A 57,671-nucleotide genomic window follows, 5' to 3' on the forward strand; every position below is an offset into this window, starting at 1 on the left:
GCATTCTGCACGCCAGAACGTTCCATCCATTCACGCCAACCCAGACGCGAACGATGGCGCTCTTCAAAGTGCAATAAAGTGTGTTTGAGCAAGTCTGCCGCTTGGTGAATTGGACCGTGTTCTTTCAGATATGAAGGACTGCAGACCGGCCAGACTTCTTCAGTAACGAGAGGCCATGCAAGAATACCCGGCCACTTGCCTTTACCAAGACGCGCCGAGATATCGATGTCTTCCTCAAGCAAATCCTGATTGTCGCGGCTGCTTTCTTCAATGCGTAGAGCCACATCGGGATGCTTTTCCTTGAAGTCTTTCAAACGCGGCAGCAACCAGTGTTGTACAAAGGATGCCGAAAATGAAACGCGAATGATGTCGCGTGAGTGCTTCTTGCGCATGGATGAAATGACCATATGCAAATGGTCGAATGCTTCCTGTGTTTCACGATAGAGCCGTTGTCCTTCAGCTGTCAGCTCCAAACGGCTACGATCTCGCCTAAAGAGCTTCAACCCTGTCGCTTCCTCCAACAGTTTGATCGTCTTGCTAACCGCAGGTTGACTAACATTCAACTCATCAGCTGCAGCTGTGAAACTTAGACGCCGAGCAGCTGCTTCAAACACGAAGAGATAGTTGGCAGATGGAATGAGCGATCTAAGTCTGTGCATAATCTGAAGTTATACCTAGCCGGATTTTTTATCAAGCTCACAGCGCCAAAATCCCTCTGTAATGTGACGCACAAACGGAACGACCACGCCAATTCGTTCGGGTGTCGGAGTTCCTCAAAAAACATGTCATGGAAGGGAACTTGAAATGCAGACTCATGCACGTGCAGTTGTCATTGGCGGAGGGTGCGTTGGCGCATCAATTCTTTATGGCCTCGCAAAGAGGGGCTGGTCGGATGTTGTTCTTTTGGAACGAACCCAACTCACCGCCGGTTCAACGTGGCATGCCGCAGGTCTAATTCCTTCCTACGCGCGCAATATCAATATTGGCCGTATGATCAACAAGTCGATTGAGATTTATGAAGGTCTGGAAGCGGAAACTGGTCAGCACGTTGGCTGGCATAAATGCGGCCAGCTTCGCATTGCTAACACCCGTGACCGGCTCGATGAGTACAAGAGCTATATGAGTGTCGCTGACGTGCAGGGTGTGCGAGCCGAACTCGTTTCTCCTGCTCGCGCCCGAGAGTTATGGCCATTGCTAGAAAACAACCATGATATGCTTGGTGCGCTCTATCATCCAGATGACGGACACATCGCTCCTGCTGATGTCACCATGGCGCTTGCCAAGGGAGCGCGTGACAACGGCGCCAAGATTTACCTCAATACGCAAGTCAATGGATTCGAGCGTCTGCCGAGCGGCGAGTGGAAGGTGAAGACCAATAATGGTGATATCATCTGCGAGCATGTAATCTCAGCTACCGGAAATTATGCAAGGCAGACCGGTGCTATGCTGGGACTAGACATCCCCGCAATTCCGATTGTTCACCAGTATTGGATCACCGACTCCGTGCCGGAAGTGATCGAGCGTAAGCGTAAGGGTTTGCCTGAGATGCCAATACTTCGCGATGAAGGCTTTGAAGGCTATTTGCGTGAAGAGGGCGATGGACTGATGTTCGGTCCTTATGAAAAGACCGAGCACCTGAAGCTTTTTGCTGAAAACGGTGTACCTGAGTGGTTTGGTGCAGATCTTCTGGAAGAAGACTTCGATTCAGTCTCATGGAATTGGGAGCGAGCGATGGAACTCGTTCCAACGCTTGGTCGTGTTGGTATCAAAGCAAATGTACGCGGGCCATTTCAGATGACAGCCGACGAGTTGCCACTGGTGGGCCCGGCGTGGGGGCTGGATAATGTGTGGCTCGCTGAGGGCGTGCCAGGTGGAATTCTGTGGGGCGGCGCAATAGGATATTACTTGTCTGAACGAATTGTCGAAGGCAGCAACAGCATCGACACAAGTGAACTTGATCCGCGTCGTTTTGGAGATTACGCGAACAAGAACTGGACGCGTGAGAAGGTTCGTGAAGCATGGGGCACCCATGCGGATCAGCACTATCCTGGACAGGATATGCCTGCAGCACGCCCACAGAAAACTGCTCCATCCTATGACCGTTTAACTGAACTTGGTGCGGTATGGGGCTGTCTCAACGGTTGGGAAATGCCTAACTGGTTTGCTCCGAAGGGAGTGGAAGCCAAGGATCAGTATAGCTGGCGCTGGACTGAAAAAGGCAATTATGTTGGCGAGGAAGTCGAGGCTGTACGCAACGCGGTTGGCCTTGTCGAAATGACGCCAATGACTAAATTTGAAGTCAGCGGTCCGGGTGCTGAAGCGTGGCTCGATCGCATTCTTGCCAACCGGCTGCCGAAAATCGGGCGCGTTAATCTTGCTCACCATTTGACGAAAAACGGCGGTGTTCAGGCGGAATATGTTGTCGCACGTTTGGCAGACGACAGCTTTTACATGATCTCGACACCCCGTGCCGAGCGCTGGAATTTCGATGATCTGTCCAAGCTTCTGCCGAAAGATGGCAGCGTGAGCCTGCGTAATGTGACCAATGATCGTGGTTGCTTTACGATCGTGGGTCCGAAAGCGCGGGAAGTATTGCAGACATTGACCGAGATCGATCTTTCAAACGAAGCCTTCCCGTGGTTTGGTATCAAGAATGGTACGGTCGGCCTTGCAAGTGATGTCCGCTTGTTGCGCGTAAACTATGAAGGCGAACTGGGTTGGGAGCTCTATCATCCACTAGCATATCAGCGGAATCTTCTGGAAGCTTTGCTTGCGGCCGGCCAAGAACATGGTCTGCGTCTTGTCGGGCTGCATGCGCTGGAATCGCTGCGCCTTGATAAATCCTACCGCGCTATGTATCGCGATATGAACCCTGAATTGAGCGCTTGGGAAAGCGGATTGGAGCGTTTCATACGTCTTGAAAAGGACGACTTCATCGGCAAGCAAGCGCTGGTCACACAGAAGGAACATGGCATCAAACAGCGCTCCGTAACACTCTCGATTCAAACTGATGGTGCGAGCACGCTGTCTTGCGAGGGTGTCTATCACAACGGAAAGCTGGTCGGTCGTGTCACATCAGGTGGTTATTCTTATACTTTCAAACATGATATCGCGCTGGCGCTGCTGCCAGTCGAACTTGGCGTTCCGGGAACGGAACTTGAAATCCCCGTTTTGGGTGAAATGCGAAAAGCCTGTGTGATTGAAGAATCTCCTTACGATCCGGAAGCCAGGCGCGCGCGTGTTTGATTTGGAAACGCTGCACGTGCCGCTTCTTAAAACGAATGAAAGGTTTGCCATATGAAGGCAGTTGTCGCAGTAAAGCGGGTTGTAGATTACAACGTAAAGATCCGTGTAAAGGGAGATGGTTCGGGCGTTGAGCTTGCAAACGTCAAGATGTCGATGAACCCTTTTGACGAGATCGCGGTTGAAGAAGCGATCCGTTTGAAGGAAGCAGGCAAGGTCACGGAAATCGTCGTGGTTTCGGTGGGTCCGGCACAGGCGCAGGAAACGTTGCGCACCGCACTTGCCATGGGTGCTGACCGGGCAATTCTGGTGAAGACTGACGAAACCGTCGAGCCGCTTGGTGTTGCCAAGGTTTTGAAGGGCGTGGTCGATGCTGAACAGCCTGACCTCGTGTTCCTCGGCAAGCAGGCGATTGACGACGATGCCAATCAGACCGGCCAGATGCTTTCGGCACTGCTCAACTGGAGCCAGGCAACTTTTGCCTCGAAGGTGGAGCTTGCTGACGGCTCGGCCAAGGTAACGCGCGAAGTCGATGGCGGTCTGCAGACCATTGATGTGAAGCTTCCAGCCATTGTCACAGTTGATCTTCGTTTGAACCAGCCACGCTATGCATCGCTGCCAAACATCATGAAGGCCAAGAAGAAGCCGCTTGATGAGAAGTCGCCTGCTGATTTCGGTGCTGATATTGCGCCGCGCCTCAAGGTTCTGAAGACCGAAGAGCCGGGTGGCCGTAAGGCTGGCGTGAAGGTTGGCTCGGTTTCCGAGCTGGTTGAGAAGCTTAAAGCCGACGGCGTATTGTAAGAGATCGGAAGGAACAAACACATGGCTATTCTTCTTATTGCCGAACACGACAATGCAAGCCTTTCCGATCAGACTGCAAAGGCACTGACAGCAGCTGCCCAGATCGGTGGCGATGTCGATATTCTGGTTGCTGGCAAGGGCGCGAAAGCAGCCGCCGATGCAGCCGCAAAGCTCTCTGGCGTTCGCAAGGTTCTGTTGGCTGAAAGCGATGCGCTGGAAAACCGTCTGGCCGAGCCACTGGCTGCAGCCATCGTTGAACTCGCAGGAAACTACGACACAATCATTGCACCAGCCACCACTTCGGCCAAGAACGTGCTGCCACGCGTTGCAGCACTTCTTGATGTGATGCAGCTGTCGGAAATCATGGAAGTTGTCTCAAGCGACACCTTCAAGCGTCCGATCTATGCGGGCAATGCGATCCAGACCGTGCAGTCGACTGATGCCAAGAAGGTCATCACGGTCCGTACGGCTTCTTTCTCGGCAACGGGTGACGGCGGTTCGGCTCTAGTTGAAAGCATCAATGCGGCTGCTGATCCGGCGCTGTCGAGCTTTGTTGAAAACAAGCTTTCGGGTGGTGATCGTCCGGAACTGACTTCTGCCAAGATCATCATCTCGGGCGGTCGTGCGCTTGGTTCGTCGGAGAAGTTTGAGGAAGTGATCCTTCCTGTTGCCGACAAGCTGGGTGCAGCCGTTGGCGCCAGCCGTGCAGCAGTTGATGCGGGTTATGCACCAAACGACTGGCAGGTTGGCCAGACCGGTAAGGTGGTTGCACCGGAACTTTACATCGCAGTCGGTATTTCCGGCGCGATCCAGCATCTGGCTGGTATGAAAGACAGCCGCGTGATTGTTGCGATCAACAAGGATGAAGAAGCACCGATCTTCCAGGTGGCTGATTATGGCCTTGTGGGCGATCTATTTACGATCCTGCCGGAAATGGAAAAGATTTCCTATTGAAATCGAAAGTGTCGCAGAAGACGAGCTCGCGACACTTTCGGACGTTGATCGATCATCCTGGCCTCCAGGTTCCAGGTGCGTCAACTGAAATTCTCGACAAAGTTCAGACGGAAGAGCGCGACGGTGCTCGATTTGCCAGGTAAAGCGATGAGTTGGGCAATTTTGAAGTAAGAACGTGCCTAAAGAGCGTCCTTCTTTCTGAATGATGATGCATCGATACCCAACTTCTGCAAACGGGCATAAAGACTGCGGCGCGGGAGCTGTAGGATATTTGCAGCCCCACTAACATCACCGTTCAACCGCTCTAGTGTTTCGCGCAGTACCTTCGCTTCAAATTCATCCATCTGTTCAGAAAGCGGCACTTGGCCCGCTTCTTTTAGCGGACTTTTTCCCAATCCAAGAACAACTTGTTTGGCAAAATTGCGCAGCTCACGCACATTACCTGGCCAATCATCTGAATTCAGTCGCGTTTCAATTGTTGCGTCTATAATTGGGCGAGGCTGGCCGAATTGGGCTGCAGCCTCATCAAGAAAATAGGAGAAAAGCAGACCTATATCCTTACGGCGTTCTCGCAAGGGCGGAATACGCAGCCTAACTGTTTCCAGGCGGTAAAGAAGGTCCGACCGGAAAAGGCCAGCTCTAACCGAAACTTCCAGGTCGCTCTTTGCAGCCGCAACTATCCGCAGATTGACAGCTCTGGGTTCACCCGTTGCACTGGGCAGTTCCCGTTCCTCAACCACACGCAGAAGCTTGCCCTGCACGGATGCGGACATGCTGTCGATTTCATCGAGGAACAGTGTGCCACGATCAGCGTCAACGATCCTCCCGCGCTGAATGCGATTACCAAATAGTACGTCATCTGCGATGGCGTCTGGCAGCGCCGCGCAGTCGATCGCAACGAAGCCGCGTGCGTGACGTGAACTCCAGCGGTGGAGGAGGCGTGCTACAAGTTCTTTACCGGTTCCTGTTTCACCCTCAATCAATACATCGACATCAACACTCGCAAGCTGGCGGATTGTCTCGCGTAGCCTAACCATTACCGGGGTTTCGCCGAAAAGCGGGAAGTCTTGTTCGGCTTCTGCCGCAGCCTTTCGCAGTCGTCGGTTTTCCAGGGCGAGTCGACGCATTTCAAGGGCACGCCGGACGCTCGAGATCATGTGATCGGCGGCAAAAGGTTTGGCGATGAAATCAAATGCCCCTTTTTTGAGGGCAGCCACGGCCATGCCGATGTCTCCGTGCCCGGTCATCAAAATGACCGGTAGCTCGGGATCACGTGCCAACAGCGCTTCCAGCACCGCATGGCCATCTATTTTCGGCATCCTGATATCGGTGATGACAATGCCCGGAAAATCGGCGTTCAAATTGGCGAGGGCCGATTGGCCATCAGCAAAGGTTTGGATGTCCATCCCGGCTATTTCAAAGGAATCCGCCAATGCGGTGCGAAAGGCCATGTCATCATCGATCAGAATTACGCGGAGTGGTTCTATGTCTGTCATGCTTGCTTTGCCCGCTTTACAGTAGCTGCGAAGGCGGCACCTCCTAATGGTGAAGGCACAATACGCAGCGTGCCCTCAAGTTCTGTCATAATATCGCGTGCAATGCCCAGACCAAGTCCCAACCCTTCAGGCTTGCCGGTCACAAACGGACTGAACACTTCATCGCCCAATGCCGGATCGATGCCCGGGCCGTTATCGGCGACAGTAAGTGTTACTTGCTGGTCTTCCCCGAAGATGAACAAGGCAATGCGCGGTTTTGGTTGCATTGCTACCGCATCAAGAGCGTTCTGAAACAAATTGACCAGAACCTGTTCGAGACGAACGCGATTTGCAAAGACTTGGAAATCGCATCCATTCGGCGTTTCAAGTGTCACGCCTGCATTTCGAAACCGATCTCCCATGATGAGCAGCGTGCCTTCCAACAACTCATCTAGCCCAGTAGGGGCGAGCTCACGATGTCCGCGACGCGCAAAGCGCCGCATTTGTTGCGTGATGGAGCCGATGCGCGCCGTCAGCTCCACGGTTGTAGAAAGATTGGCTGCGACTTTCTCGAGTTTGCCTTTGCCAAGATGATGCTGTGCGTTTTCTGCAAGTGTCTGAATGGTAGCCACTGGCTGGTTGATCTCATGGACGAGACCTGCGGTAATCGAACCCAGCGATGCGAGCCTGTTGGCTTGCGCAAGTTCTTCGCGCGCTTCACGAAAGCGCTTATCAGCGCGTTCGCGCCGAACCATTTCCGCGCTCAGTTCTAAAGTGCGCTCACTAACAGCTGTTTCCAGCGCCGCCCGATCCGCAGCCAAGCGCGCCGCACGGGTGATGCGCCAGTAGATTGCGCCAAAGAGCGTCATGGCAATCAGAAGCGCTGAAACGGTGATAAGGCGCGCATGATCGTGGGCAGCGCGCAGGGATGGCGCGACTGCTTCGATATGCATGAGTTTCAGTTCGGTCTCAGCTATTGGTTCATCAACGGTGATGAACTTTGAACCAGATGGACCACGTATCATGTTTTCAGGTTCGAATGCGTAGTGACTTGGCTGAAGGTCTGCGACGCTAAACTGTCCGCTCTGGCTGATTTTGGTGCGTTCTTCGGTTGAGATAGGCTGGAGCGAGCGCAAATCCTCTGCCTTATCGGTCGAGGCGAGAATGATGCCGCGCGGATCGATAACGAATGTCTGACCCGGATCGTTAGACCAGGTTTTCACCAGCCGATGGAATTCAAACTTAACGACCACAACGCCGACTGGATTAGCTTCGTCGCCGATCCGTCTGGCGAGAAACAGGCCGAAACGTCCGCTAAGATCACCAATCGCATAGTATTCCGCTGCACCCGCCGACATTGCACCCTGAAAATATGGTCTATATCCGTAATTTCGACCAACGAAGCTTTCAGGTGTGTTTGCGTTGGAGGAGGCTATTACCATGCCGTCGCGCGTGATCACATAGATGATCGGCGAACCGATCTGTTCTGCTAGGAACTCGAGCTTATCGTTCAATCGTGCTGTTGCGTCCGATGAGCCGCCATCCAAAACATCGTGCAAATCGCTATATTCTTTGAGCACCACTGGCAGCAGGCGAAACTTGGCAAGTTCGCTGTCGATCAGTCTCGTCTGTTGCCGCGCAACAAGGGTCGCATCCTCGCTCAAACGATCAAGCGCATCCGTCTCGGTCCAAAATTTTGCTGCTGTCCAGAATATCGTTGCCAAAAGCACTGCTAAAGCAACGAGAAGGATTCTGGTCGCGTTCAACGATATCCTCATTTGTGCAGGATTATGCACTAATCCTAATAAAGTCACGCAAAAATTTGCACAGAAGCAATTGTCGAATTGTGTCAGAATTGCGATTCATTGAGTTAATTCAATAAACTAAACTTTTTAGTCAGTGGCTATGGAAGTTACAAATCTTGTCCCGCATTTTAGCGCTACTTCGAAATTGGGAGTTTCGTAGGGAGGAGCTAATCCGTGCAGTGCCAAGAATATGATCTTTTCAACGCGAAGTTTTCTGAAAACTCAGATGCGCATTTCTTGGTTTGCGCGACCAAGTGATGGCGAGGCAGATCATGGTTCACGGCATTAGACGCCCACCCTTCGGCACAGGTTTTCAGGGGGAGCTTCCGTTGCAAGGCGCATCAAGGATGTGAGGCGGCCGATAACCCTGAACGTGGTCAAGTCATCCGTAGCAAGCGCTGCCTCGCGCTCAAGCCTCGGGTGAAGCTTAAAAATAAAGATTTGAAGGAGTAACCGCATGGTCTCAATCACCTCCGAACGGAGCGACGCGCCAAGCACCAACAGTCGACTGAAATCCATCATCGGTGGGTCGACCGGTAATCTTGTCGAATGGTTCGACTGGTATGTTTATGCAGCTTTTACTCTGTATTTTGCCCCTCATTTCTTTCCATCGGATAGCCAGACGGCGCAACTTCTGAGTGCTGCAGCCGTTTTTGCCGTCGGATTTATCATGCGCCCAATTGGTGCGTGGATCATGGGAATTTATGCAGACCGCAAGGGTCGTAAGGCAGGCTTGGCTCTATCAGTCACACTGATGTGTGCGGGTTCTCTCATTATTGCAGTAACCCCTGGCTATGAAACCATTGGACTCTTCGCTCCAGCTCTTCTGGTGCTTGCACGTTTGATGCAGGGCCTGTCCGTTGGCGGTGAGTATGGAGCGAGCGCGACTTATCTGTCAGAAATGGCTGGTAAAAGCCGTCGCGGTTTCTTCTCTTCTTTCCAATATGTCACACTGATTTCTGGCCAGCTTCTGGCAATTTTGTTGTTGATCGTGCTTCAGAGCACGATGGAAACTCCCGCTCTTGAATCCTGGGGCTGGCGAATTCCATTCTTCATCGGTGCGCTGCTTGCCGTGGTGGTATTCTGGCTGCGTCGTGGCCTTGCTGAAACGGAAAGCTTCAAGAATTCAAAGACAAAGGATGTCCCAAAGTCGGGGTTCTGGACGCTGATCAAGCATCATCCGAAGGAAACCGCACTGGTCATGCTTTTGACTGCCGGCGGTACGCTCGCCTTTTATGCGTACTCGATTTACATGCAGAAGTTTCTCGTCAATACTTCTGGTTTCAGCCGCGAAGTTGCCAGTCAGATAAACGCAATCACGCTGTTCATCTTTATGTGTCTGCAGCCGGTAGCAGGTGCTCTCTCCGACAAGATTGGCCGTAAGCCGCTCATGGTTGGATTTGGTGCGGCCGGAGTGTTGTTCACCTACCCGATCTTCTCGACACTTGAGCAGACGCGCGATCCGATCATTGCCGGTTTGCTGGTCATGGGTGCTCTGATAATTGTGACAGGCTATACCTCTATCAATGCGGTGGTAAAAGCGGAGCTGTTTCCGGCTCATATCCGTGCACTTGGCGTGGCACTGCCTTATGCTCTTGCTAACACATTATTTGGCGGTACTGCTGAATACGTCGCGCTGAGCTTTAAGAATGGGGGATGGGAACGCGGCTTTTACTGGTATGTCACCGTCATGATTGGTATTTCGTTGGTTGTTTATCTGCGGATGCGTGATACCAGCAAAGATAGCATGATTAAAGAAGACTAGAAGAAGACGAATTGATTGAAGTGCCGGGTTAAAAGCCCGGCATTTTTGTTGGATAGATTTGTTAAACGGTGTCAATCTTTCTATTGCCGGAGGGAGAGGATCTTTCCGAAACTGTTTGGGCCGCGTTCTGGATCAAAGGTCCAAAACTGTCGCTGAAGCCCTGGGCAGTCCATTCCTGTAAGCTGCCTGCAACGTGAATTGCCCCCACTGGTGTGCCACGCCAGTCCATTATCGGGGCGCCGATTACCACCTCATTATTCAGGAGTTGGCTGCAAAGCAGAGAATGCCCTCGTTCTCGCGTGGCGCGAACATGGTTCATCACTCCTTCCAGGTCACGAACGGTATGCGGTGTGAACGGAGTAAGATCAGAGCGGCTGACGATATCGGCAATGGTTTCGTCTGGCAGTCGCGAGAGAATGGCCACGCCACCTGCTGTACAGTAAGTCGGCACAGCGTTTCCAACAATTGTCGCGCTGAACACCTCGTGTTTGGAAGGCATGCGCAAGGCGTAGATGACGCGGACGTCATCGAATAACGAGAGGTCAACACGCTCACTCACTCGTCGCCGGAGTTCGAGCATGACAGGATTTGCACGCTGCAACATTGGGTTGAGCCGCAAGAGATCATGGGTCATATCAAGTACGCGCAACCCCGGTAGATATCCGCGGTCGTCGGGATCTCGCGCCAGCATGTTGAGCTTCAAAAGAGTATGGACAATACGTTGGGCGGCGCTGCGATCAATCCCTGCAGCATTGGCCACCTGGGTGAGCGAGAGGGGATGTCGAGCCGTTTGAAACGCCGACATTACCGCGACCGTGCGTGCGACGGAACGCAAGAATAATGGATCATCCGAAAAAGCGTCGGCTTCATCAGGATCGAAAGTGGATATGCCACGCAGGTCTCGATATGTGTTCATGAGAAAAAGCTTTAATCCAGATTCAAGCATTGACAAGGATCAAAATTGATCCCTATCATAAAAAATCAATATAGATGTATCGCTCACAGATACACAGTTCAGCCCGAGGGGGCAAGTCAGGAAATGGGAGTACGCTCGTGTCAAAACGCGTGGCTGTAGCTGGCTTTTTGCATGAAACGAACACTTTTGCTGCCACTCCGGCAACATTGGGGGCGTTCGTTCAGGGCGGCGGATATATCCCGCTTTCGCGCGGTGACGCGATCTTTACAAATGCGCAAAACGTCAATCTTGGGATAGCAGGCGCGCTGAAATTTGCTCAACAAGCGGGCTGGGAGGTTGTGCCGATCCTGTGGGCAGGCGCTATTCCTTCTGCGCCTGTTACACAGGAGGCCTATGAAACAATCGTTTCCGAAATTGTTACGGGATTAAGGGATTGCGGTCCGCTTGATGGCATTTTTATCGACTTGCATGGTGCGATGGTCGCTGAACATATCGATGATGGAGAAGGCGAGCTCTTGCAGCGCGTTCGGACCGTCCGCCATGAGGCGCCGCTATCGGTAGCCCTTGATTTGCATGGAAATATTACGAAGCGCATGTTCGATCACGCGGATGTTATGGTGGGTTTCCGAACCTATCCGCATATTGATATGGCAGAAACCGGATACCGCGCGGCAGAAGCTCTGCAGGAGCTCATGGACCGGCCTGACGGCTGGCACAAGGCGATGCGGCAAGGTGACTACCTTATTCCGATTGCATGGCAATGTACCGATGAACAACCCGCCAAGGGCCTTTATGGTATGACGGTCGATATACCAGAAGATGTGCTCACGGCCTCACTTTTCATGGGTTTTCCTGCCGCCGATTTTGCTGAATGCGGTCCTTCTGTTTTTGCTTATGGTTGGAACAGCCGCGCGGTGGAAGCCTGCGCCGATAATATCTTGGCAGCGCTCACTGCGGCAGAGCCTGCCTTTGCAGGCACTGCCTACCAGCCCGAAGAAGGCGTTGCGAAAGCCATTGAACTTTCTCGCGATGCAAGCCGCCCGATCATAATTGCTGATACACAGGATAACCCTGGCGCAGGTGGCAGTTCAGATACGACCGGAATGTTGCGTGCACTGGTGTCCAGTGGTGCGAAACGAGCTGCCATCGGTTGTATTCATGACGCAGAAGCCGCAAAAATTGCGCATCAGGCTGGCGAAGGCGTGGAAGTTGAGATCGCACTTGGCGGCAAGTCTGGTATCGCGGGCGATGAACCTTATAAAGCAAAGTTCTTCGTTGAAAGGCTGTCTGATGGCAAGGCTCATGCAACAGGTCCCTATTATGGCGGAACCTGGCTTGATATGGGGCCATCCGCCTGCCTGCGGCTCGGTGGAACACGTGTCGTTGTAACCACAAATCTGGCGCAGATGGCAGATCGTGCGCTTTATCGCATGGTTGGCATTGAGCCTGAGCAGGAAGCTATTCTCGTGAATAAAAGCTCTGTGCATTTCAGGGCAGATTTCGCGCCAATTGCCGAAAAACTTCTTGTCTGCACCGCTCCCGGCGCAATGCCGCTTAGCCCAGCACAATTGACATGGAAGAATTTACGTTCAGGCATCCGGCTTGAACCACTGGGAGATACATTCAAATAAAACAATAAAACAACCTTCAGAGGAACCAAGTAGATGCAGTTTTTCAAATCACCACAACCTGGGCCTATCCTCCGTAAATTGAAATATGGCATAGCAGCTTCGTTGATTTCCCTGAGTGCGGGAAATGCCTGGGCAGAAACAACGCTGACTGCCGTAATGCATTCGGATCTTCGTATCCTAGACCCGATCATAACAACTGCTCATATCACACGCGATCATGCTTACATGATTTATGACGTGCTGATTGCCGTCGATGAGAATTTCAAGCCGCAGCCGCAGATGGCGGACTGGACTGTTTCGGACGACGGCAAGACTTACACTTTCAAGTTGCGCGATGGCCTCAAATTCCATGATGGTGCGGCTGTAACTGCTGCGGATGCGGTGGCTTCCCTTGAGCGCTGGGCGAAGCGTGATGCAGGTGGCCAACTTATTATGGACATCACGGATTCGTTGAAGGCAGACGACGACAAGACGATTGTCTGGACACTCAAAGAACCGTTCTCCCCCTTTCTAGACACACTCGCCAAGCAGGCAGCGTTGCCGCCTTTCATTATGCCTGCCCGCATTGCCGCAACCCCCGCTGATACCGCCATCACCGAACATATCGGTTCAGGTCCATTCAAGTTTGTGCCCGCTGAGTTCCAGCCGGGTGTGGGCGTGAGCTATATCAAGAATGAAGATTATGTACCGCGCGGCGAACCGGCGAGCTGGATGGCGGGTGGCAAAGTCGTCAATGTCGACAAGGTGCGCTGGGTCACGATGACTGATGCTCAGACCGCTGTGAATGCGCTGACGAGTGGCGAAATCGATTATATCGAACAGGTTCCAGTCGATCTAGTGCCGCTGTTTGAAGGCGACGACACTGTCGTGCTGGAACAGCGCGATCCGCTTGGCTATCAGACTATGGGCCGTCTCAATTTCAAGCATCCGCCGTTTGACAATCCGGATGTTCGTCGTGCGGCCTTTCTAGCCATGTCGCAAGAACCAGTACTGGCTGCCCTGATGGCAGACCCCAATTATTACAAGGTTTGCGGCGCCATTTTTGGGTGCGGCACGCCAAACGCCACTGATGTAGGCTCTGAGAGTCTCGTCGCGAAAGGCAATGTCGAAGAAGCAAAAGAGTTGCTCAAGAAAGCAGGCTATGACGGCAAACCGGTTGTTCTGATGCAGCCAACTGACGTTACCAGTCTATCACCGCAGCCGGTGGTTGCCGCTCAGCAGTTGCGCGCAGCGGGTTTCACAGTGGACATGCAGCCGATGGATTGGCAGACGCTTGTCGGGCGCCGTGCATCCAAGGACGAACCTGCGAAGGGTGGCTGGAATATCTTCTTTACCAACTGGCAAATCCCCGAGATTGCAACGCCGATCAATTCTGTGATGCTCAACGGTCGTGGCGAACAAGGTTGGTTCGGCTGGCCGCAGGACGACCAGATCGAAGCGCTGAAGAAGGAGTATATTGCAGCCAAAACGCCTGAAGAACAGAAGGCGGTGGTCGAGAAGATCCAAGCTCATACCTATGACACGGTGCTGTACATCCCGCTCGGAGAATATAATCCTCCTCAAGCCCGCAGAAGCAATGTCGTTGATATGCTCGGTTCACCCGTTCCGGTCTTCTGGAACGTGAAGAAGACTGAAGAATAATCCGCCCGCAGCTATCGCGTTTGGCGCGGTAGCTCCCAGTTCAACGTGGGGCCGGCTCTGTGTCGGTTCCACCTCAAGCGGGACGCGCACATGGCTGTCTATTTATTAAAACGTATTTTTGCACTCGTGCCGGTATTGTTGCTGGTATCAGTGTTTGTCTTCCTTCTCCTTCGACTGACACCGGGCGATCCGGCGGCAATTCTGGCTGGTGACGCAGCCACTACCGAACAGCTTGAACGCATCCGCGAGGCAATGGGCCTCAATGAGCCCATTCTCACCCAGTATTTCACGTGGATGGGTAACATTATGCAAGGTGATCTCGGCGTTTCGTTGATTTCCGGCGTGCCTGTTCTTGATATGGTTTCGCAGCGCATCGGCCCCACCATATCGATTGCGATACTGACTATCATCATTGCAGTTTTAGTGGCTATTCCAATGGGTGTGGTCGCTGCTTGGTGTCATCGCTCATGGGCAGATTATCTTGTCATGAGCTTTTCCGTTCTTGGCTTTTCCGTTCCGGTCTTCCTTGTCGGATATGTGCTTCTGTTGATTTTCTCGGTCAATCTTGGTTGGCTTCCAGTTCAAGGTTTCAGGTCGATTTCTTCAGGTTTGGGGGGCTTTCTGGAGCGCGCAATCCTGCCTGCTCTCACTCTTGCTTCAATTTATATAGCGCTGATTGCGCGCATGACCCGCGCGGCGATGCTTGATGTGCTTGGCGAAGACTACATACGCACCGCACGTGCAAAAGGCGTAAGTGACCGTCGCTTATTGTTTGTACATGCACTCAAAAATGCAGCCGTTCCAGTCGTGACAATTGTTGGCACAGGCTTTGCGTTGCTGATTTCTGGAGTGGTCGTGACGGAAAGCATCTTCAACATTCCGGGTATTGGTCGCCTGACTGTCGATGCAGTACTGGCGCGCGATTATCCGGTTATTCAGGCGATGATTCTGCTTACAAGCGCACTCTATGTCTTCGTCAACCTTTTGATCGACCTTTCCTATACGCTGTTCGACCCAAGGATCCGTTACTAATGCGCTCAGAACAGACATCGGCAGGCATGTACTGGCTACTCCGCCTGTTCTCGTTGCCGCGCGTTACACGCGTAGGTATCGGGCCACTTATTGCTGCGTTTCTTCTCGCCGCAATCATCCTTCTCACTCTCATTTCTCCATTGATCGCCCCACACGATCCGCTTGCTATGAACCCCATGATGCGGCTTAAGCCGCCTTCTGATGAATATTTGCTTGGGACTGACAATTATGGTCGCGATCTGTTTTCACGCATGATTCTCGGCGGGCGTATTTCACTGCTAATTGGCCTTCTCGCAGCTGCAAGTTCCATTGGGATCGGAGTTATTATCGGCCTTATTGCCGGCTTCTTCCGTACGGCGGACGCAATCATCATGCGAATGATGGATGCCCTGATGGCCATGCCATCGATCCTGATTGCGATTGCTCTGGTAGCGCTCAACGGTCCATCCATTGGTTCTGTCATCATAGCGATCACTATTCCAGAAATTCCCCGCGTTGTACGTCTGGTACGATCTGTCATTCTGACAGCGCGTGAAGAACCATATGTCGAAGCGGCGGTTGCTCTTGGCTCGAGCACACCAAAAATTCTGTTCCGGCATCTTCTGCCAAATACAATGGCGCCATTGATTGTGCAGGGCACATATATTGTGGCTTCCGCAATCCTTACTGAAGCAATCCTCTCGTTTCTTGGGGCTGGCATCAGCACCGAGATTCCCACCTGGGGCAATATCATGGCTGAAGGGCGACAATTCTTCCGCATCAAACCATCGATCGTGCTTTGGCCGGGTGTTTTACTGACACTCTGTGTTTTGTCGATCAATCTTTTGGGTGACGCAGCGCGCGATACGCTCGATCCACGACTGAAAAAGCGGGAGGGCTGATATGGAACTGCGCAATCGTGATTTCACACACGCACCGGTCGTTCTCAATGTCGAAAATCTTGTAGTGGCGCTTCCCGGTGGTACACCAGTATTACGCGGTGTAAACTTTGACATTCGCAAAGGCGAAACCGTCTGTCTCGTGGGCGAATCCGGATCAGGAAAATCGGTGACTTCCCTGACCGCGATGGGGCTTTTGCCTAAAGATGCCCTACTGGTTAGAGACGGAAAAATCCTGCTCGATGGTACTGATTTGCTGACACTCCCAGCTTCTGACATGAAGAAGATGCGTGCGACGCGAATCTCGATGATCTTCCAGGAGCCGATGACAGCGCTTAATCCGGTCATGCGGGTGGGCGCGCAGATCACGGAAGTTCTGGACATACATACCAATCTTTCAGCTGAGGCCAAGCGTGCCAAAGTCATCAACATCATGGAGCAAGTGCATCTGCCGGACGTTGAGCGGATTTACCAAAGTTACCCACACCAGCTTTCAGGTGGTCAGCGGCAACGCATCATGATTGCTATGGCACTCATTCTGGAGCCAATCGTACTGATTGCCGATGAGCCAACCACTGCACTCGATGTAACCACGCAAAAACAAATCCTGTCTCTGATCGCAGAATTGCAGGAAAAGCACGGCACGGCGGTGTTGTTCATCACACATGATATGGGTGTAGTCGCCGAAATCGCTGACCGTGTCTGTGTCATGCGCGGCGGTGAGATCATGGAGCGAGGGAGCATCCGTGAGGTTCTGACATCGCCAAAGCAACAATATACCAAGGACTTGCTTAGCTCGGTTCCGAGCCTCATTCCGCGATCGGCGCGTGTACCGCAAGAGCAGCAAGCGGTGATCCGCGTGCGTGACCTCGGGATGACCTACAAAAGCGGCGGACTGTTTAGCACAAAGCCGGGAGTTAAAGCCTCTTATGAAGTGAATTTCGCCCTTCAGCCTGGAAGGACGCTTGGAATTGTTGGTGAGTCGGGGTCTGGTAAAACCACTGTTGCTCGATCAATCATGCGTCTCATCGAGCCGACCGAAGGGGAAATCGTCGTGGATGGACGCGATATAGCCCATCTGGGAAAACGTGAAATGAAGCCGTTCCGCAAAAAGCTTCAGGTCGTGTTTCAAGATCCCTTTCGCTCATTGAACCCACGTTGGACAATTGAGCAAAGCCTAACAGAAGGGCCAGTCAATTACGGTGTTCAATATGAAGAGGCTATTGCGGAAGCCAAGCGCCTCTTGAGGATCGTGTCGCTTCCCGAGGATTCACTCAAACGCTATCCGCATCAGTTTTCCGGTGGCCAGCGTCAACGCATTGCCATTGCGCGGGCGGTTGCTCTGAAGCCGGATATTCTTGTAGCTGATGAGGCTGTGTCAGCACTTGACGTTTCGGTACAGGCTCAGGTCCTCGCATTACTGTCAGTGTTGCAGCGCGATACAGGGATTGCCATCATTTTTATAACGCACGATTTGCGTGTCGCGGCACAGATCTGCGATGAAGTGCTGGTGATGAAGCGCGGACAGGTTGTTGAGCAGGGGATTGCGTCCGATGTGCTTGGCAACCCCTCGCATGAATATACACGTTCGTTAATAGAGGCGGCGCCAGGTCGCTTCTGGGATTTTGCTGCGGGACGATCCGCGGCCTGATCGGAGGGCCGCCGTCCGCGGCCCCGATTTTACTGATTGTTTCAAACAGGAATGAAATCATGCCCATCATACCGTTTATTGAAGAGAAAGCCGGCGAGATGCGTGCGGTTTTTGAAGATTTGCATCGTCATCCCGAAATTGGTTTTGAAGAACAGCACGCTTCAGGTGTCGTGGCAGGACTTCTGGAGAAGTGGGGTTTTGACGAAGTTCACACCGGAATTGCCAAAACCGGCGTCGTTGGCATTTTGGAAGGACGCAATAAGGGCAATCGGCGTGTGGGTTTGCGCGCAGATATGGATGCGCTGCCGATCGATGAGATTTCTGGCGTGATTTATTCATCGCAAAATCCTGGACGGATGCATGCTTGCGGGCATGACGGGCATACAACCATGCTGCTTGGTGCTGCCCAGTATCTTGCAGAAACACGCAATTTCGAAGGAACTGCGGTCTTTGTTTTCCAGCCCGCCGAGGAGGGGTTGGGTGGAGCACGCGGCATGATCGCTGAAGGGCTTTTTGAACGTTTTCCCTGCGATGAAATCTACGGAATGCACAATCAGCCTATGGGCACACTTGGCAAGGCATTAATCCGCAAGGGTGCCGCGATGGCGGGCGCGAGCTTCTTCGATATTAAGCTAACCGGCAAGGGAAGCCATGCAGCGCAGCCGCACAATGCCCGCGATGTGTTGGTGATTGGTGCGGATCTGGTCGGGCAGCTACAGACAATTGTATCGCGCAACATTCCGGCAACCGACGCCTGCGTTGTATCCTGCACGCAGTTTCATACAGGCAGCGCCTATAATATCGTGCCGGAAGTGGCAACAATTACCGGCACAATCCGTTATTTTGAACAGCATGTCTGCGATCTGGCGGAAAGCCGTATTCAGGAAATCTGTGCAGGCGTGGCTGCGGGGTACGGCATCACAGTCGATGTCAATCTTCGCAATGTCTTTGATGTCCTTCGCAATGATCCTGAACTATCCGATGCTTATATGGCGGCAGCGCGCGATGTCCTGGGGGAAGATAATGTGAGCGATGATTGCCCGGCTTTCATGGGCAGTGAAGATTTTGCAGACATGCTCACTCGTGTGCCGGGCGCATACATCAATGTGATGCATGGCGGCAAAGCTGCGTTACATAACCCTGCTTTCGTGCTTGAACCGGAAGCGCTGCCAATCGGAGCCTCGATTTATGCCCGGATCGTAGAGACCCGCCTGCCAGTGAACAAGGACTTAGCAGCATGACTATGCATCAATTGCCATTTAACCTCGATGATATGATTGCGCGCCTGCGCCCCTGGATTGAGACGGAAAGCCCGACTTTCGATGCAAGCGCAGTCAACCGAATGGTCGAGGTTGCCGCTTATGATTTTGCAGCAGCAGGCGCGACTATCGAATTCATTCCGGGGCGAATGGGATTTGGCGGCTCCCTGCGTGCTCGCTTTGCGCATAAAGATCAAGGCAAACCTGGAATTCTGGTTTCTGGCCATCTTGATACGGTTCATCCACTCGGGGTGATTAACGTCAATCCTTATCGCCGCGAGGATGGGAAACTTTTCGGCCCCGGCATTCAGGATATGAAGGGCGGAAACTTCGTCGCTCTTGAAGCCATGCGTGAAATCGCGCGGAGCGGACTTGCAACGAAACTCCCCGTCACGTTTCTTCTAACACCCGATGAAGAAGTGGGCACGCCTTCGACGCGGGATTTGATTGAGCAGGAAGCGCTCAAGAACAAATATGTGTTGGTGCCCGAACCAGCACTGCGTGATGGTGGTGCAGTTGTCGGCCGTTATGCAATTGCACGATACGATCTTGAGACAGTGGGCAAGCCAAGTCATGCTGGTTGGCTGCTCAAAGAAGGCCGATCGGCAATCCGGCGCATGGCCGAGAAAATTATTGAGGTAGAAGCACTGACGACAGATGATTGCACGTTCTCAGTTGGTGTTATCCACGCCGGGCAATGGGTCAATTGTGTCTCCTCAGGCTGCAAAGCCGAAGCACTTAGCATGGCTAAAACGCAGAAGGATCTGGAAGACGGCGTTGCACGGATCATGGCGCTTGGCGGAGACAAAGACGGAGTTGAATTGATAGTCACTCGGGGCGTCACACGTCCAGTCTGGGAGCCGGGTCAGGCACAGGACATGAAGCTCTTTAATTTTGCAAATAATATCGCCAAGGAAATAGGGTTCACCATGACCGCACAAAGCTCCGGTGGCGGCTCGGATGGCAATTTCACCGGTGCACTCGGTGTGCCAACGCTCGATTCCATCGGTGTGCGGGGTGAGGGGCTGCATACATTGGGTGAGCATATTTTCGTAGACAGTCTGGTCGAACGTGCCCGCCTTCACGCAGGCCTATTTCTCTCACTGGAATAACAGCCAGAGGTGCGGCCATGGCCGATACTACAAGATTAACGGCAGCCCACGTTGTGGGCCTGCTGGATGACGTCACGATCAATGTGGATCGATGGGGGGTCGCTCACATCAGAGCCGAGAACCTGCATGATTTGTTTTTTGCGCAGGGTTTTAATGCCGCGCGTGACCGACTTTGGCAGATCGATATTGCACGCAAGCGCGGGCTTGGCCTAATGGCTCGTGATTTCGGCCCCGGTTATCTTGAGCAAGACAGGGCCGCACGCCTGCTGCTGTATCGTGGTGACATGGTGGCGGAGTGGAAGGCTTATGGTTCAGACTCCGAACAGATATGCAGGGCCTTTGCTGAAGGCATTAATTCATATATCGATGCCTGCGAAGCAGGCGAGACGTCACTTCCACCCGAATTTGCTTTACTCGGTCACAAGCCTGATCGTTGGTGTGCAGAAGATGTTGTGCGCGTCCGCACCCATTCGCTGACGCGCAATGCATCATCAGAGCTTTTGCGCTCAAAAGTCATGGCAAAGGCCGGCGTGGAACTGGGTGCAAAGCTCGATCAACTGCGCAAGAAATTGTCGCACGACGTGCTGCCAAAGCCTGTTGATGGCTTTGACCCAAGCATCATGACCGACAGGGTTTTGCGCGACTTCCAGCTCGCCGTCAGTCCTGCCACATTCTCAAAAGAGCGATTGGCTGCAACACTGGATGAAGCAAGTCTTTGGACTGTGGTCTCGGCGTCCGGAGAAATCGCTCGCGCCTCGTTTGAAGAGGGCTCGAATAATTGGGCAATCGCGGCGCATAAAACTACAACAGGTCGACCCATACTGGCGCTTGATCCCCATAGAACACATGGTCTGCCATCAATCCGCTACCTGATTCATCTGACAATGCCGGGGCTTGATGTGATAGGCGCAGGCGAGCCTATGGTTCCGGGAATTTCCATGGGGCATAACGGTACTGCAGCTTTTGGTCTAACCATATTTGGTGCCGATCAGGAGGATATCTACGTCTATGAGACCAACAAAAGCGATCCCGACCAATATGCATATCGCGGCGGTTGGGAGAGGTTCACGGTGATCACTGATAACATTCCTGTCAAAGGATATTCCGATCAAACGGTCGAAATGAAATTCACCCGGCACGGTCCAGTTCTTTATGAGGATAAAGCAAATAAACGCGCTTTTGGCCTTCGCACGGTTTGGATGGATGAAGGAATGGCACCCTATATGGCCAGCCTTTCCGTCATGCGGGCAAAGACCTATTCCGAGTATGCTGGTGCGTTAGAAGGATGGGGCTGCCCATCGGTCAATCACATCTATGCAGATACAACCAACACCATTGCCTGGAAGCCTTCGGGAGCCACACCTGTTCGTGAAAATTGGGACGGGCTTTTACCTGTCCCAGGGGATGGGCGATATGAATGGAAAAGCTATCTGGCACCGCAGTCTGGTCCTGTGGAAATCAACCCGCAACGCGGCTTTATTGCTACTGCGAATGCCATGAATGTACCAGATAAGTGGGCCGCCTCGAATCCGGTCATCGGTTACGAATGGCTGGACAGCAGTCGTCACGACACCTTGCATGAAACGTTGTTGAGCAATGCGCCGATATCACTAGAAGACTGCGCACGCATGCAAGCCTCCACTTTCTCGCCCATTGCAGCGCGGATATCAGAAAGCCTTAGGATACTCTTCCCGGAGAGTGATAATCAGGCTGTACTACTTCTTCGCGATTGGGATGCGGACCTCGCGGCAAAATCTGCACCGGCAGCGCTCTTTGAAATATGGTTGAGCAAGTATCTTGGTCCACTGGTTGCAGAAGCTGAGGGGGCAACCGCGGATGTTGTGCCTCTGCTTATGCCATTTGATTCACCGAGCATTGTTGCATGGCTGGAACATGCCAAAACAACATCTGGCCATCTTGCGGCCATTCAACAAAGCCTGAGCGATGCTTGGTCGGAATGCGTATCTTTGATGGGGAGGGATGTTTCGCAATGGGCATGGGGCGATATTCATAAGTTGCACCTCCACCATCCCTTGCAGTCATTGACCGACAGCGACTGGTCGATATCTCCGGTACCATTGGGTGGTAGCAGTTCAACGCTAAATTATGCGACCTATCGTTTGCAAGATTTCTCGGTTGTCGCGGGGCCGTCTGTCCGGATGATCATTGATGTAGGAAAATGGGACAACAGTCTCTTCGTAAATAATCCCGGTCAATCAGGCGTACCCACCTCGGAGCATTATAAAGATCTTCTGTCGCACTGGCATGATGCCAGCCCGGTTCCGATGCTTTATACAAGAGAACGTATTGATAAGGTGACGAAAACTCGAATCCTGCTTAGGGCGGGTTGACAATACCCGCCCTGCAACGCGTTGCTACTTCATTGTTACAACAACGTAAGTCGGATAGACTTCAACGAAAATCACAGGCGTTGCATTGATAATGGTTGCCTGATCGATTGGCGAGATTCGGACGTTTGCTAACATATTCTCAAGCTTGGCACGGTTCTCCTTGCTGCTGAAGAACTTGTCTTTTTCGTCCTCCGCATCGACTTTGCCAAATTGGTGAACGTTTGCTCGGTCCTGTCTAATGATGCCGGCAACTTTGGTAAGGCGCTGTCCGGAAGAGCTATAATGATCGCGCTCGCTCAGCCGGGCGTAGTAGGTGTCAATCGGCTTCTCGGCGGCTTTCGCGGCGCCTGTTACTGCTAGCATCATAGCTGCCATGATAATCGAGCGCATGAAATCTCCTTATGCCATTTAAAGCCCCTAGCAGTTTCAGGCGGCTTCTTCTGCCCATTCTTATGGCTCTACAAGATTCTTGAGGCAATACTATAAATCAGATTAATAATCATACGCACTGTAGGTCGTCCGTCAGTCTGGAGAAAAAGGCGTGCGCCGGCCGACCGTTTGGCGTTCGATCATCCGAGGCCTACATCGATCAACCCAGAAAATTCAATGTTCACTTCCGAGTGGTCTCGATCAAACATATCGGCGAAAGATCGCCTTTCTTAAAGCCAGTTCTGACCGCATCGATCCCAATCTTAAACAGTCGCTATCCGCTGGTCTTTTCGCTCTCAAGATAAACTCGACCTCGCAGATGACGTGATCAATCGCAAGGTGTCGATGTGACGCCGTCTTGCGGTCAGTCAATCTGCGCGAAGATGACTTATATTCCTTTGAATTGCAGGTGGCAGAAGTCAGTCTACGAAGGTTTGCCTGGCATTCTAAGGCATCATCGTGTTGGTCGCCCCTATGTAACGGTTGATGCCAATGTCCTTTGAAGTCGCACGGCGATGAATTTCGGCCATAGTCGAATGAAATACGGCGTTGCGTTGTTCCAGCGCGGAATGTTGTGAAAGGTGCGCAGGAACGAGTTCACGAATTTCAGCCAGAATATCGTCTTCATCAATTGAGCACATCTTCCCTCTTTGAACAACGATTTCTCCCGCTACCATCACAGTCTCTATCGACGAGCCGTTCTCAGCGTAAACAAGGTGCTTTGCGATATCGTTGATTGGTAGAAAGCTTAACTTCGTGAGGTCGAGTATTAATAAGTCCGCAGCCTTACCGGCGGCTAGGGATCCTGTAACGTCTTCAAGCATCGCGCTGCGGGCTCCGTCGATTGTCGCCATCTTAAGTATCTCGTCGGCAGAAATCCACTGTTGATAATCGGGGCCGGATACGCTGTGTATGAGCCCCGCGACCCGCATAACATCGAAAATGCGCGCGGTGTCGTTGGAAGAAACGCCGTCGGTTCCCAGTGCGATCGTGACACCTGCATCCATAAGCTGACGGATTGGGGCGATGCCAGCGCCTAGCTTCTGATTTGATATCGCATTATGGGCGACTGAGCATTTCGCAGAGCCCATCAATTCGATGTCGTGAGGGTTCACCCAAACTGAATGTGCGACAGTTGTGTTGCGCGTGAGCACGCCTAACTCGGACATATATGCAACGAGGCTTTTGCCATATAGTTCGTATCCGGTGACGGCTTGAGTTTTGGTTTCCAACACATGGGTGTGCAAGGGAACGTGCATCTTCAACGAGAGCTCATGGCACGCCTGAAGCAAGTCTGCAGAACAGCGTTGCGGTGCAGAAGGTGCGAGCATAAAATTGAGGCGGCCTGCCTTTCCGTGCAAAGTTGAAAAGGCGGCGTGGCAGTAGTCAATATAGGCATCGGCGGACATGGAAGGGCCGAAATCTAGCTGCTTTTGCAGAGCAGGTGACATCACTGCACGCGCATAAGGAAGGGCGTCAAGCGTATGAATATTCATCGCAGCGCTCGAAATATTTGCGCGGATGCCTGCATGCTCGTAGGCTTGGAAAACAATTGAAAGTCTTGATAGATCATGAGCTGGAGGGTCGAAGAAATCGTCGCAAAGCGTGGTCACACCGTTGCGTAATGACTCTATCGCGAGAAGTAGACTGCGAAGATAAAGCAGTCTTTCATCAATGACCGGTCCCATTAGCAGCGGATAGGCATATAGCAACCAGATTTCGAGTGGCATGCCTTCGTAGCGTCCACGGAAGAAGGTTTCACTGGAATGGGTATGCGCGTTGATAAGTCCCGGCATGACAAGGCGGTTCTTGCCTTCAATGATGGACGCATCGGGTGCAACTGTCAGGTTCTGACCGATGCGTGCAATTTTCCCCCTCTCGATCAGAATATCGCCTTCGAAAGGACGGCTCCCATGTTGCGCGCACATCGTGATGATAGTGGCGTTTCTGATTAATGTCTGCTTGAGTTTGATGGTCATGGACTTGTCCCGGTATTCTTACTGATCTCGCAGTTCACTGAATCCGCTTGCGGCTTTCGTGCCCCCTCGCAAGTGCGTGCTGAGCCAGACACCGAGAACTGTGGCGATATACGGAAGTGCGAGCAGCAGGTCGTGGGGGACACGATTGCCAAAGGCAAGCTGTGCCCGGATACCAAGGGCACCAACGACTGCGAAGAATGCTGCCGCGAGACTTGCTCCAATGGGATGGCCTGCTCCAAAAATGACGGCCGCGAAACCCATGAAGCCACGGCCTGCCGTCATGTTTTGAGCAAAGATCTGCAGGCTTCCTGCTGCAAGCTCTGCCCCCGCCAATGCGCATAGCACCCCGCCAATGATGAGTGCTGCGAGGCGCATAGCAGCCGGGTTCACCCCGACGCTGCGTGCGGCGAATGGATGTTCACCAGCGGCACCTAACCGTAATCCAAAGCGGGTGCGTCTGAGGACGAGCCAGACGGCGAGTACAGCAAAAGGCATGAACAGAACGAGGATCGACAGGGATCCGAATGCCCCGAAGGCGGTTCCGATACGTGGAAGTCCAAAGGGTGCACTGATTGCGGCCTGCGTTCCGAAAATGGATTGGACCGCAAGCGCAGTGCCGCCGAGCCCTAGGCCGGTAAGTCCAAGCCCAGCAATGATCTGATTGGCCTTTAGTTTCTCGACAACAAACCAAAACAGAATTGAACCGATTACACAGACGATTATGGCGCTTAGAAGTGCAAGCCAGATCGATTGTGTGAGCACTATACCCAGAATGGTCGCGCAGGCCCCCACGATCATTAGCCCTTCAAGGCCTAGATGCCAGATACCGGTCCGCTGTGCGATCACGCCCGCGAGGGTTACATAGATAAGTGGGGTGCCTGAACGCAGGATTGCTATTAGGAAATCTTCCATATCCGTCCTCCGAGTTTTGCGATCCGGTCCACCACAGTGGATTTTGCCGTGATGAAAAGAGCAATGGATGCGTTGATAATATCGATTGCTGACGACGGCAGGCCAGCCATGATTGGCAAGTAAAGCGCCGCCGATGCTAGTCCACCAAAGAACAGCGATACGAAAGCTGTTCCCACAACTGAAAAGTTTGCGACAAGGGCGATCAAAATGGCCGTAAATCCGTGACCCGGCAGGAAGCCACCCGTCAATCGACCGTTGGGGCCCATGAACTCGATGGTTCCGGCCAGACCTGCGAGTGCGCCGCTCAGAAGGAAGCTAGCAAGTCCGATACGCCATGTGCGTGCGCCTTGCCATCGCACCATGGTTGGATTGCGGCCCGCAAGGCCCGACAGCACACCAAAGGCTGTGCGATTAACGAGGAACCACATGACCAAGCCCACGATAATAGCGATGGCGATAATTGTGGGCGATAGACCTAAAGAATCGCTGATGCGATAGGCGCTCGCCAATGGACGACTTGATGATTGCTGACCAGTGCCGGATGGATCTTTCAGTGGTCCTGCTGTGACATAGAGCAAAAACAGTCCAGCGATAAAATTTCCCATCAGCGTGGTTATTACTTCATCTGCCCCTGATTTAAGACGCAGGAGCCCCCGCCATAGAGCCCAGAGGGCACCACCCGTCATGCCCGCAAGAAAGCAAAGCGGAATGAGGATCAGCGCTGGCGAGCCGTTAAGCTGTTCGGCCATGAACGCAGCGGCGATCGCGCCCATATAGAACTGGCCTTGCGCACCAATGTTGAAGTAACCCGCCCGGAACGACACAGCTACACCAACCGCGGTTATGAAAAGTGGCAGTCCCCATCGCAATGCCTGCTGCAATGCGCCTGGCCGCAGGAAAGCACCGTCGGCAATCGACTGAAACATCAGGCTCGCCGAGTAGCCTGCAGCTTGAAATATGATGCCGCACAAGATTAGACCGATCAGAATGAAGATCACGGCGCGGAAAACAGAGACGAGGCGGTCGATCATTGATGGACTCCTGTCATCGCGGCTCCCACCGCGGCAAGATCATACGGCGGACGGAATTCGGCAACGATGCGGCCTGAAAGCATGACTACAACACGGTCAGAGATATCAAATATTTCGTCGAGATCTGATGAGATGAACAAAAGACCGCAACCGCGAGCCCGCGCTTTGCGCATTGACTCCCAAACGAAGGAGGTCGCGCCGATATCGAGACCGCGCGTGGGCTGTGCAGCGAGGATGAGCCTTGCGTCCTTATCCATTTCCCGAGAAAGGATCACTTTTTGCGCATTGCCACCCGAGAGCGAACCTGCACGCTGGCTCACATCGGAATAGCGCACGTCCCATTCTTTAAGCGCCGTGTCGCAGTGCTTTCGGATTGCAGACGGGCTTATCGTTGATAACAGTGACTTTTGCAGGAGATTACGCGCTGCCCAGTTTTCCCAGAGCGAACTGGTCAGGCTCAATCCTTCAACGTTGCGTTCGAAAGGAATAATGCGCAGGCCAGCACCGCGTCGCGCAGCGAGCGGCGCGCCGGTCAAATTCTGGTTGTCGATTGTTATATTGCCTTCAGTGACGTCCGCCATCGCAGCAATTGCGCGCACAAGTGTTCGCTGGCCGTTGCCTTCTACCCCTGCCACACCGACGATTTCGCCCGATTCTATGTTTAGGTTGATCTGATCGAGAGCGGGGCCTTCAGGGTCTGAACGCGTCGAAACCTTGGTCATACACAAAACCGGCGCGTTGTCCTGAACTGCGGCTGCTTCATGAATGTGTGGGATGACGTTCGTTCCGGTGAGGACAGCCTTATCGTCAACATTTAGTTTTTTAGCGGCAGCCGATCCGATTATAAGTTCCGCCAGCTTATCTGCATCGATACCGTCGCATAGTATCGGCCCATCTACGAGCTTTCCGCCGCGTAACACCGTGACTGTATCTGCAATCGCCAGAACTTCCCTGATCTTGTGCAAAATGAGGACAACGGTCACACCACGCGCTTTCAGGCGTCGGACACGTTCGAAGAGTTTGTCTGCGCCTTCTGGTGACAGGACCGCTGTGGGCTCATCGAGTATGAGAAGTTTTGCGTCGGAGACGAGTGCGCGCGCAATTTCCACGCCTTGCTGAGTCTCGACAGGTAGATCGCGAATTCGCTGTTTGGCTCTAACCTTTACGTCGAGGGCGTTGAGGTGAGGTTGCCAACGCTTCTCGAGCTGGGTTTTGAAAAACAAGCTTCCGCCTTCTGCACCAAACTGCATGGCTTCTGCGACAGTGAATGAGGGAGGCAGCGCAAAACTCTGATGTACGAGTTCCACACCAGAACGCCGCGCGTCTTTGACGTTGCCGCCCATGATTGGACGACCATCGATTTTGAGTGTCCCTGACGCGGGTCGAACGAGGCCAGCCAGAACTCTGGCGAAAGTGGTTTTTCCCGCACCATTCTGGCCGACAACGGCGTGGATTTTCCCACGTTCGAAGACGGCTCCGACGTCGGATAGCGCAACAATCGATCCATAACGCACGGTCACATCGTTGCATTCAAATATTGGAGGGCTGGCCTTGTTCATCGTTGATTTTTCCCGTTAAGGATCAGAGCGTTGTGTTAAACGGGACTTTGAGAGATCCATCCAGGATCGCTGCGCGCGCTGCGGCTATTTCTGGTTCGACTTCTTTCATTTTGGCGACGAGATCCGCTGGCCCTTGGGCTGCAAACAAAGGCGAGGGAATAAAGTCGATAACGCCCGTTCCAAGCCCGGTATGTTCATGTGTGCCCCCAGCGAAGGTATCACCAAGTGCCTTTGTTACTTCGTTGTAAAGCGAATTACCGAAGTCCAGGCCGACGATGGAAGCTACGTTTCTCGGGCCTTGCGGAAACTGTGCCGGGTCGAGAACACTCACGAGGCGACCGTCGCCTTCCTTGGCAGCAGCGATAATGCCAAAGTCGGTTGCTGCTGCGTCGGTCTGTATGAAGTCAATGCCACTTGAATACATCTGCGTGGCGATTTCTTGACCTTTCGCGGGGTCCTGAAAAGAACCTGCAAAGGCAATCGCGACCGATGCATCAGGCCGCACCGACAGTGCACCTGCTTTGAACGCGTTATAGTCAGCATTGATTGGCGGGATGGACACGCCGCCAATAAAACCAAGCTTGCCGGATTTACTCATGCGTGCTGCAAAGATTCCAGACAAGTAACAGCCAAGGTAATAGTCATATGAGACAGTTACGACATTCGGAATCGCGGGTTCAAACGGGTCGGCGAAGAGCTGAATCCATTTGGTGTTCGGATAGGATGGGGCCAGCGCTTTGAATGGTTCTGCGACTTCATTGAATGTTGAAACGATGACTGAAGCGCCCGCATCACCAAGGGTGCGGAAAATGGTTTCGTAAGTCGCTGGGTCCTGCGCATAAACGGCGCGAGACTGAAAGCCTTGTTCATCTGCGAGCTGCTTGAGCTTGGCGATCATCGAGTCCACAGCGCTTGCGTCACCTGCGGCTTGTGTGTGCACAAGTGCGACGAGGCCGCCCTCAGCATGCGCTGCGGCGGTCAAAAGACCGCTGGTCATGCTGCAAGCCGCCAAACCCGCAGCGGTCTTTAGAAGATTTCTCCGGCCGATTGTTCGGCTCAGAAAATTAAGTTCGATCGAATTTCGATTTGTCATGTTCCCATTTCCTTGCTCTGGAAGTTTGCTGTAGAATTTTTATTGGGGCGGCATTTATGCCGCCCTTGGTTGGGCAGTTGCCCAATCGAAGCCGCTCATATTATGCGCCGGGCGAAAACGGTGCCGGGTTCATAATCATCACATCCTGGGTCTGAATTGCGTCAAGTGCCCAAACACCAGAGATGAAGCTTTGCCAATTCGGGTCCGCATACATGGCTGCACGTCGGGCTTCTCGATCTGCGAGGCTGTCATAGCGCCACATCAAAACTGTGCGATGCAGATGCCCGATTTCGCTGACGTAAAGGCCGAGAAATGTGTTCAGGTGCCGCTTCTGGATCGGCAAGCCTTCTGTTTCGTATTTCTTGAGCCAGCCATCGACAGTGCCTGGCTTGAATGTATATGTGCGATGTTCGACGATCACAGGGCAGCCTCCTTGAGTATAAATTCTGCAGCGCGCTCACCGATCATAATCGCCGGAGCATTGGTGTTGCCGCTGGATATAATTGGCATGATTGACGCGTCCGCGACGCGCAGCCCTTGAATCCCGTGGACTTTCAAGCGAGCATCGACCACTGACATCGGGTCATTACCCATCTTGCAGGTGCCAACCGGGTGGAAAGTTGTCATTGCATTGGCGCGCAACCATTCAATGAGTTCGGCATCGCTCTCGACCGCAGGTCCTGGTGCTAATTCCTTTCCGCGATATTTGTCGAAGGCTTTCTGCTGGATGATCTCACGAGTCATACGGATGGCATTGATCATCGTGCGAATGTCGAACTCGGTTTTCAGGTAGTTGGCATTGATGCGTGGTCGATCTTCCGGATTAGCAGAACGCAATCGGATTTCGCCGCGACTTTCAGGATTAACCGGGCCCACACGTAATGAGAAACCGTGATTGGCTTCAACACGCTCTTTTTTAAACGGGTTGGGAAAGTGCAAATTGGCGGTCTTTTCCAATGCGGGCATGAAATGAAGCTGTATATCAGGTGCCGCCAGATCGGTTCGTGATTTGACGAATGCGCCCGCCTCGTAGGGAAAGGTTGTGGTGATGCCTTCCCCAAAAAGCATGCCTTGAATGACGGACCATGTGAGTTTGTCGGCCCGCAGATCCGAATAAAGGGTGACCGGTTCGCGGCATTCATAGGCCATGACGCAATCGACGTGGTCTTGCAGGTTTTTCCCGACACCCGGCAGATTCTGAACAATATTGATATTGTGTTCTGCCAGTTCGTCGGCGGCTCCGATGCCGGAAAGCATAAGGATCTGCGGTGAGTTGACAACGCCTGCCGATAGGATCACTTCACGGTTAGCATGCGCCTTTGATACAGTGCCTTTGCGGCTGTACTCGACGCCGATAGCGCGCCCATTCTCAACGAGCACCCGACTTGTGTGGGCGCGTGTGATGATCGTTAGATTGGGGCGTGATTTTGCGGGGCGCAGGAAGGCATAGGCTGCTGAACAGCGCTTGCCCTTGGCAATGGTGAAGTCATATCGACCAAAGCCCTCTTGTTGTTCGCCATTGAAGTCATCATTGAGTGGATAGCCAGCCTGGGCGCCTGCTTCGTTGAAAACATCGAGCAGGCCGTTCCAGCCTCGTGCCCGACAAACGGTCAGTTCGCCTTCGGTGTTATGAAAGGCATCCGTGCGCTGCACATGGGTTTCGGAGCGAAGAAATGATGGCAAAACTTCGTCATATGACCAACCCGCCGCACCCATCTGTGCCCAGCGGTCATAATCATGGCGATTCCCGCGCACATATATCATGCCATTGATGGTTGAGGTTCCGCCAAGCACTTTGCCTCTCGGCCAATAGAGAGAGCGCCCATTGAGATGAGGTTCCGGCTCCGTATGGTAGTGCCAATTATAGATGCCGGAATGAAAGAGCTTTCCCATCAACATTGGAAGGCGAAACAACGGATTGAGGTCGCGACCGCCGGCCTCAAGTAACAGAACTTTGTTTTCAGGATCAGCCGAAAGACGGTTTGCAAGGACGCATCCCGCCGAACCGGCGCCGATGATGATGTAATCGAATGTCTTGGTTGCGACCATGTTACCAAGCGATGGGTTGAGAACCCATCTCCTCTAGAAATTTGTTGCAAAGAATGAATGGATTGGGACGCGTCAGAACTTCATCGGCTCGCGCCGGGTGATCACGCAGAACGCAGCGCAAATTGCCGCCAACGGTCTCGTCGATGCCGGCGAGTTTGAGTGCCTGTGCTGCGGCGTCACCAAAACCAAGAAATACGAGCGGCTTTTCACGTGCGGCGAGTAACTTGAGCGCTTCAACGATCAGCGGTCGCCAGAGCACGAGGTGGCCCTGCGATTGATGAACGTCTATATCGACCTTAAAGCGCGTAAGTGTTAGCGACGCGTTCAGAAGCAGCGCGCCTTCATTCACCCATCGATCAGCAATCTTGGAAGGCTGTTCCAGCTTAACGGCACCACGTTCAATCGCCTCTAACGTTTTTGGCCAATCGGCAAAACTATGTGCGTAGGATAAGTCCCCGGTTCTAGCTGCAACGATCAGTTGGGTGTACGCACGAATGCTCTTTGAGAACATCTTATTGAGCTCATTCCAGCCCGCGAGATTGCCCGCTTCAAATGCCCGCCCCGTGGCAAAGCCCGGTTCGGGGTACGGGTCCTGTCCAAGCACCACGCAGCGAACATCCTCTGGAGAGATGCCATCGAATGCGCGAAGGCAATGTGTGCCTTCAGGCATGCCTGGAAAATGCCTACCGCGACGAACTGGAAAAATTGGCTCCCAGATTTCGAGTTCTAGTTCGGGAGAAATGCCATCAAAATCGAGCGTGATGTTGCCGAGAAAAGAACGCCAGGGCGCGTTCAGATCGGAAGTCCAATCTGCCAAAAATTCTTCCATTGCAGCCTGTAACCGCACGGTCATCTGCACCCTCCCCAAGGTTTCTCTGCCAGGCAAATTCAAGAACCTGACCGTTTTGTCAGCTTTTTATGAAAAGAAGTTGACCATCTTGTCAACTTCTTTTTTATTGGTGCTTCGATTCCAAAGGTTTCGTAGAGTTGCTTTGGCAGATCTGTGCCGGACATCTGCCGGAATTTGAATGAATGTGCATTAATGCTCCAAGCAATTGGCTTGGAAAAAGATGTTTAAAAATAACGGGATAACCAATGGTAGAGCAGAGCAAGTCGGTGGAAATTGAGCCAGGAAATCAGCCGGCATCCGACGAGCCGATCAGAACCCGAAACGTCCTTAAGATCCTCACAGCTGCTGTTGAGATATTTTCTCGCAAGGGTCTCGACGGCGCGCGTATCGTTGAAATTGCAAAGGCCTCTGGACTGCCTAAGGGAAATGTCTACTATTATTTCTCGTCGAAGGAAGAGATTTATAACGCAGCTATAGATCGACTCATCCACAGCTGGGATGATGCGTTCAGGCATATATCAGCTGAACGCGAACCTGCAGAAGCTATCGAAGCCTATGTTCGTGCCAAGCTTGATCATGCGTGCGAGAATGCCGCCGAAACACGGCTTTTTGCCAATGAGATTTTACAAGGGGCAGAACATCTATCGATGGATGCCCGAGAGCATATGCGAAAGGTTACGTCTGAAAAAGCTGCGGTGATCGATACATGGGCGGCTGCCGGGAAAATTGTGCCTGTCGATGCGCGACATCTGTTCATTCTGCTTTGGTCGGCGACCCAGTTTTATGTCGAATTTGAAGCTCTCGCATGCGATGCACTCGATGTCAGCCAACTTGGAGAAGCTGATCATGCGAAAGCGGCAAAGACAATAACCGAAACGATCCTGCGTGGACTGCTGGTCAGATAATGGGCGTTTGGAGCAGATCGCGAGGGCACCAAATGCTCAATTTTATAGGAAGCCAAGCGTCCTTGCTGACTGAGTGTGCCACGCAATGTCAGCAACAGGAAATCGTCCATATAGGCTACATCAACGTCGTCTGAATGGCGGAGCTTGTGGCGCTTAAGTGCGGATTGTAAGTTGCGTGTCATTTTCTAGTCTCCTGGAGGCGGAGCTATTTCTCTTCTTCATGAGGGGCGTGTAAAGGTAACCTCCTGCAGCTTAAAATTATCGGGCGACTTTTAAGATAACTCTGTTTCGGAGTTTTACTGGGTAACTGCCTTATAGATCGTTGGTACTTAGAACATGACCTGTCCGCTTATTGTTGGACGCATAGGCTGCGATGAGGGCATCAACGCTTTCACACTACATTTCAATGACAGGTTCGGAGGAGGTTTACGTCTTCAAACTCCGTGAAGAGATCGTAGACTTCTATGCCATTCAAAAAAATACGAAAGGCCGTGCTGCAACTCTTGCTGACGTCTATCAATTCGATGCTGTGAGGTGCTGATATCGATCGATTACTGGACACAGGTGTGATCGAGAATTGCTTTCGCGCCAGCGAACAGGTTTGGCTAAATGAATGCGTCGCACGTGCCGTTGAGAATGGTAACGCAGATTGCTGCGATCAAGTCGATGCAGCATAATACGCAGTTCGAACCGAAAAAGGCGCTGGGTCTGGAAGGCCGTTTGCCCGACATTATCCCCATTATCGGACCAAATGTTTCAACGCGAGGTCGGATTCATGGCTTTTGGTTGGTGCGGCTACGGCTTTCAGCTCCCACCAGGGTGATTGAACGGTTCCGCATGCCATTTCCACAGATAAAAAGACAAAAAAGAGTTTGGTTGAGACCGAGGCCCAGCCGGGTAGGTTTGGATGGTGTGAGAGAATATCGATTAATCTCTATCCGTAGACATTATCGACTTCAAATCACAGTGATTGAGGGGTAAATTGTCATGGGTAGAATTCCTATTAATAGGACAATTCATGTCTTGTAATGATCAAAAGACTTTCGATGTGTGGCAGCCTGCTCTTGAGTTGCGCAAGGGTTCGACAAAGCATCGTCTCCTGACCGACAAGATCATAGAAGATATTGAGAAGGGTGTGCTTAAACCCGAAACCCAGATGCCCACGCATCGCGATCTTGCACATAAGCTTGGCCTTTCTGTTCAGACAGTAAGTATCAGTTATAAAGAGGCCGAACGGCGCGGCTATTTGCGTGGCGAAGTTGGGCGCGGCACTTATGTTTGCAATCGCGTGACGGATCGAGCAGACCGATTTATGCTTGATCGTGATCCGAGCGGTATTGCTGATCTTTCCATCATTCGAGCAGTCTACATGGGTGCTCACGAACATGCTTCAAGAAAGCTGTTTGAGGAGATGAGCCAGGTAGACAATGCGAGCTTCATGAGACCTTGTAGACCCATTGCAGGTTTGGATCGTCATCGTAATGTGGCGTGTGACTGGTTGCGTCGTTTATCGGTTGACGTCGATCCCAGCCGAGTGATCATCACAAACGGCGCCGCCCATGGGCTGTTCCTCGCCGTGGCTGCTGTGGTGCAGCCCGGGGAAGTGGTGTTGACTGAAAACCTCACCGATCACGGTATCATCGGCTTGGCGAACGTCCTTGGCTTTACGCTGCGTGGCCTTCCAACTGACAGTGAGGGCATATTACTAGACGCTCTTGAGGCTGCGTGCAAAGCGGGCGATGTGAAAGCGTTGGTAATCATTCCAACACTTGGAAATCCAACCAGTCATTTGATGAGTGCGGAACGGCGCTGTGCGGTCGCTGAAGTCGCCCGCCGATATGGCATTTTCGTTATCGAGGATGAAGTTTACAAGCCGATCCTTGAACAGAAATTGCCTTCAATGCCAGAATTGTTACCGGAGTTTGGCTTTTTCGTCACCAGTTTCACTAAGACAGTGATGACAGGATTACGCACCGGCTATCTGGTCGTTCCAGCCAACTATTCGATTAGAGTGACGTCAATTTTGCGGGTGACCAGCTGGAGCGGTGTCAATATGGTCGCCGAAATGGCTAGCCGTTGGATAGAGGATGGCACTGCGACGCAGTTGCTAGAGATTCAGCGAAACGAACTGCGACTGAGACAATCCTTGGTAACTGATATTCTTGGCGCACATGTAGCAGGAAGTAACCCGCTATCGCTTTGTGCCTGGTTGAAAGTTCCACGCAACTGGTCTGAAGACGGCTTAGTCAGAGCGCTGGCCAGCCAAGGTGTTGCGGTCACACCATCCGATCCGTTTGTAGCCGGAGGAGATCGTAGCAATGGCGGTATTCGTATCTGCCTTGGCGGAAGGCTTTCACGTTCCGCCTTACAGACTGCTTTGGAGACCATTCGCGAGACATTCGCACAATTGCCTCCGGTGTATGATGTGAGTTCAATTGCCTGAGATCAGAGGACTGATTGCAGAAACTCCTTGGTCCGAGCTTGTTGTGGCGATTGGAAGATTTGATCCGGTGTTCCTTCTTCGCAAATTCGTCCTTTATCAAAGAAACACACCCTGTCGGAAACTTCGCGAGCAAATCGCATTTCGTGTGTGACAAGGAGCATGGTGAGGTCGTGCTCCTGCGCCAGACTGCGAATGACTGCTAGGACTTCGCCTACCAACTGCGGGTCGAGTGCTGATGTTGGTTCGTCAAACAGGAGAACGCGCGGACGCATTGCAAGTGAACGCGCGATAGCCACACGTTGTTGCTGTCCCCCTGAAAGCTGTGCTGGATAATGATCCTTCTTATCGGTCAAACCTACCAGTGACAGAAGTTCGAGTGCACGGACTTCAGCTTCAGCCCTTTCCATACCCAGTACATGAACCGGGGCCTCAATGATATTTCTTAGAACGGACATATGAGGGAAGAGATTGAAGCTCTGAAACACCATTCCGACATGTGATCGGATTTTGCGTAGATGCTTTTCACTGGCTAGGAAATGCCCTTTTCCATTCGGCTCATGATAGGGGATTCCTGCCAGCTCCAGCTCGCCTTCCTGGAATGGTTCAAGCGTCATCAAAATGCGTAGAACAGTCGATTTTCCTGAGCCCGATGGACCGATCAGCGTGACTTTCTCACCCGTTTTGACCGTGAAATTGAAGCGATCGAGTACGGTCAGAGCGCCAAAGCGTTTGGTTACGTCCTGAAAGCGGATTATTTCCTGGGTCATTTAAGAGCAATCCCGTTCTTTGGAAGTGTGCGTTCGAGAAGGCGTATAAGCGTCGAACAGATGAGTGTCAGGACAAGGAAGATCAAACCAACCATCGATAATGGTACCAAATATTCAAAGGTGCGATCGCCAATCAGATTGGCGAGATTGAGCATGTCCACAATGCTGACAACTGACAGCACAGGTGTTTCCTTGAGCATGGAAACAAGGTAGTTGCCCATCGCGGGAATGATGCGAGGAATAGCCTGTGGAATAACTATATCCCGATAGGTACGCCAGGATGTTAGATTAAGCGCGCGCGCCGCTTCCCATTGACCGCGTGGGATTGCTTCGATGCCGCCGCGATATACCTCGGATGTATATGCTGAGTATTGCAAGCCGAGGGCCAGAGCGCCGGTGAGGAATGCCGGTAACACGATCCCGTAAACAGGCAGTACGTAATAGAGAAAGAACAGCTGAACGAGCAGTGGTGTATCGCGTAAAAATTCCACCACGACTGCAGTCGGCCACGAGATGATCTTGTATGGGCTTCGGCGTAGCAGTGCGAAGACGAGTCCCAGTACCAGAGCGATCGCAAAGCCTGTGGCGGCTGCCTTGAGCGTAACCGTGAGGCCAATCGCGAGAATTGGTATGATTGAAATGGCAAAAGAGAGGGTGGATGACGTGTCCCAGGCGTAACCGTAAATCATGCGAAACCTCCCGCCATTGTTCGACGACGAAGTCGCCTTTCGAGCCAGCGAATACCGGTGGCAAGGACCAGCGCCATTGCGAAATAACCCAAAAGTGTGAGCGAATAGATTGTGACATTGTCGAGCGTAAGATTGCGCAACCGCTGGGCCTGGAAGGTGAGGTCGCTAATCGCGATCAGCGAGGCAAGGGCGGTATCTTTGAGATTGTGTATGGCGAGATTGCCAAAGGCGGGCATCATTTCAACAATGGCCTGTGGCAAAACGATGTGAAATAGCGTGTGGGACTTGCCGAAATTGAGTGCACGCGCAGCTTCGTGTTGTGCTTCGGGCACAGCCTGCAGTGCACCTCGAACAACTTCGGCGCCATAAGCGCCAATATTAAGGCCAAGCCCCACGATACCAGTGGTAATAGGATCGAAGGAGATTCCCACCAAAGGTAACGCGTAGTAAAGCCAGAACAACTGCACAAGCAGCGACGTTCCACGAAAAATCTCGATATAGATGACTGCAACCATGGAAAGGATTGGCCCGCCTGCAAATCGGGCAATGCCCGCAGCGAAGGCAAGCACTGTACCGAGAACCATCGAACTCAAAGCAAGTAAGACGGTTATTTGTGCTCCTTTTAAGAGAGCAGGAAGATATTCGGTCCAATGCATATGGTCCGCTCCCGTCTGAGATGGGCCAATGTCTGCCAAGCCGTTTCCAGTCTTGGCAGACGGCCAAAGGTTTTACTTTGCGTTGCAAAGAGCCGTCGTGTCGACCGTCCGCGCTGCTTCGACGCTTTCTTCGCTCAAGCCATATGTCATCAGAATTTTCTTGTAATCATCAGTCTTCTTGAATTCGATCAGCTCTTTGTTGAATGCCTCGTAGAATTCCTTGTCTTCTGGGCGGAAGCTAAATGCGCCGAAACTGCGTGCGGATTTGCCGTCTACAACGGGATCAGTAAAAGGATGCGCCTGCTCAAGTTCAGGTGAGTTTTCAACCAGCTTTGCAACGGTCAATTCCGTCGCAGCATAGGCGTCAGCCCTGCCGGTCTGCACTGTCGATGGCGCATCAGCATTACCCTGGATCATGACGATCTGAGATTCATCAATACCCATGCCATGTAGAAAGTCGATTTGATCTGCACCCGAAACAATCGCGACTTTCAGCGAGGGATCCTTCTTGATGTCATCATAGGAATGGATTTTCTTCGGGTTACCCTTGGGGACCAACAGGCCTTCGCCATAGCTTGAATTGGCGACAGTAAACTGAACCTGTTTGCAACGGTCGGGCAGTACGTTCTGTTCTGCTCCGACAAATTCAAAGCGCTTGGCTTTTAGGCCAGGAATGAGTGATCCAAATGGTGTTACCGTCCAATCGATTTCATTAATGCCAAGTTTCTTGAAAACCGCAGCAGCAACATCGGGGCCAATGCCTTTAGCGGCTCCGCTTGCGTCCATATAACCATAGGGGACTTCGTTTGCCGTTGCGCCACGGACGAAGCCCGCGCTTTTGAGTTCATCAATGGTGACTGCCCGTGAGGGGACAGTCAATGCAACCGTGGTAACTACGGAAAGCAAAACGGAAAAAGCTAATTTCATGTGCATAGTGTTCACTCCTCTGTATAGATGCCGGTTGGTTTTTGGTCCGGCTTGCAATTGGGTGGAAATGGCTGACTTATCCTGAAGTGGGTTCTCCACTGGTGGTCGCAATGACTGATAGACAGTCCCCCATCTTCACAAGTCCAGGAAAGTGGCGGGCGGCGAGTAGACCGTCGAGTGCCGCGCGATATTCTTGTGGCGCAGCACCCGTGCGTGTCACCGGATGAACGCGGGCGACAACATCGCCTTTACGGAGCTCGGCACCCAAATCGACCAGAGGCTCCAACAGTCCATCCGTGTCTGCAAAGCCAAAACAATCTTGCGACGGCATCTCCAGCCATGTCGTCGGTGATAGTTCGACTTCACCTTCAAGAATCCCTGCGTGGCGCAGAAGATTGCGAAGACCACGCTTCGCAATTCCTGCCGTGTAAGCCGAAATCGTGCCGCCGCCACAGAGTTCGGTGGTGACAAAAACTTTTCCTGCTTCCTCAGCAGTAGTGTCATACATACCGACGGCGTCGATCTCGATCATTCGCATGGAGAACGGTGCACCGAAGGCTTTGACGGCGGCGAAGCAGCGGGCTTCCTGTGCGGCATCCGGCAAAGAATGTGCTGCCGCGTAGGGCAGAAAATCCAGCGTCCGCCCACCAGAATGAAAATCCATGACTATATCCGCGCTGGGCAGTAGATAACGGGTAAAATAGTCGGCAATCTTTTCGGTAACTGAGCCGTCGGGACGTCCCGGAAAACTGCGATTGAGATTTCCCTTATCTATGGGGGATGTCCGCGAGCCCGCCAGGAAGGCAGGATAGTTCATTGCCGGCACAATAATTATACGCCCATTAATCTGCTCGGGCTTAAGATTGGCTGCAAGATCATAGAGCGCGACCGGACCTTCATATTCGTCACCGTGGTTTCCTCCAGTCAACAGCGCCGTAGGGCCGTCACCGTTGCTGATCACACAAATGGGGAGCATCAACGAGCCCCATGCGGAGTCATCGCGTGACCACGGCAGACGCAGATGACCGTGCTGGACACCTTCGCGGTTGAGATCAACAGTCGGTGTAATCGGAGACGGGCGGGAAAGCGAGGAGGCGTGCATCATTATCCGGTCCTAGTCTTTCACGATAAGCTTGCGTGGTACGTTGGAAAGACATTCGACGCCGGTTTCGGTGATCACGATGCTCTCTGTTATTTCGAGTCCCATCGTCTCAAGCCAAAGACCTGTCATGAAGTGAAATGTCATTCCGGGTTTGAGTTCCGTGCGGTCTCCGGGACGCAAGCTCATCGTGCGCTCACCCCAATCGGGCGGGTACGAGAGCCCGATTGAGTAGCCGGTACGATTGTCCTTAATGATCCCATGTTTTTTCAGTACGGAAAAAAAGCCATTCGCGATATCTTCGCATGTGTTGCCCGGACGTGCCGCTGCAAGGCCTGCTTCCATCCCCTCCAGCGTTGCTTTTTCCGCATCGAGAAAGGCTTGGGTTGGTTTGCCAAGAAAGACGGTGCGCGAGAGCGGACAATGATACCGTTTGTAGCAGCCCGCGATCTCGAAAAAAGTCCCTTCGCCTGTTTTCATAGGCAGATCGTTCCAGGTGAGGTGAGGGGCAGAGGCGTCGGTACCAGACGGCAATAGAGGCACGATTGCGGGATAATCGCCGCCAAAGCCGTCGACGCCGCGTGTTCCGGCATCATATATTTCAGCGACCAGGTCGCATTTGCGCATTCCTGGCTCGACGCTTTCAGCGATACGTTTATGCATCACTTCGACGATGCGGCCCGCCTTTCGCATGTAGTCGAGTTCGGTTGGGCTTTTGATTGCACGCTGCCAGTTCACGAGCCCTTGGGCATCTTTGAACTGCGCGTTCGGCAAATGCTTTTGCAGCGCATGGTGGGCAGCTGCGGTATACCAGTAGTTATCGAATTCGACAGCAAAAGTTTTATTACCCCAACCTTTGTCATCAAGAATGGACGCAAGCAAATCCATTGGATGTCGTTCCAGCGACTGCACATAGTGATCGGGATAGCCGATAATATTGTCATGATCGATCCAAGCGGTACGCTTTGCGCCATTGCCATCCTGCCCCCGGCCATACCAGATCGGTTCCCCCTCCATCGCCAAAACAACACATTGATGGACATAGAAGGACCAGCCATCATATCCTGTCAGCCAATGCATGTTGGATGGATCGCTGACAATGATGACATCAAAGCCCGCTTTTTCCATGGCGCGCCGGGTCTTGGCAATTCGCTGATCATATTCCGTGCGGCTGAAATTGAGTTCCACACTCATCGGCTGGCTCCTGCGGTTTTGCTTGAATCAATCTTCGCACCGTTATCGAAAAGGCTGGCGCGCTTTGTGGCGAGGTGGGCTATCGCGGTGTCCTGCACGCCGGTTCCAGTCAGATCACAAACAGTGATCGCATGGGGCTCACGTTTGGCTGCACTTGAAGCAATGATCACCTGACCGAGTTCTGAAAAATTACCCTCGGCATTGACGATACCGGCTTTTATTGCGTGATGGAGTTCCCCGAGCCTGCTCGTCTGTTTGATGCTATCTGCGACGTAGGTAACTGGACGATCAAAAATGGCAGGGTCAAGTTCGTTCTTGTGCTCAGCATCCGAGCCCATTGCCGTGATATGCTGTCCTGCCTCCAACCAGTCTGCCTTGATGATTGGTGTATCCGAAGGCGTCGCTGTGACGATGATATCGGCGCCGCGGCATGCATCCTTTGCCTCTCGTATGGCTTGGACCGGTATGCCAAGCATATCCCGAAGCTGACGAGCAGCATGTTCAGCTTTGTCATATTCGCGCGCCCAAATGCGGGCTCGAGTTATGGGGCGCACCAGCGCAAGCGCCTGCAACTGAAGTTTCGCCTGCATTCCTGCACCAAAGATAGTTGCGATATGAGCATCGTCGCGTGCAAGGTACTTTGCGGCTACTGCCCCTGCTGCGGCCGTTCTCACATCGGTCAAATACCCGTTGTCCAGCAAAAGCGCTTCGATCAGTCCGGTCTTGGCGGAAAACAGGATCATTAGGCCATTTGTGGAAGGGAGACCAATTGACGGGTTATTGAAAAAGCCGGGGCTAATCTTGATGGCGAAGCTATCGAGATTGGGAATGTAGGCTGTTTTGACATCCACTTCGCCCCTGTGAGCAGGAATATCGAGCCGTAGGATTGGCGGCATACGAACTTCGCCGCCTGCTAGTGCGCGAAACGCATTTTCCACACAAGCAATGGTTTCGAGATCAAGCGAGATGATCTCACGCAGGTCGGCTTCAGTCAGGATTCTCATTTCGACCATCAGCCGACCCTCCGATAGTTGTCAGTCATAATCTTGCGGTGTTGTTCGGGATCGATATTACCTCCAGATAGGATAATGGCAGTTGGACCAGGGGGGGTGGCTTTTCGACCAAGTAAGAACCCGAGACCGACCGCTGCCGCTCCCTCGATGATTTGATCCTCCTGCTGTGCAGCATGTCTGACGCCTGCAGCAATCTCTGCTTCATCAAGAAGGATAATTTCGTCCAGCAACGCTTTGCACATGGAAAAAGTCCAGCGGTTATCGAGGCCTATGCCCCCACCAAGTGAATCTGCGAGAGTATCTTGTTCTTCGACACTTACCGGTTTGCCGGCTTTAAGGCTTGCAGCCATCGCAGCTCCTCTTTGCATTGATATGCCGATGATGCGGGTCTGAGGGCGCTTAGCCTTGACTGCAGCGGCTACGCCCGCCGCCAGCCCGCCGCCAGACAGCGGAACAAGAACAGTTCCTACATCTGGAAGATCTTCTATAATCTCAAGCCCGATTGTGCCTTGACCTGCGATCACGCGTGGATCATCAAAGGGTGGCACTGCATTCATGCCCTTCTCCGACACAAGGCGCGTGACCTCCTCCATGGCGTCATCCTGCGATTTGCCAACAATGCGGATCTCTCCTCCCAGCTCACGGATCGCTTCAACCTTGTTGCGTGGAACAAGGGCGGAGAGGCATATTGTGGCCGTCAGACCGAGAGTCGATGCGGCATATGCCAGCGCGCGCCCGTGATTGCCGGTCGATGCTGTAACAAGGCCTTTCTGTCGCTCAGAAGGGGACATACTGCGAACGGCATTGGTTGCACCACGCAATTTGAAACTGCCAGTCAGTTGCCTGTTTTCAAGTTTTAGATAGACGGGCACACGTGATTGCTTACTGAGGCTCTCGGAAAAAGCGAGTGGCGTACGTTCGATATGGCTTTTTAGCCGATCGCGCGCTTCTTCAATTTCCCCAAGACCAATAATATCGGGCACGTTATCTGCCTCACTGCGTTGGACAAATGGAGAAACGATGCATCGTTCATCTGGCTTGCGTTAAACGAACTGCAACGCGGCGCAATTGCGCGCGCTTTGCGAAACCTTAAGGCCGCATTGCCGTTCCCCATATGTGTGATTTTATTATTGAGTTAAGATTGGAAGACCGAATAGATCATGTCAATACTTATATTGGATCATTACAATATTGGCGTGTGATGGCTTTTGACAACTTATTCTTGAATGGTGTGGACTACCGTGCCAATGAACAGGGACAGACGCGCACTCAAATTGGATCGGTCAAATGAAATCCGCCCTCAAGCTCGATGCTGTTGATCTTCGTATTCTTGAAGCGGTGCAGGCGAATGCGCGTATCACCAAGATGGCGCTTGCAGAAAAAGTTGGACTTTCGCCCACACCGTGCTGGCTGCGGCTGCGCAAGTTAGAAGAAGCCGGTATTGTAACAGGCTATCACGCCCGCATTGCTTTTCGGAAAATTGCTCCCGTCGCACAGGTCATGGTGCAAATTACGCTTGGTAATCATCGCCAGGCCGATTTTGATCGTTTTGAGCGCGCGATAACAGCAGTTCCTGAGATTGTCTCGTGCTGGTCTGTGGGTGGTGGCGTTGATTACTTCCTGATGATTATGGTTCACGACATTGACGCTTATCAGCGCTTGATCGATCGGCTTCTTGATCAGAATATTGGTATTGAGCGCTATTACACTTACATTGTTACGAAATTGGTGAAAGACGACCGAATGGGAACGCCTTTATCTATCGTTTCAAGCGAGGCGGAATAGACCAAAGGTTCTGTATGCCCCTGAAGTTTAGACCAACACTGCTGGTGCGCGCTGCGCCTTTGGTCCAAATGGCGCGTCAACCTATGCGATGTTTCTTCCAGAAGTGGGAGAAGCGAAATGAATGTCGTTCTGGATGACCCGAAAAAACATGACAGTCTCAGCAGGCTTGGGGACAAACATCTCTTTCGCGAGCTTGGTTATGTCAACGGACGTTGGGTTGCTGGCGACAAGGCGGAAAGCTTCGCAGTGTCTGATCCTGCCACAGGAAAGCAGCTTGCACGGGTGGCGAGTTTAAGTGAAGCTCAAGTATTTGTTGCAGTAGAGGCAGCTCAAAAAGCCTTTCCAAACTGGCGCAACAAGCTGCCACAGGAACGGGCGGCGATCTTGCGTCAGTGGTATGAGCTCGTTTTGGCACACCGCGAAGACCTTGCTTTGCTTATGACGCTAGAACAAGGAAAGCCTTTGGATGAATCGCGTGGTGAGATCGACTATGGAGCTGCGTTTATTGAATGGTTTGCTGAAGAAGGCAAACGGTTGAATGGTGAGACCATCGCGAGCCATTTATCGCATGCGGAAATGCTGGTGCGCCGTGAAGCATTGGGTGTCGTGGGACTGATAACACCTTGGAATTTTCCTAACGCGATGATTGCCCGCAAAGCTGCAGCAGCCATTGCGGCTGGTTGTGCTGTTATCGTGCATCCCTCGTCCGAAACACCATTATCGGCGCTGGCATTAGCCGAGCTTGCAGAACGAGCAGGGATGCCTGCCGGAGTTTTTAATGTGGTGACTGGCAAGGCAGCGCCAATTGTGGATGCAATGTGCCGCGATCAACGTGTGAAGGCTATAAGCTTCACCGGATCTACGGAAATAGGCAAATTGATTGCCGCGAAGTGCGCCTCGAGCGTCAAGCGCTTGGTTATGGAGCTCGGAGGCCACGCACCCTTGATCATTTTCGATGATGCTGATGTTAGCCGCGCGGTCGATGTGGCTATGGCTGCAAAGTTTGCGACCTCAGGACAAGATTGTTTGGCGGCAAACCGTATTTTCGTTCAGCGCGCTATTCTTCCGGCTTTCAGTCAAGCGTTCGCAGAGCGGATAAGCAAACTTAAAATTGGAAACGGTCTTGATGCGGATATCGAAATCGGACCGATGATGCATAGCCGCGCAATCGATAAGATTGAAGAGCATGTTCGCGACGCTGTGAAGCGTGGCGCAAGGATTGAAGTGGGAGGTAAACGCATTGGTGAGCACACTCTTTTCTTTGAACCGACACTGCTCAGCAATGTACCCGATGAAGCTGCGATCATGGGTGAAGAAACATTTGGCCCAGTCGCAGCGATTTCTGCATTTGATGACGAAGACGAGGTGATCTTACGCGCAAATGCGACACAGTACGGTTTGGTCGCCTATGTAGTGACAGCCAATGGTGCGCGACAGCTGCGGATGGGACGCGCGTTGGAATTTGGAATGGTCGCGATCAACCGCGCAAAAATTACCGGAGCGCCGATACCGTTTGGTGGTTGGAAGCAATCCGGGTTGGGCCGTGAAGGTTCTCATCAGGGCATAGAAGCATTCACCGAGCTCAAATATCTTTGCATCGATACCGCTGCGTGAAAGCGTTGCGACAAGGAAGGAAATACACCCATGTTGAATACCAGCAATGAACTCACCGCTTGGGATCGCGATCACTTTTTTCATCCCTCTACGCATATGGGGATGCATGCACGTGGGGAAACGCCGACGCGCGTATTGAAGGGTGGCGAGGGCGTTTACATTGAGGATATCAGCGGCCGCAAGAGTCTGGATGCCTTTGCTGGTCTTTACTGCGTCAATGTTGGTTATGGTCGTACGGAAATCGCGGATGCGATTGCAGAACAGGCGCGAAATCTTGCCTATTATCATGCATATGTCGGACATGGCACTGAGGTTTCGATCGCGCTGGCTAAGATGATCATCGACCGAGCTCCTCAACATATGAGCCGCGTTTACTTCGGTCTCTCAGGCTCAGACGCCAATGAGACAAACATAAAGCTCATCTGGTATTACAACAATATCCTTGGTCGTCCGGAAAAGAAGAAGATCATTTCGCGTTGGCGCGGCTATCACGGTTCGGGCGTGATGACAGGAAGCATGACCGGTCTTGCTACTTTTCATAATGCATTTGATCTGCCGCGTGCCCCGGTTCTGCACACCGAGTCGCCATATTATTTTCGCCGCGCAGACCGCTCAATGAGTGAAGAACAATTCTCGCAATATTGTGCCGACAAGCTTGAAGAGATGATCCTTTCTGAAGGTGCTGATACCATTGCAGCTTTCATCGGTGAGCCAGTGTTGGGAACCGGCGGTATCGTGCCGCCGCCAACCGGATACTGGCAGAAGATACAAGCGGTTTTGGACCGTTATGATATCATGCTCGTTGCTGATGAAGTGGTCACAGGTTTTGGCCGTCTTGGCAGCATGTTCGGATCTGAACACTATGGTATGAAACCGGACCTGATCACAATCGCCAAAGGTCTCACCTCCGCTTATGCCCCTCTATCGGGCTCGATTGTTTCCGAGCGTATGTGGCAAGTGCTCGTTCAAGGATCGGACCAGATGGGGCCAATTGGTCATGGTTGGACCTACTCTGCGCATCCAATTTGTTCTGCCGCAGGCGTTGCCAATCTAAAATTGATTGATGAGCTCGATCTTGTTGAAAATGCGGGCTCGACGGGCAGATATCTCCGTGAAGCGCTGGAAGACGCAATTGGCGGACACCGGCATGTAGGGGATGTTCGTGGTGAAGGTTTGATGGCGGCAATTGAGTTTGTCGATGATCGAGACGATCGGAAATTCTTCGATCCGTCTTTAAAAATTGGGGCACAGGTTTCAGCCGCACTCCTCGCCAATGGCGTGCTCGCCCGTGCAATGCCTGAAGGTGACATTCTGGGCTTTGCACCACCATTATGTCTCACGCGGGAAGAGGCTGACAAAATAGTCGATGCGACCATAAAGGCGATCACAACTGTTTTTGCGTAATATCGGCATAAAATATATCAGGGCGTCGACTTGGATGTCGACGTCATTGCTTCCAGAGGGGTTTTACTCGGTTCTGGTCGGGAAACGCTCGAGGATTGCGCTTTGAGCCATGCGCAAAGAGATCATCGCTCTCAACGAAATCGATGCTGCCCACGCAAGATCAGCATTTCAGATACCAAGTCTTTCGCGCAAGGGTTTGCGATAAATGCGAGACACCGGCCATGATTGCTGGATGGAGCGCATTTTGATCAACCATTTGTCCGGCCTGCTCCGATCGACGTGGGAAACGTGAAGTGCGTTGACGAAAGCTGTCCGATGAACACGAAAGAAATGGCTTTCCGGTAAAATGCTCAACCAAATGCCGAGCGGGCGTGCATCGAGCAGCATTGAACCATCATTGAGCCAAATCTCGCTATAATTGCCAGCAGAACGGACGCCGACGATAGTTTCAGGCTCTACTCCGCGTACAACGCCGCGCTTTCGCAAATAGACCAACGGCTCTGATTCTTCTGCGGGAAGCTTTTCAAACTGGTTATCCATTGTGCCATATTTTGCCTGAGCAATCAGGTTGGCGCATTGAAACATTGCTTTGATTTCGCCGCCGGACCATTGATGACATGCGCGTGTCGTGTCAAATCCGATGATGCCCCGCAATCGACTCTGATAGAAAATCGGAATGCTCAATATGCTCTTGTTACCCTGACGCGTGAACTCAACCTGAATCGCGCGAGCCACACGCGGCAGACCCTGGACGTTGTTGACGGCTACCGCCTTTCCAGCGACCAGATGCCGATGCAGCCATCCAATAAGAGTTGTGGGGGCCTCCTGCAATTCCTCCAGAAATGATGTCGTGTTCCCTCGACACCATTCATGTGTATTGCGGAATCGAAGCAGGTCCTGCCCATATTCTATCATCCAAGCCCGGTCCGCATTGGAGGCATTGCCGACAAATTCCAAGTATTCTGAAATTGCTGCATTAACGGGATGTCTGAGCAGACTCATAGCGCAGAAATATGACCAATCCAAGGATGGTTCATCCGCACAATCGCGTTCAGAAAATACTTGATAGGCTTCAACGATGCGGTCCAACCTCGTCTCCGACGCTTTTCTGAATTGGCCCTAGGTTGGGCCAGAAGCAGAGCACTTAAGCGAAACGAGTCCGCCCTAAAAGTCTGGGCATTTTAACCGGCACTGATCCGGATGCACTACAATTTATTGAATGATCCAACGGATTTGCGTGTGCCTTTATATTTCGACGCTCTGTATAGGCTTAACGCTTCTCCTGAACCTCGACGCAACTGTGAATTCTTGCACATTGCTCCTTGCGATTGTAAATATAAGCGTAATAATATAACATACCATTGCTTTTGCGGGAGAAAATGTTGTTGTGAGCTATCCCCTTCGGAGCAAACCGCATTTGTGAATGCTGTTTCACTCGAAAAGGCGGCAGACATCAAGGTTGATTGCAAGCCATTCAACATTGTTGCGGTTGGGGGATCCGGGAAGATCCATGACGGCGACGAAGGCCACAAGCATGATGGTCACAAACACACAGAACATAAAGACGACTGATAATATTAATTGTCTCCATCTGTCGTGAACTTGGCCCGGCCTGTGATGGCCGGGCTTTTAATAGTTGATTGTAACGATCACGGTGTCTGTGTAAGTGCCGGAAGTCGGTGTGGTTTGAGGAGCGACGCGACCATAGACGGTCACACTTTCTGTAGCGCCTGTTCCTGTACGGGCAACAATCTGGTTTGCCGCACTACCCCAAGGTACTGTGCGAGCGCTGTTGGAATATAGGCCGTAAATCACTGCGTTTGAACCGAGAGTCATGCGCCGTTGGGTCGGTGGGGCGTTGCTTAGTCCGCCGCTCAAAGCGACACTGTATGGCAGTCCCGATGTACAGTTAATGGTTAGCGTGCCAGTGGCATCCACATTGGTAGTCAAATTGCTTCGGGAACCAAAATTGATCGCAGTCGCTGCGACTGTACAGGAACGATTAATGACGGCTTGCACGCTGAAGGTCGGTTGGATGGTGTTTTCTACGACTGCAGCGCAGTCGGGTGCTCCAAGCAGATAGCGAACATAGTTAACTCGCGCTTGACCAGCGCCAAAAGTTGATAGGTAAGTTCCGGCAAGCTTCGATGCCTGCGCTCCCAAAACACGACCATAGATCGTTCTGGTCGCTGTGCCTGAGCCCAAAATAGGGGCAATCACGTCAATTGGCTCCACAGTTCCCAAAGTTGTATTTGTGGAAGAGCCCCAGGGCTGCGTGCGATTTGCATCGTGGTAAAACTGATAAGACAACGTGTTGGCACCGCTTACCATCAGCCTAGTGCTCCCAGAGCTTCCACCGCTGCCGGCTTCAAGATTGGGGCATAAGCGCATCAGAAGTGCGAGATTGAGTGAACTCGAGCAGGTGACACTCAGTGTAGCAGTGGTATCCACGGCACCCCCTGCCTGAAGATTGACGGTGCCAAAATTCATGTTGGTGATGCTGGCTGTGCAGGTTTGCGCGAGCACAACGCTGATGCCTGTGAGGCTCAGGAATATCACGACAACGATCGTCAGAAAAAGTTTTTTCATTGGTCTTTCCGGCAGACGGCATCAGGAATTGTTGTGCGACTATTCGCACTGGCGGGAGCATTGAAAGTAACGGTGCAATTTTCACCGTTTGATTGTTGTATGGTGAGTGTATTGGAGCTGGCGGCATTTTCGATGTAAACTTGTCCCTCGTAACCGACGATTGCGTCGCCAACGCCGTTGAGCTTCACCGAAGCGCCTGTTTCAACATATTCGCCTGCTTCGTCACGAATGGTCACAAGGACCGGATTGTTCTGGGCGGAAACGTTGAAATCAACGACAGCCCCGCTACGGTCGCTCGGCCGGACGATCTGGCGGGTTGTTTCCACGCTGGCATCGAGTGGCAGGTTCGAAGGATCGATAGAGATGGCGTTGGCTTCATAGGAGCGAAGGTCGGTAACAAGGAACTTTCCGCGCTTGTCGGTCTTTCCAATGGGACGATTTTCGTAAAAGACCTCGACATCTGGCGCGCCAACATCAACAACGCTGAAGGCATCATCTACGCGATTAGACAAGAAAACACCGCCACCGGCTGCTATAATCGAGCCTTCAAACTGTGCATTGCCACGGATGTTGTCATTGAACTTTTCAACGCCTGCTTCAGCGCGCCCTATGGAACTCCGATAGCTTCCACTGGCTGCAACAATGTCGTTCTGACCGTAAGAACCGCGTACGCGCCAACCGCTGCTTCCGACAACTGGCTGCTCAGACTTCATCAGTTCGGCTGTGAAGCTGGTGCCCTTATCGTCAGAGGATATACCGCTCGACGCGGTGATGTTACCATCCAGCATCCACGAAAGACCGGCAAAAACGCCAAAGGAACCTTTGCGTTCAAGATCGGTGAAGGCTGAGAGGAACGCGTTCCCATTCTGTCCGATCCCCTTTGTAGCAGTCATGCTGAGGATACGTGATCTGTCGAAGTCTGCTGTTTCAAGCTGTGCATAGGAAAAATTGAGGTTCAGGTTTTCAAACTGGGGCGGCAGAGATATTGACGCTTGGTCAAGTGAGCGTGGAGGTCTTGCACTATAGATGGTTGAAGGAAGTCCGTATTTTGCGACATCGGCAGTAACGGACGCAATATCGTTGTAATCGCCAAAGGTCCGCTGTGTTCTGCCGAAAAACTTGATGCCCCAAAGTTCAGCCTCAAGGCTGGCCGCGACCTGATATCCTCGCTCTCCACCGAACTGGCTTGCCGACGCTGCAATGGAGCCAATGCCGAAAGTGCCGATATTGAAGACGCTACCAGCGCCGCCGTTATAAAAATTTTCGGCACCTTCGACATGGGCTTCAAGGGTGAGTTGATTGGTTAGTCCATAGCGCAGTGTCGCCGAACCAATAGGCCTTTCATCATAATTATTTGACTCCACTCCATAATAGCGCCGCGCAAATCCTATCTCGGCTGAGAAATCTGCCAGTCCTTTTGATAGAAGATCGGATGATGCGTAGAATGGCGTTTCGGAGACTGTTTCGCGACCCAACGCGTCACGAACAACCAACCGCGCTGTCCCTGATCCTGTTACAATCGGTAAATTGGTGATTGAGAATGGACCCGAGGGCACCGAGCGCGAGGCGCGTTGGGCATTGTCGACGTAGATATCGACGGTGGAGGGAACGGCGGCGGATCCTGAAAGCTCAGGCAGGGGCATTGTTACCAGATCTGGGCGGAGGTTGAAGTTGCGGCGGATTTGTATGCCGCCCAGACGTGTGGGACGGGTCCAAGAAAGGCCGCCAGAGATGATGTCGCCCGCATTATATGTCATCAGGTGATCTGGATCGGAATAGGACCAGCGCGTATCGAGCCGCGTGGTCCCGAATTTGTCGGCGTCGGACGAACTTAGAATTTGCGAGGAAGTGACAACGCCATACCGTCCAAATATTCGACCTTCGAGCAGGCTCGAAACGCCTTGGAATGACGTGAGGTCGTCCCATTTCGGGCCACCGGTCGAGCCATAAACGGTGTAGTTGACCAAACCTCCCATGTTGCTGGTGATGACGGGCTTTTCCTCCTCCTGCGTGAGCGGTATGTCGTCGGCCTGTGCATCGATGACGCGCGCCGCGCGGCTTGCTTCCGTAGCATTAAAATTTACGGTTTGTTTTTCTTCGTCGTAAATTGCCACTACGCCCGGTAGCCGACCTATATCGACCCAGCCATCTTCCGTGGTTGCTTCCTTTGCAGGTTTTATGCCAACATTTTTCAGTTGCTCTGGCTCGATCAAGAGGAGCCCGTCGGGTGTTTGACGAAAGGACGCAATCAACTCAGTAGAGGAGCCATTCACGAAGACTTCAAGTTGCAGCTCGAAAAATTCGATGTCGGAGTGTTTGAGTTCCGCCAACGGGGGTGGCAAATCTTGAGCCGCAGCCTTCGGAAAGTCCGAGAAAATTGACAGACAAGCAATCGTCAAGACAGCGAGGTCAACCGCCCCTGTTGTTCGCTTGGACATTTATGTGGCCAGCTTCGCTTTGTGCTGAGATCATCAGCGAGCCACCACCTCGACTACCTCCGGTTCCGCGAATAAACCAGGAAGCGCTAGAATTCCCAAGGACATATCCGACGAGCCCTTTTTGCTGTGCGACCGAGGCGCCACCTTTTCTTTTTACTGCGAGATCAGAAATGCGCATCCTTTTGTCGCCGGTATTGCGTGCAGTGACCTGATAGCCGCCAGATTTTGGCTGCGCGCTCCATGCAACTTCAGCACCTGCATTTTCCGCCGGAGAGAAGAAGACTGGAATGGAATGCCGGACTACAAAGGTGACGGTACCAGATTTCTTTCTGGCAGAACTTGGTAGTTCGTCAACAATCAGTCGGTAGCTCTCTTCAGCTTTTACCGGGCGTTTGGACGTACGCACCACCCGGACCATATTCTCTGCGCCAGGCTTTAGCTGCGAAATTGGTGGGCTTACTGCGACATCGGTGGCTGGGGTGTAGGTGTCAACGCCGTTGTTCTGGCTCCATTTAAAAATCCTGACCTGCACGCTGATTGGGCGTTTCGCATCATTTGATATACGAACGCTTGAGGCTGCGGTTGGCGCGCTAAGATCGACAAGCACTGGAGAGACCCGCAACGAGACACTTTGCGAAAGTGCAGGAGTTACGTGCAGACCGGCAAATAATGCCGCCGCTAACACTAGACTACGCATGATATTCTTCCTTTATGCTCAGTACGAGATGGTTGCCGTCACCGTATCGGTATAGGCACCCGGTGCAGGGGTGTTCTGAGGAGGGACGCGGCCATAGACAGTAAATTGTTGCGGCGCGCCGGTACCCGTTCCCGCAAGGGTATTGGTCCCCACTGTTGTCCCCCACACTGTGTCTCTCGCAGCTGTCTGATAAAGAGAGTAAGTGACTGTTGCGCCACCTGTGCCTGTCATGAGGCGATTGGTAACTGTCGCGCCAGAGCCTCCACTACCAGCACTCAGCGCAAGGTTAAAAGGGGTGGTATTGGTGCATTGAACCGTGAGAAGGCTGGTCGCGTCGGTGTTGGTTGTGAGCACCCCGTGAGAGCCAAAATCCATATTGGTTGCTGAGTTGATCTGGCAGGCGCCAGCAATTGTTATCTGAACCGTGAATTGCGCAGAAGGGGTCTGAGCAAAAACGGCTGGCGGAGAAAAAGCAACAACCGCCAGAGAAGCAAAGAGCGGACTAAACTTGAAACACATATTCCCTCCTGTATGCCGAAATCAAGCTGATATCAGCCATCCTTCGATGTTGTTCGCATTACAAGTATATGTATATATTTCAATTCAATGATTTCGGAGTCTATGGGTATTCGAAATTCATATCAATGTTCATTTGATAAAAAACTTCGAAATATTTATATACCGAACATTCTGGTGAATAATGGTGCAGTTTTCGTTAAATTTGCTGCTCATTGTATATTTTGCTAGGACCATAATGTCGAAAAAAGACAATAAAAGTTAGTATTATACTATAAACTAGCAGCAGATTTAACTTTGATGGTCGGTTCTCTATGCGCTGTGTTGAAAACGAGGGCGGTGTGATTCTGGTCGCTGAACGCAGCCGGGAGTGCTGGTGTCATCTGTATGTCACGCAGGCGGAATAAAAGCGCGCAAACCATTCAGATTGCACGCTTATGTCACATGAAACTGAAATCCACACGGATGTTGCTGTAGAGGCAGAGGGCCTAGGTCTCGCTTATGGCAGCAACACGATCCTCAAGAACATTGATCTGTCGCTCGCGAAAGGTCAGACGCTTGCACTTTTGGGCCCATCGGGCTGCGGAAAGACCACACTTCTTCGCCTTATTGCTGGATTGCTTCACCCGACCAGAGGGTCTGTCACGATCAATGGTGAAACCGTGGCTGATGCCAAAAGCAGCCGGTTTTCACCGCCTGAAAAGCGTCGCCTTGGTATGGTGTTTCAGGATTACGCACTCTGGCCGCATATGTCTGTTTATGGAAATGTCTCATTTCCGCTCGAAATGCGTGGAGTTGGACGTGTCGAGCGCGAGACTCGCGTGACAGCTGCACTGGATCGCGTTGGTCTTGCTGGCTTTGGAGATCGCTCGATCAGCGAAATGTCGGGTGGTCAGCAACAGCGCGTGGCGATTGCACGTGCAATTGTTGCTGAGCCCAGCATCGTGCTTTTCGACGAGCCGCTTTCTAATCTTGATCGCGAATTACGTGAAAACATGGTCAGTGAAATTGGCCAGCTAGTTACCAATCTCGGTCTCACCGCCATTTATGTGACGCATGATCAGAGCGAGGCTTTCTCGTTGGCGCATCAGGTTGCGATCATGAGGGCAGGTATTATCGAACAACTGGCGGCACCAGAAATGCTTGTTGCGCAGCCGACCACTCCAGCGGTTGCCGATTTCCTCCGGCTTGGCTGTGTGATGCCGGTTGAACGCGATGATGAGGGCTATCGCATAGCGCAGACGCAAATCCACCTGGCGCACCATTCTGCCCCCACAATGGCGACGCATGTGTTGTTGCCGTCACGCTCAGTTCGCAGCGTTGAAATGAGTAACGGATCCATTCCTGCCACCGTTCTGCGCACGCAATTCCGCGGTGATGGACACCTCACAACAGTTCGCATCGGTTCGCAGCACGAGGGACATGAGCTGACCTATCTCGATAGCGCGCGTCATTCGCCAGGTGTTCCGTTGGGCATTGCAATCGATGCGGAACAGCTCCGCTGGTTTTCCTAATAACTCTTTCATCTCAGACACATCTCAGGAGAGATCAATGAAGAAGTCCTTTTTCAGTGCGGGCATGGCATTTGCCGCTGCTTTAATCACAAGTACGGCAGCTTTTGCTGATATCACTGTTTATTCGGCAGGCCCCGGCAAGCTGATTGAAGGCTTGGCGGCTGGTTTCACTGCAAAGACGGGCACAAAGGTCAATGTCTTTCAGGCGACGACCGGGAAGGTCATGGCTCGTATTGAGGCTGAGGCTGCCAATCCAGTTGTCGACGTGCTGATTTCGGCATCTTGGGATACAGCGACCGATTTTGCCAAGCGCGATTGGCTTGTGGCTTACACCAGCCCCAATGCTGAAAAAGTTCCTGATTTTCTGAAGAATGAAACCGCTGTTGCGCAGGGTGTTTCCGCGCTCGGAATCGCATGGAATCCGAACAGCAAGACACCTAAACCGACCGAATGGGCTGATCTTGCCAAACCAGAATACAAGGACCTTGTGAACTTGCCAGATCCGTCGCAGTCGGGTGCTACTTTTGAGCTCATAGCTGCGCTGCAAGCGGAGCAGGGCTGGGATCTGTTCAAGCATCTGCATAAAAACGGTGCAATTGCTGGGGGTGCCAACGCTGAAGCGCTGAACCCCGTGCTTCAGGGCGCAAAAGCTGCAGTTTTTGGCGCCGTCGATTACATTTCGCTTGCAGGAAAGGCCAAGGGCGAAGCGATTGAAGTGGTCTTCCCGACATCGGGAACTGTGATTGCACCACGCCCGGCCATGATCCTTAACTGGTCGAAAAATCAGGACGAAGCAAAGCGGTTCATCGATTACATGCTTTCTGATGAAGGCCAGAAGCTGGTTGCTGACACCTACTTGATGCCAGCACGTTCTGACGTTGCTGCAAACCGTCCTCTCATCAGCGATTTGAAAATTCTCAAGATTGATGCAGAAGCCGTATACGGCAAGCGCGATGAAACGTTGAAGGAATTCAACGCAATCTTTGGCGCTAAGAAATAATGAATTGGCGGCTCTCGTCCCATGTGGAGGAGAGCCGCTTTTGCTTTTTAAGAATGCTGTCCTTTCCCAGACAGCCGGAATACCGCGAGGCAATTATGAGTGCTAAGACCGCTACCGCTGCAAATCCGCTTGGGCTTGTGGCCGTCATTGGCCTTGCCATTGTCGTTGCTGTTCCGTTTATTTTCATCGTTTTACAGGCAATTTTTCCGCAGATCGGGCAGGGTGTGCTAAGCATGCCTTTTGTGCATTTGCCGGCATTGTTTGAAGATCCGAAGCTCCTGCGTATGACCGCCAATACCATTTTACTGGGAATCAGCGTCGTCGTGCTTTCGGCTATTATTGCAGTGCCGCTTGCTGTTTTTCGGGCGCTCTATAGGGTGCCGTTCGCGCTGGTATGGGATGTGCTGATGCTCGTGCCGTTCATGATCCCGCCTTATATTGCGACGCTTGGCTGGATCATGACTTTGCAGCCGCGCGGCTATCTCGAGCAGCTCTCAGGCTTCAATCTTGCATCATTTCTGTTTTCACTTGCCGGCATGACATTCGTGATGGCGCTCAACACGTTTCCTTTGGTCTATTTTGCCGTGTCCCGTACAATTGAAGCTGTCGGCGCGCGCTACTCCGATGTGGGTCGGGTGTTTGGTGCCTCGCCGTGGCGTTCGTTTTTGCGAATTACGTTGCCGCTGGCGACGCCCGGACTTGCGGCGAGCTTGCTGCTCGTGTTCGCTTCGGCGATCGAGGAATATGGCACGCCTGCTGCTCTTGGTAGCCGTTCGGGCTTCGACGTTCTGGTGACGGAGATTGACCTGCGCATATCCGACTGGCCGATTGATCTTTCGGGCGCGGCTGTATTTTCGCTGGCTCTAGTAATGTTGTCACTTGCAGCTTTCATGCTCCAGCGTTGGATTTTAACGCGTCGTTCGTATGTGACAACCAGTGGTAAACCGCAGAACAAGGACAAGCGCGATCTCGGAGCGCTCAAGGTTCCGGTAATAATTTTGTTTGGCGTTGTGGCTTTTGCGGCAACCGGCGTGCCGCTGCTTGCGATTCTTGCAACCGCGATGTCGAAGACCATTTCTGGCGGGCTAACGATGTCCAATCTGGGCTTTGATAACTTTGCAGACATCGCAGATAACAGTGCGGGCGCGATGCGGGCTTTGTTCAATAGTCTTTCATTGGGTTTGGCAAGTGCGCTTGTTACGGGGTTGCTCGGTGCTATTGCAGCCTATGCTGTAGTGAAAATGCGGTTCCGTGGACGTTTCTGGCTTGATGTCCTAACGGTGCTGCCGAACTCGCTTCCTGGTGTCGTGGTGGCTGTCGGCCTTATCCTTGCTTGGAACCAGCCATCGCTTATCATCTCGCCTTACAACACGCCGCTCATTCTTTTGCTTGCTTATTGCTGCATCCTGTTGCCGCAGCCAATCCGCTATGCAACAGCCGCGTTTCATCAGATTGGTGACAATCTTGAAGCTGCTGCACGTGTCTGTGGAGCTGGCAGTTTTACGACTTTCCGCCGCATTATGCTGCCGCTGGTCGCACCAAGCCTGATTACTGCTATGCTGCTGGTCTTTGCGGTGGCAACGCGCGAACTGGTCGCCTCCATTCTGGTAGCACCTGTCGGTATGCAGACAATCTCCATCTTTATCTGGCGCCAGTTTGAACAGGGATCCATTGGACTGGGCATGGCAATGGCGTTTATTGCGATTGTGTTGACGACACTACTGCCGCTCTTGCTTATGGGCCTATTGAAACGAACTGGATTGGTAAAGCTCTGACTCGGTTCTCGTTTAAATGGAATTGTCAGGACTGCATTGGATCCGGGATTCTCGTTATCCAACCTTAAACCGCTTCGGCGTTTTGTCGAAAATGCTGCAACTGTCGACAAATTGCGTACAGATATTTATCCTTTCAGCATGTCAAAGAGTCTATGGCGGGCTAAAAGGAATAAGCAATGTCTCTCACCACCACCCAACATCCACGCATTTCCAATGATGAGCGGCTGGAA

Annotated in this window: 48 protein-coding genes (2 of these 48 cut by a window edge); 22 read left to right on the forward strand and 26 right to left on the reverse strand. The window is 52.4% G+C overall.

Annotated features, from left to right (window positions below; all coding sequences use genetic code 11):
- On the reverse strand, positions 1-659 hold the 5' portion of the coding sequence (locus QSJ70_RS03315; protein ID WP_215777337.1) for a LysR substrate-binding domain-containing protein. Its footprint begins 265 nt before the window's first position; only the first 659 of its 924 coding nucleotides appear in the window; it begins with the start codon at positions 657-659; the stop codon falls past the left edge of the window.
- A 145-nt stretch (positions 660-804) separates the two neighbouring features.
- Between QSJ70_RS03315 and QSJ70_RS03320 the strand changes: the two genes are divergently transcribed.
- From QSJ70_RS03320 to QSJ70_RS03330, 3 genes are read left to right on the forward strand one after another with little or no spacing between them, the layout of a single operon-like run.
- Complete coding sequence (locus tag QSJ70_RS03320; protein WP_285534780.1) at positions 805-3,246, forward strand: GcvT family protein; 2,442 nt, start codon at positions 805-807, stop codon at positions 3,244-3,246.
- A gap of 51 nt (positions 3,247-3,297) precedes the next feature.
- A complete protein-coding gene (locus QSJ70_RS03325) occupies positions 3,298-4,044 on the forward strand; it encodes an electron transfer flavoprotein subunit beta/FixA family protein (protein ID WP_231195539.1) in 747 nt (248 codons plus the stop codon).
- Positions 4,045-4,065: 21 nt separating this feature from the next.
- Positions 4,066-4,998 (forward strand): electron transfer flavoprotein subunit alpha/FixB family protein, encoded by a 933-nt coding sequence (locus QSJ70_RS03330; RefSeq protein ID WP_285534782.1) that lies wholly within the window; start codon positions 4,066-4,068, stop codon positions 4,996-4,998.
- A gap of 179 nt (positions 4,999-5,177) precedes the next feature.
- Here the strand turns inward: QSJ70_RS03330 and QSJ70_RS03335 are convergent, their stop codons facing one another.
- Positions 5,178-6,494, reverse strand: coding sequence for a sigma-54-dependent transcriptional regulator (locus tag QSJ70_RS03335; protein WP_285534784.1), 1,317 nt, complete (start codon positions 6,492-6,494; stop codon positions 5,178-5,180).
- Positions 6,491-8,251, reverse strand: coding sequence for a sensor histidine kinase (locus QSJ70_RS03340; RefSeq protein ID WP_285534786.1), 1,761 nt, complete (start codon positions 8,249-8,251; stop codon positions 6,491-6,493). The genes QSJ70_RS03335 and QSJ70_RS03340 overlap by 4 nt, the downstream gene beginning before the upstream one ends.
- 484 nt (positions 8,252-8,735) lie before the next feature.
- Here QSJ70_RS03340 and QSJ70_RS03345 point away from each other — a divergent pair, with 484 nt between their 5' ends.
- Entirely contained in the window at positions 8,736-10,043 is a 1,308-nt protein-coding gene (locus QSJ70_RS03345; protein ID WP_285534788.1) for an MFS transporter, read from the forward strand.
- Between the two features lie 61 nt (positions 10,044-10,104).
- Here the strand turns inward: QSJ70_RS03345 and QSJ70_RS03350 are convergent, their stop codons facing one another.
- A complete protein-coding gene (locus QSJ70_RS03350) occupies positions 10,105-10,959 on the reverse strand; it encodes an IclR family transcriptional regulator (protein WP_215777324.1) in 855 nt (284 codons plus the stop codon).
- Positions 10,960-11,096: 137 nt separating this feature from the next.
- Here QSJ70_RS03350 and QSJ70_RS03355 point away from each other — a divergent pair, with 137 nt between their 5' ends.
- From QSJ70_RS03355 to QSJ70_RS03390, 8 genes are all read left to right on the forward strand, one after another.
- Positions 11,097-12,590, forward strand: a complete 1,494-nt coding sequence (locus QSJ70_RS03355; protein ID WP_285534791.1) for a M81 family metallopeptidase — start codon at positions 11,097-11,099, stop codon at positions 12,588-12,590.
- A 33-nt stretch (positions 12,591-12,623) separates the two neighbouring features.
- Positions 12,624-14,231, forward strand: coding sequence for an ABC transporter substrate-binding protein (locus QSJ70_RS03360; protein ID WP_285534792.1), 1,608 nt, complete (start codon positions 12,624-12,626; stop codon positions 14,229-14,231).
- 90 nt (positions 14,232-14,321) lie between these two features.
- The gene (locus QSJ70_RS03365; protein ID WP_285534795.1) at positions 14,322-15,263 is read left to right on the forward strand and encodes an ABC transporter permease; all 942 of its coding nucleotides are present in this window, start codon (positions 14,322-14,324) and stop codon (positions 15,261-15,263) included.
- Positions 15,263-16,144: an ABC transporter permease gene (locus QSJ70_RS03370; RefSeq protein WP_502871660.1), complete on the forward strand. Its 882-nt coding sequence runs from the start codon at positions 15,263-15,265 to the stop codon at positions 16,142-16,144. Before QSJ70_RS03365 ends, QSJ70_RS03370 begins: the two co-directional genes overlap by 1 nt.
- Before the next feature lies 1 nt (position 16,145).
- The gene (locus QSJ70_RS03375) at positions 16,146-17,792 is read left to right on the forward strand and encodes a dipeptide ABC transporter ATP-binding protein (RefSeq protein WP_215777315.1); all 1,647 of its coding nucleotides are present in this window, start codon (positions 16,146-16,148) and stop codon (positions 17,790-17,792) included.
- Positions 17,793-17,851: 59 nt separating this feature from the next.
- A complete protein-coding gene (locus QSJ70_RS03380) occupies positions 17,852-19,033 on the forward strand; it encodes a M20 aminoacylase family protein (RefSeq protein WP_285534796.1) in 1,182 nt (393 codons plus the stop codon).
- Positions 19,030-20,163, forward strand: a complete 1,134-nt coding sequence (locus QSJ70_RS03385) for a M20/M25/M40 family metallo-hydrolase (RefSeq protein WP_215777311.1) — start codon at positions 19,030-19,032, stop codon at positions 20,161-20,163. Before QSJ70_RS03380 ends, QSJ70_RS03385 begins: the two co-directional genes overlap by 4 nt.
- A gap of 17 nt (positions 20,164-20,180) precedes the next feature.
- Complete coding sequence (locus QSJ70_RS03390) at positions 20,181-22,514, forward strand: penicillin acylase family protein (RefSeq protein WP_285534800.1); 2,334 nt, start codon at positions 20,181-20,183, stop codon at positions 22,512-22,514.
- Positions 22,515-22,538: 24 nt separating this feature from the next.
- Here QSJ70_RS03390 and QSJ70_RS03395 read toward each other — a convergent pair whose 3' ends face one another.
- The 9 genes from QSJ70_RS03395 to QSJ70_RS03435 form a co-directional block, all read right to left on the reverse strand.
- A complete protein-coding gene (locus QSJ70_RS03395) occupies positions 22,539-22,904 on the reverse strand; it encodes a hypothetical protein (RefSeq protein ID WP_215777308.1) in 366 nt (121 codons plus the stop codon).
- A gap of 485 nt (positions 22,905-23,389) precedes the next feature.
- Positions 23,390-24,922, reverse strand: coding sequence for an amidohydrolase family protein (locus QSJ70_RS03400; protein WP_215777306.1), 1,533 nt, complete (start codon positions 24,920-24,922; stop codon positions 23,390-23,392).
- Positions 24,923-24,940: 18 nt separating this feature from the next.
- Complete coding sequence (locus QSJ70_RS03405) at positions 24,941-25,834, reverse strand: ABC transporter permease (protein ID WP_215777304.1); 894 nt, start codon at positions 25,832-25,834, stop codon at positions 24,941-24,943.
- Positions 25,819-26,865, reverse strand: coding sequence for an ABC transporter permease (locus QSJ70_RS03410; RefSeq protein WP_285534801.1), 1,047 nt, complete (start codon positions 26,863-26,865; stop codon positions 25,819-25,821). The genes QSJ70_RS03405 and QSJ70_RS03410 overlap by 16 nt, the downstream gene beginning before the upstream one ends.
- On the reverse strand, positions 26,862-28,424 hold the full coding sequence (locus QSJ70_RS03415; protein ID WP_285534802.1) for an ABC transporter ATP-binding protein: 1,563 nt from the start codon (positions 28,422-28,424) through the stop codon (positions 26,862-26,864). Before QSJ70_RS03415 ends, QSJ70_RS03410 begins: the two co-directional genes overlap by 4 nt.
- A 22-nt stretch (positions 28,425-28,446) precedes the next feature.
- Positions 28,447-29,517, reverse strand: coding sequence for a BMP family ABC transporter substrate-binding protein (locus QSJ70_RS03420; RefSeq protein ID WP_285534803.1), 1,071 nt, complete (start codon positions 29,515-29,517; stop codon positions 28,447-28,449).
- 100 nt (positions 29,518-29,617) lie between these two features.
- A complete protein-coding gene (locus tag QSJ70_RS03425; RefSeq protein ID WP_215777300.1) occupies positions 29,618-29,938 on the reverse strand; it encodes an NIPSNAP family protein in 321 nt (106 codons plus the stop codon).
- Complete coding sequence (locus QSJ70_RS03430) at positions 29,935-31,566, reverse strand: GMC family oxidoreductase (RefSeq protein WP_285534804.1); 1,632 nt, start codon at positions 31,564-31,566, stop codon at positions 29,935-29,937. The genes QSJ70_RS03425 and QSJ70_RS03430 overlap by 4 nt, the downstream gene beginning before the upstream one ends.
- A gap of 1 nt (position 31,567) precedes the next feature.
- Entirely contained in the window at positions 31,568-32,419 is an 852-nt protein-coding gene (locus QSJ70_RS03435; protein ID WP_252349069.1) for a uracil-DNA glycosylase family protein, read from the reverse strand.
- A gap of 242 nt (positions 32,420-32,661) precedes the next feature.
- Between QSJ70_RS03435 and QSJ70_RS03440 the strand changes: the two genes are divergently transcribed.
- On the forward strand, positions 32,662-33,321 hold the full coding sequence (locus QSJ70_RS03440; protein WP_215777297.1) for a TetR/AcrR family transcriptional regulator: 660 nt from the start codon (positions 32,662-32,664) through the stop codon (positions 33,319-33,321).
- Between the two features lie 1,018 nt (positions 33,322-34,339).
- Positions 34,340-35,764, forward strand: coding sequence for a MocR-like ectoine utilization transcription factor EhuR (ehuR, locus tag QSJ70_RS03445; RefSeq protein WP_285534809.1), 1,425 nt, complete (start codon positions 34,340-34,342; stop codon positions 35,762-35,764).
- Between the two features lie 2 nt (positions 35,765-35,766).
- Here the strand turns inward: ehuR and ehuA are convergent, their stop codons facing one another.
- From ehuA to eutB, 8 genes are all read right to left on the reverse strand, one after another.
- Positions 35,767-36,531 (reverse strand): ectoine/hydroxyectoine ABC transporter ATP-binding protein EhuA, encoded by a 765-nt coding sequence (gene ehuA / locus QSJ70_RS03450; RefSeq protein WP_215777292.1) that lies wholly within the window; start codon positions 36,529-36,531, stop codon positions 35,767-35,769.
- Positions 36,528-37,220, reverse strand: coding sequence for an ectoine/hydroxyectoine ABC transporter permease subunit EhuD (gene ehuD / locus QSJ70_RS03455; protein ID WP_215777291.1), 693 nt, complete (start codon positions 37,218-37,220; stop codon positions 36,528-36,530). Before ehuD ends, ehuA begins: the two co-directional genes overlap by 4 nt.
- Positions 37,217-37,876, reverse strand: coding sequence for an ectoine/hydroxyectoine ABC transporter permease subunit EhuC (gene ehuC / locus QSJ70_RS03460; protein WP_215777289.1), 660 nt, complete (start codon positions 37,874-37,876; stop codon positions 37,217-37,219). The genes ehuD and ehuC overlap by 4 nt, the downstream gene beginning before the upstream one ends.
- A 72-nt stretch (positions 37,877-37,948) precedes the next feature.
- A complete protein-coding gene (gene ehuB, locus QSJ70_RS03465; RefSeq protein ID WP_445558132.1) occupies positions 37,949-38,809 on the reverse strand; it encodes an ectoine/hydroxyectoine ABC transporter substrate-binding protein EhuB in 861 nt (286 codons plus the stop codon).
- A gap of 70 nt (positions 38,810-38,879) precedes the next feature.
- Positions 38,880-39,908: a N(2)-acetyl-L-2,4-diaminobutanoate deacetylase DoeB gene (gene doeB / locus QSJ70_RS03470; protein WP_285534811.1), complete on the reverse strand. Its 1,029-nt coding sequence runs from the start codon at positions 39,906-39,908 to the stop codon at positions 38,880-38,882.
- 9 nt (positions 39,909-39,917) lie between these two features.
- Positions 39,918-41,096: an ectoine hydrolase DoeA gene (doeA, locus tag QSJ70_RS03475; protein ID WP_215777286.1), complete on the reverse strand. Its 1,179-nt coding sequence runs from the start codon at positions 41,094-41,096 to the stop codon at positions 39,918-39,920.
- Positions 41,093-42,109 carry a cyclodeaminase gene (locus QSJ70_RS03480; protein ID WP_285534812.1) on the reverse strand — a complete coding sequence of 339 codons (1,017 nt, stop codon included), beginning with the start codon at positions 42,107-42,109 and terminating at the stop codon, positions 41,093-41,095. Before QSJ70_RS03480 ends, doeA begins: the two co-directional genes overlap by 4 nt.
- A complete protein-coding gene (eutB, locus tag QSJ70_RS03485) occupies positions 42,109-43,083 on the reverse strand; it encodes a hydroxyectoine utilization dehydratase EutB (RefSeq protein WP_215779061.1) in 975 nt (324 codons plus the stop codon). Before eutB ends, QSJ70_RS03480 begins: the two co-directional genes overlap by 1 nt.
- Positions 43,084-43,396: 313 nt before the next feature.
- On the opposite strand from eutB, the gene QSJ70_RS03490 reads away from it, so the two are divergent.
- The 3 genes from QSJ70_RS03490 (at position 43,397) to QSJ70_RS03500 (ending at position 46,912) form a co-directional block, all read left to right on the forward strand.
- Entirely contained in the window at positions 43,397-43,894 is a 498-nt protein-coding gene (locus tag QSJ70_RS03490; protein ID WP_215777282.1) for an Lrp/AsnC family transcriptional regulator, read from the forward strand.
- Positions 43,895-44,011: 117 nt separating this feature from the next.
- Positions 44,012-45,508 carry an NAD-dependent succinate-semialdehyde dehydrogenase gene (locus tag QSJ70_RS03495; protein ID WP_285534815.1) on the forward strand — a complete coding sequence of 499 codons (1,497 nt, stop codon included), beginning with the start codon at positions 44,012-44,014 and terminating at the stop codon, positions 45,506-45,508.
- 30 nt (positions 45,509-45,538) lie between these two features.
- Complete coding sequence (locus tag QSJ70_RS03500; protein ID WP_285534816.1) at positions 45,539-46,912, forward strand: aspartate aminotransferase family protein; 1,374 nt, start codon at positions 45,539-45,541, stop codon at positions 46,910-46,912.
- A 168-nt stretch (positions 46,913-47,080) separates the two neighbouring features.
- Here QSJ70_RS03500 and QSJ70_RS03505 read toward each other — a convergent pair whose 3' ends face one another.
- Complete coding sequence (locus tag QSJ70_RS03505; RefSeq protein WP_215777278.1) at positions 47,081-48,001, reverse strand: GAF domain-containing DNA-binding protein; 921 nt, start codon at positions 47,999-48,001, stop codon at positions 47,081-47,083.
- Between the two features lie 330 nt (positions 48,002-48,331).
- Between QSJ70_RS03505 and QSJ70_RS03510 the strand changes: the two genes are divergently transcribed.
- Entirely contained in the window at positions 48,332-48,484 is a 153-nt protein-coding gene (locus QSJ70_RS03510; RefSeq protein WP_285534817.1) for a hypothetical protein, read from the forward strand.
- Between the two features lie 57 nt (positions 48,485-48,541).
- Here QSJ70_RS03510 and QSJ70_RS03515 read toward each other — a convergent pair whose 3' ends face one another.
- From QSJ70_RS03515 to QSJ70_RS03530, 4 genes are read right to left on the reverse strand one after another with little or no spacing between them, the layout of a single operon-like run.
- Positions 48,542-49,501: a Csu type fimbrial protein gene (locus QSJ70_RS03515; protein WP_215777275.1), complete on the reverse strand. Its 960-nt coding sequence runs from the start codon at positions 49,499-49,501 to the stop codon at positions 48,542-48,544.
- Positions 49,498-51,939: a fimbria/pilus outer membrane usher protein gene (locus QSJ70_RS03520; protein WP_285534818.1), complete on the reverse strand. Its 2,442-nt coding sequence runs from the start codon at positions 51,937-51,939 to the stop codon at positions 49,498-49,500. Before QSJ70_RS03520 ends, QSJ70_RS03515 begins: the two co-directional genes overlap by 4 nt.
- Entirely contained in the window at positions 51,911-52,636 is a 726-nt protein-coding gene (locus QSJ70_RS03525; protein WP_285534819.1) for a fimbrial biogenesis chaperone, read from the reverse strand. The genes QSJ70_RS03520 and QSJ70_RS03525 overlap by 29 nt, the downstream gene beginning before the upstream one ends.
- 18 nt (positions 52,637-52,654) lie before the next feature.
- Positions 52,655-53,155, reverse strand: coding sequence for a Csu type fimbrial protein (locus QSJ70_RS03530; protein ID WP_285534820.1), 501 nt, complete (start codon positions 53,153-53,155; stop codon positions 52,655-52,657).
- Positions 53,156-53,589: 434 nt separating this feature from the next.
- Here QSJ70_RS03530 and QSJ70_RS03535 point away from each other — a divergent pair, with 434 nt between their 5' ends.
- The 4 genes from QSJ70_RS03535 to QSJ70_RS03550 form a co-directional block, all read left to right on the forward strand.
- Positions 53,590-54,666 (forward strand): ABC transporter ATP-binding protein, encoded by a 1,077-nt coding sequence (locus QSJ70_RS03535; protein ID WP_285534822.1) that lies wholly within the window; start codon positions 53,590-53,592, stop codon positions 54,664-54,666.
- A gap of 37 nt (positions 54,667-54,703) precedes the next feature.
- A complete protein-coding gene (locus QSJ70_RS03540) occupies positions 54,704-55,666 on the forward strand; it encodes an ABC transporter substrate-binding protein (protein WP_215777267.1) in 963 nt (320 codons plus the stop codon).
- A 95-nt stretch (positions 55,667-55,761) separates the two neighbouring features.
- Entirely contained in the window at positions 55,762-57,441 is a 1,680-nt protein-coding gene (locus tag QSJ70_RS03545) for an ABC transporter permease (RefSeq protein ID WP_285534823.1), read from the forward strand.
- 176 nt (positions 57,442-57,617) lie between these two features.
- Positions 57,618-57,671, forward strand: the 5' portion of a protein-coding gene (locus QSJ70_RS03550; protein WP_285534824.1) for a M24 family metallopeptidase. The gene runs 1,092 nt beyond the window's last position; the window shows 54 of its 1,146 coding nt (coding positions 1-54); the start codon lies at positions 57,618-57,620; its stop codon lies beyond the right edge, outside the window.

It is taken from the genome of Brucella sp. NBRC 12950 (genome assembly GCF_030268145.1).
GTDB lineage: Bacteria > Pseudomonadota > Alphaproteobacteria > Rhizobiales > Rhizobiaceae > Brucella.

What these genes read in the sequence shown, in the direction of transcription:
- QSJ70_RS03540 (WP_215777267.1), top strand. Translation starts at nt 54,704, where the DNA reads ATGAAGAAGTCCTTTTTCAGTGCGGGCATGGCATTTGCCGCTGCTTTA.
- QSJ70_RS03360 (WP_285534792.1), top strand. Translation starts at nt 12,624, where the DNA reads ATGCAGTTTTTCAAATCACCACAACCTGGGCCTATCCTCCGTAAATTG.
- QSJ70_RS03380 (WP_285534796.1), top strand. Translation starts at nt 17,852, where the DNA reads ATGCCCATCATACCGTTTATTGAAGAGAAAGCCGGCGAGATGCGTGCG.
- ehuB (WP_445558132.1), bottom strand. Translation starts at nt 38,809, where the DNA reads ATGCACATGAAATTAGCTTTTTCCGTTTTGCTTTCCGTAGTTACCACG.
- ehuD (WP_215777291.1), bottom strand. Translation starts at nt 37,220, where the DNA reads ATGATTTACGGTTACGCCTGGGACACGTCATCCACCCTCTCTTTTGCC.
- QSJ70_RS03435 (WP_252349069.1), bottom strand. Translation starts at nt 32,419, where the DNA reads ATGACCGTGCGGTTACAGGCTGCAATGGAAGAATTTTTGGCAGATTGG.
- QSJ70_RS03440 (WP_215777297.1), top strand. Translation starts at nt 32,662, where the DNA reads ATGGTAGAGCAGAGCAAGTCGGTGGAAATTGAGCCAGGAAATCAGCCG.
- QSJ70_RS03535 (WP_285534822.1), top strand. Translation starts at nt 53,590, where the DNA reads ATGTCACATGAAACTGAAATCCACACGGATGTTGCTGTAGAGGCAGAG.
- QSJ70_RS03545 (WP_285534823.1), top strand. Translation starts at nt 55,762, where the DNA reads ATGAGTGCTAAGACCGCTACCGCTGCAAATCCGCTTGGGCTTGTGGCC.
- QSJ70_RS03530 (WP_285534820.1), bottom strand. Translation starts at nt 53,155, where the DNA reads ATGTGTTTCAAGTTTAGTCCGCTCTTTGCTTCTCTGGCGGTTGTTGCT.
- QSJ70_RS03370 (WP_502871660.1), top strand. Translation starts at nt 15,263, where the DNA reads ATGCGCTCAGAACAGACATCGGCAGGCATGTACTGGCTACTCCGCCTG.
- QSJ70_RS03480 (WP_285534812.1), bottom strand. Translation starts at nt 42,109, where the DNA reads ATGGTCGAAATGAGAATCCTGACTGAAGCCGACCTGCGTGAGATCATC.
- QSJ70_RS03345 (WP_285534788.1), top strand. Translation starts at nt 8,736, where the DNA reads ATGGTCTCAATCACCTCCGAACGGAGCGACGCGCCAAGCACCAACAGT.
- QSJ70_RS03405 (WP_215777304.1), bottom strand. Translation starts at nt 25,834, where the DNA reads ATGGAAGATTTCCTAATAGCAATCCTGCGTTCAGGCACCCCACTTATC.
- QSJ70_RS03525 (WP_285534819.1), bottom strand. Translation starts at nt 52,636, where the DNA reads ATGCGTAGTCTAGTGTTAGCGGCGGCATTATTTGCCGGTCTGCACGTA.
- QSJ70_RS03515 (WP_215777275.1), bottom strand. Translation starts at nt 49,501, where the DNA reads ATGAAAAAACTTTTTCTGACGATCGTTGTCGTGATATTCCTGAGCCTC.
- QSJ70_RS03320 (WP_285534780.1), top strand. Translation starts at nt 805, where the DNA reads ATGCAGACTCATGCACGTGCAGTTGTCATTGGCGGAGGGTGCGTTGGC.
- QSJ70_RS03375 (WP_215777315.1), top strand. Translation starts at nt 16,146, where the DNA reads ATGGAACTGCGCAATCGTGATTTCACACACGCACCGGTCGTTCTCAAT.
- QSJ70_RS03410 (WP_285534801.1), bottom strand. Translation starts at nt 26,865, where the DNA reads ATGATCGACCGCCTCGTCTCTGTTTTCCGCGCCGTGATCTTCATTCTG.
- QSJ70_RS03420 (WP_285534803.1), bottom strand. Translation starts at nt 29,517, where the DNA reads ATGACAAATCGAAATTCGATCGAACTTAATTTTCTGAGCCGAACAATC.
- QSJ70_RS03325 (WP_231195539.1), top strand. Translation starts at nt 3,298, where the DNA reads ATGAAGGCAGTTGTCGCAGTAAAGCGGGTTGTAGATTACAACGTAAAG.
- QSJ70_RS03490 (WP_215777282.1), top strand. Translation starts at nt 43,397, where the DNA reads ATGAAATCCGCCCTCAAGCTCGATGCTGTTGATCTTCGTATTCTTGAA.
- QSJ70_RS03390 (WP_285534800.1), top strand. Translation starts at nt 20,181, where the DNA reads ATGGCCGATACTACAAGATTAACGGCAGCCCACGTTGTGGGCCTGCTG.
- QSJ70_RS03415 (WP_285534802.1), bottom strand. Translation starts at nt 28,424, where the DNA reads ATGAACAAGGCCAGCCCTCCAATATTTGAATGCAACGATGTGACCGTG.
- QSJ70_RS03395 (WP_215777308.1), bottom strand. Translation starts at nt 22,904, where the DNA reads ATGCGCTCGATTATCATGGCAGCTATGATGCTAGCAGTAACAGGCGCC.
- QSJ70_RS03350 (WP_215777324.1), bottom strand. Translation starts at nt 10,959, where the DNA reads ATGAACACATATCGAGACCTGCGTGGCATATCCACTTTCGATCCTGAT.
- QSJ70_RS03500 (WP_285534816.1), top strand. Translation starts at nt 45,539, where the DNA reads ATGTTGAATACCAGCAATGAACTCACCGCTTGGGATCGCGATCACTTT.
- QSJ70_RS03330 (WP_285534782.1), top strand. Translation starts at nt 4,066, where the DNA reads ATGGCTATTCTTCTTATTGCCGAACACGACAATGCAAGCCTTTCCGAT.
- QSJ70_RS03365 (WP_285534795.1), top strand. Translation starts at nt 14,322, where the DNA reads ATGGCTGTCTATTTATTAAAACGTATTTTTGCACTCGTGCCGGTATTG.
- QSJ70_RS03430 (WP_285534804.1), bottom strand. Translation starts at nt 31,566, where the DNA reads ATGGTCGCAACCAAGACATTCGATTACATCATCATCGGCGCCGGTTCG.
- ehuC (WP_215777289.1), bottom strand. Translation starts at nt 37,876, where the DNA reads ATGCATTGGACCGAATATCTTCCTGCTCTCTTAAAAGGAGCACAAATA.
- ehuA (WP_215777292.1), bottom strand. Translation starts at nt 36,531, where the DNA reads ATGACCCAGGAAATAATCCGCTTTCAGGACGTAACCAAACGCTTTGGC.
- QSJ70_RS03385 (WP_215777311.1), top strand. Translation starts at nt 19,030, where the DNA reads ATGACTATGCATCAATTGCCATTTAACCTCGATGATATGATTGCGCGC.
- QSJ70_RS03495 (WP_285534815.1), top strand. Translation starts at nt 44,012, where the DNA reads ATGAATGTCGTTCTGGATGACCCGAAAAAACATGACAGTCTCAGCAGG.
- QSJ70_RS03335 (WP_285534784.1), bottom strand. Translation starts at nt 6,494, where the DNA reads ATGACAGACATAGAACCACTCCGCGTAATTCTGATCGATGATGACATG.
- QSJ70_RS03520 (WP_285534818.1), bottom strand. Translation starts at nt 51,939, where the DNA reads ATGTCCAAGCGAACAACAGGGGCGGTTGACCTCGCTGTCTTGACGATT.
- QSJ70_RS03340 (WP_285534786.1), bottom strand. Translation starts at nt 8,251, where the DNA reads ATGAGGATATCGTTGAACGCGACCAGAATCCTTCTCGTTGCTTTAGCA.
- QSJ70_RS03400 (WP_215777306.1), bottom strand. Translation starts at nt 24,922, where the DNA reads ATGACCATCAAACTCAAGCAGACATTAATCAGAAACGCCACTATCATC.
- doeA (WP_215777286.1), bottom strand. Translation starts at nt 41,096, where the DNA reads ATGAGTGTGGAACTCAATTTCAGCCGCACGGAATATGATCAGCGAATT.
- ehuR (WP_285534809.1), top strand. Translation starts at nt 34,340, where the DNA reads ATGTCTTGTAATGATCAAAAGACTTTCGATGTGTGGCAGCCTGCTCTT.
- doeB (WP_285534811.1), bottom strand. Translation starts at nt 39,908, where the DNA reads ATGATGCACGCCTCCTCGCTTTCCCGCCCGTCTCCGATTACACCGACT.